Here is a 48,272-nt window from a genome sequence, read left to right as displayed (position 1 = left end):
TGCGGGGCCCCGCGCCCGCGGGGCGGGTCCCGGTCCCCGGTTGGGGGGCCCCGTGGGGGGCTGCTGTGTACCCGGGGCGGGGGGCCCGGGGGGGCCCCCGGGGCGGGCCCCGCCGCAACCCTGTTCAGGGCAGATTCCCGAGCCCCTACGAGATCATGGAGGGTCTCCGAGAGACCCTCGCGCCGTACGGACTACGCGGCGCCGCGCTGGAGCGCCTCACACACCGCCGTCGACTCCCGGACGCCCAGCTCCACGGCCCGCCCGCAGTGGGCGATCCAGGCGGCCATGCCCTCCGGAGTCCCGGAGAGATACCCGTCGAACGCCGCCACGTACGCGGCGCGCCCCTGCTCGGCATGCCCCACCTCGGCCGGGCAGATGGACTTCGGGTCGAGCCCGCTGCCGATCAGCACGATCCGCTCGGCGGCCCGCGCGATCAGCCCGTTGTACGAGGTGAAGGGCCGCAGCGCCAGCAGTTCGCCGTGCACCACGGCGGCCGTCACCAGCGCCGGGGCCGTACCGCCCGCGATGATCAGCTCCGAGAGTCCGTCGAGCCGGCCGGCGACCTCGGCCGGGTCCGGCAGCGGCGCCTCGATCAACGGCTCGTCGACCGCCTCACCGGCCTGCCGGGGCCTGCCGACGGAGTCCCCGAAGTCGGCGGTGTCGCCCACCGCGACCAGATGCAGCCGGGCCAGCACCCGCAGCGGCGACTGACGCCAGATGGAGAGCAGCTGACCGGCTTCGGCGCCCAGCCGCAGGGCCGCGCCCACGGTCCGCGCCTCGGCGTCCCCGCCGAAGTCGGTCCGCCGGCGGACTTCCTCCAGCGCCCAGTCGGCGCCGGAGAGCGCCGCCGACCCCCGCGCACCGCGCAGGGCCGCCTCGGAGGTGATCTCGTTGCTGCGGCGCCGCATCACGCGGTGCCCGTAGACCCGGTCGACGGCCTTGCGTACGGAGTCCACCGAATCGGCGACGCCCGGCAGGGAACCGAGGGCGGCCAGGGGGTCAGAGGCGTGCGTACTCATAAGTAGGGAGGCTACGCGCCCGCGGCCGCCGCCCCACGTTGGAGTGGTCTTCTTCACGCACCTTGACCACACGCCGCGATCATGGCACTACGCTAGGTGAACATGAAGATCGCTTTCGTAGGGAAGGGCGGCAGCGGGAAGACCACGCTGTCCTCGCTCTTCATCCGCCACCTCGCCGCCAATGAAGCCCCCGTCGTAGCGGTGGACGCCGACATCAACCAGCATCTCGGGGCCGCACTGGGTCTCGACGAGACCGAGACGGCGGCGCTGCCCGCGATGGGCGCGCACCTGCCGCTGATCAAGGAATACCTGCGGGGCTCCAACCCGCGGATCGCCTCCGCCGACACGATGATCAAGACGACCCCGCCCGGGGAGGGCTCGCGGCTGCTGCGGGTCCGCGAGGACAACCCGGTGTACGAGGCGTGCGCCCGGACCGTGCGACTCGACGACGGCGACATCCGGCTGATGGCGACGGGGCCGTTCACCGAGTCGGATCTCGGGGTGTCCTGCTACCACTCCAAGGTCGGCGCGGTGGAACTGTGCCTGAACCACCTGGTCGACGGGGAGGACGAGTACGTCGTCGTCGACATGACGGCCGGCTCGGACTCCTTCGCCTCGGGGATGTTCACCCGCTTCGACATGACGTTCCTGGTCGCCGAGCCGACCCGCAAGGGCGTCTCGGTCTACCGCCAGTACAAGGAGTACGCACGGGACTTCGGCGTCGCGCTCAAGGTCGTCGGCAACAAGGTGCAGGGGCGGGACGACGTGGACTTCCTGCGCGCCGAGGTGGGGGACGACCTGCTGGTGACGGTCGGCCACTCGGACTGGGTCCGGGGGATGGAGAAGGGCCGCCCGTCCCGCTTCGAACTCCTGGAGGCGGACAACCGGATGGCGCTCCAGGCCCTCCAGAACGCGGCGGACGACTCGTACGCCCACCGCGACTGGGAGCGCTACACGCGCCAGATGGTCCACTTCCACCTCCGCAACGCGGAGAGCTGGGGCAACGCGAAGACCGGGGCCGACCTGGCGGCGCAGGTCGACCCCGGGTTCGTACTCGACGAACGACACGCCGTACCCCAGCCCAGCTGACCGCGCCCACGACCGACGGCCGGAGGCCGGCGCGGCACTCCGAAGCCTGCGAGGCGCCCCGGCGCCGAGTGTCGCGAGGAGTGCGGACAGAGGAGGAGCCGGGGCCGACCTGGCGGCGCAGGTCGACCCCGGCTTCGTACTCGACGAACGACACGCCGTACCCCAGCCCAGCTGAGGCCGAGACGCTGCCCGTACCCCAGCCCAGCTGAGGCCGAGGCACTGCTCGTACCCCAGCCCAGCTGAGGCGCCATCAGTACCGTCAGGGGCGTTCGGGCTGCTTGAGTGCCGGTGAGGACGACGTCAGGGGGCGGGAGGCCAGGAAGGTCTCCCAGCCGCCCTTCGGGGCCTCGCCGACCTTCAGGGTCCGCATCTTCGCGATCACCGCCGGGTCCTGGGCGTCCAGCCAGTCCGCGAGCTGACGGAAGGACACGCACTTCACGTCCTTCTGGACGCAGACCGTGGCGATGGTCTCCTCGACGGCGCGCATGTACGTGCCGCCGTTCCAGGACTCGAAGTGGTTGCCGATGATCACGGGAGCCCGGTTGCCGTGGTACGAGCGGTTGAAGGCCTGCACGAGGCCGTCACGCATCTGGTCGCCCCAGTACTCGTGCATGGCCGGGTCGCCCTGGGTCTTGGTGCCCGACTGGTTGACCATGAAGTTGTAGTCCATGGAGAGCGTCTGGAACGCGCGGCCGGGCATCGGGACCAGGTGCATCGACAGGTCCCACAGGCCGTGGTCCTTCTCGGGCCAGATCTGGTCGTTGACGCCGCTGGTGTCGTAGCGGAAGCCCAGCTCGGACGCGGCCTTGACGAAGTTCTCGCGGCCCTCCAGGCACGGGGTGCGGGCGCCGACCAGCTCCTTGTCGTAGTCGAAGGGGAGCGGCTGCTCGGCGGTCAGGCCGGCGTTCGTCTTCCAGTTCTTCACGAAGGACTTGGCCTGGCGGATCTCGCTCTTCCAGTCCTCGACCGACCAGTTGCCGACACCGCTCTCCGGCCCGCAGAAGTGGCCGTTGAAGTGCGTGCCGACCTCGTTGCCCTCCTGCCAGGCCCCGCGCAGCTCGCGGACCGTGGCGCGGATGCCCTCGGTGTCGTTGAAGCCGATCTCCGAGCTGCCGGCGTTGTGCTGCGGCGGGTCGTAGAGCTTGCGCTTCTCCTCGGGCAGCAGATAGACGCCGCTGAGGAAGTACGTCATCGTCGCGTCGTACTTCTTGCCCACCTCGCGGAAGTGGGAGAAGAGCTTCTGGCTGTCCTCGCCCGCGCCGTCCCACGAGAAGACCACGAACTGCGGGGGCTGTTCGCCCTGCTTCAGCTTCTTCCAGACCGGCTGGTTCGGCTGGGTGCCGGTGAAGGCGGTGGAGCCGTCGCCGATCATGCGCACCGCGTTCTGCGGGGCCGCGGCGGGGCGCTCCTTGGCGCCCGGCGCGCCCTGACTCGAAGTCGGCTTGCCCGAGTCCGAGCAGCCGGCGAGTCCGGTGATCAGTGCGGCGGCGAGAGCGCCGACGGCGAGCGTCCTGGTGCGGGCAGTGGTCCTTCTCCCGGCGGCTGTCATCCGCCCACCTCTCCTCGGGTTCGATGCGAGCGGCGTCAACGTCGCACCACGACCGCCGGAAAGATGAAACGACAAGCTGAACTCTGATGACTAATCACCGGAACCGGTGAATCATTGCCCCGTTTGCCCCGAAAATAGTGCCGCAGTCTTTACTCTGCATTACGATCCGTTTACTGAGTGTTGATACTCGTGATGAGGATCCGCGCTCGGAATCCCGCCGCTGCACGCCGTGACCCACGGCCGCGACCCCACGTTCGTCCCGCACGAGCCGCGACCGCGCCGCCCCGGAGGAGACGGGAACCAATGACCGTGCTCACACCCATCCGACGTACGCCCACCCATCGGCCGCACAGCCCGCCCCCCGGCGGGCGCCGCTTCCGTATCGCGGGCGCCGACGTGTCCGCATCGATCTCCGTCTTCCTGATCGCGCTGCCGCTCTCCCTCGGCATCGCGCTCGCCACCGGAGCTCCGCTCCAGGCCGGCCTCGTGGCGGCCGCCGTCGGCGGCATCGTCGCCGGCCGGATCGGCGGGGCGCCGCTCCAGGTCAGCGGCCCCGCCGCGGGCCTCACGGTCGTCACCGCCGAGCTGATCCAGCGGTACGGCTGGCGCACCACCTGCGCCATCACCGTCCTCGCGGGACTCGCCCAACTCGGCCTCGCCGCCCTGCGAGTGGCCCGCTCCGCCCTCGCGGTCTCCCCCGCGATCGTGCACGGGATGCTCGCCGGCATCGGTGTGACCATCGCGCTCGCCCAACTCCACATCGTCCTCGGCGGCACCCCGCAGAGCTCCGCCGTGGACAACGTCCTCGGGCTGCCCGCCCAGTTGGCCGAGCTCCATCCGACCGCACTGCTCATCAGCGCCCTGACGGTCGCCGTCCTGCTGCTCTGGCCCCGGCTGCCCGGGCGCGCCGGCCGGTTCGTACGGAGGATCCCGGGGGCCCTCGTCGCCGTGGCCGCGGCGACGGCCCTTGCGGCGCTCGCCGGGCTCGCCGTCCCCCGCGTCGACCTGCCCTCCTGGAGCAGCCACGCCCTGCCCGGGCTGCCGGAGGGACCGGTTCTCGGCATCGCGGCCGGCGTCCTCACCATCACGCTGGTCACCAGCGTGCAGTCGCTGCTGTCCGCAGTCGCCGTCGACAAGCTGGTGGCCGCCCGCGCCGACCACGGGTTCAGCGTGCCCCGCTCCCGTCTCGACCGGGAACTGGCGGGCCAGGGAGCGGCCAACGTCGTCTCCGGCGCGCTCGGCGGGCTTCCGGTGGCGGGCGTCGCGGTGCGCAGCGTCGCCAATGTCTCCGCGGGCGCGGTGAGCCGGAACTCCACGATGCTGCACGGCCTGTGGATCGTGCTGGCCGCGCTGTTCCTCGTCCCCGCACTCGACCTGATTCCGCTGGCCGCGCTCGCCGCGCTCGTGATGGTGGTCGGCTTCCAGATGGTGAGCATCACCCACATCCGCAGTGTCACCCGGCACCGCGAGGTCCTCGTGTACGCGGTGACGCTGAGCGGTGTCGTGCTCATCGGCATCCTGGAGGGCGTCGCGCTCGGGATCGCGGTGGCCGTCGCGGTGGCGATGCACCGCCTCGCCAAGACCCGCATCACCCGTGAGGAGCACGCCGGCCGCCACCTGGTCCGCGTCCGCGGACAGTTGACCTTCCTCGCCGTACCCCGGCTGAGCCGGGCCCTGCACCAACTACCCCCGGGAGGCCGAGTGGTCGTCGAACTGGACGGGTCCTTCATGGACCACGCCGCGTACGAGACGTTGCACGACTGGCAGTCGGGCTATGTGCGGCACGGCGGCGCGGTGGAGATCACCGGCCCCTCCGGCGCCCGGATCACCGAACCGACCTCCGAGTCCCACGCCTGCTGCCGCCCCTGGACGCCCTGGCGCAACCACCACTGCGGCCAGCACCCGCCGGCCGACGAGACGCGCCGCGCGACCGGGCATCAGCTGGCGAGCGGCATCGGAAAGTTCCAGCGCAACACGGCGCCGCTGGTGCGCGACGAGCTGGCGCGCCTCGCGCGCGAGGGCCAGAGCCCTTCCCAGCTCTTCCTCACCTGCGCCGACTCCCGCCTCGTGACCAGCATGATCACCTCCAGCGGCCCCGGTGACCTCTTCACCGTACGGAACGTGGGCAATCTCGTTCCGCTGCCCGGTGAGGAGCACGGGGACGACTCGGTGGCGGCGGCGATCGAGTACGCGGTGGAAGTCCTGCGGGTGCAGTCGATCACCGTCTGCGGGCACTCCGGCTGCGGCGCGATGCAGGCCCTGCTCGGCAGCACGCCGGACGACCCGCCGACCCCGTTGCGGCGCTGGCTGCGGCACGGACTGCCCAGTCTGGAGCGGATGGCGAGTCGCAGACACGCCTGGGCGCGGATCTCCGGGAGGCTGCCGGCGGACGCGGTCGAGCAGCTCTGTCTGACCAATGTGGTCCAGCAGTTGGAGCATCTGCGGGCGTACGACGCGGTGGCGCGGCGGCTCGCCGACGGGACGCTCACGCTGCACGGGATGTACTTCCACGTGGGTGAGGCCCAGGCGTATCTGCTGGACGGGCCGGACGAGCAGCATCGCTACGACGACGTCTTCGACCGGGTCCCGCCGACCATGATCGCGGAGCGGGCGGAAGCCCGCGCGTCCTGAACCTTCCCGTCCGGGCGTCCGTGAGAGTGTGTGGCCCCTTCTTCCCACCGCTCGGGAGGGAGGGGCCACCGCACGCCCGTCACTCATAGGTCTAAACCAATTTCCTGGAGACTCTTGTCACCCGGGCATCTGACTGATGAGCTATGACACGGGATACATAGGCACATGGGACGCCCTGGGAAAGGGAGATGTCGTGAGCAACGAAAGCCTGGCCAACCTGCTCAAGGAAGAGCGGAGGTTCGCGCCGCCGGCCGAGCTGGCCGCGCACGCCAACGTGACGGCGGAGGCGTACGAGCAGGCCGCGGCGGACAGGCTTGGCTTCTGGGCCGAGCAGGCGAAGCGGCTCACCTGGGCCACCGAGCCGACCGAGACCCTCGACTGGTCGAACCCGCCGTTCGCCAAGTGGTTCGCCGACGGCAGCCTCAACGTGGCGTACAACTGCGTCGACCGGCACGTCGAGGCCGGGAACGGCGACCGGGTCGCCATCCACTTCGAGGGGGAGCCGGGCGACAGCCGCGCCATCACCTACGCCGAGCTCAAGGACGAGGTCTCCCGGGCCGCCAACGCCCTGACCGAGCTGGGCGTCACCAAGGGCGACCGGGTGGCGATCTACCTCCCGATGATCCCCGAGGCCGTCGTCTCGATGCTGGCCTGCGCCCGCATCGGCGCCGCGCACTCCGTGGTCTTCGGCGGCTTCTCCGCCGACGCCATCGCCACCCGCATCGAGGACGCCGACGCCAAGCTGGTGATCACCGCCGACGGCGGCTACCGCCGTGGCAAGCCCAGCGCCCTCAAGCCCGCCGTCGACGAGGCCCTCGGCCGCGTCGACCGGGTGAGCAAGGTCCTCGTCGTACGCCGCACGGGCCAGGACGTGGCGTGGACCGAGGGCCGGGACGTGTGGTGGGACGACATCGTCGCCCGCCAGTCCGCCGAGCACACCCCCGAGGCGTTCGAGGCCGAGCACCCGCTCTTCATCCTCTACACCTCCGGTACGACGGGGAAGCCCAAGGGCATCCTGCACACCTCCGGCGGCTACCTCACGCAGGCGGCCTACACCCACCACGCCGTCTTCGACCTCAAGCCGGAGACCGACGTCTACTGGTGCACCGCCGACATCGGCTGGGTGACGGGCCACTCGTACATCACCTACGGACCGCTGGCCAACGGCGCGACGCAGGTCATGTACGAGGGCACCCCGGACACCCCGCACCAGGGCCGGTTCTGGGAGATCGTCCAGAAGTACGGCGTCACCATCCTCTACACGGCGCCGACCGCGATCCGTACGTTCATGAAGTGGGGCGACGACATCCCCGCGAAGTTCGACCTGTCGTCGCTGCGCGTCCTCGGCTCGGTCGGCGAGCCGATCAACCCCGAGGCGTGGATCTGGTACCGCGAGCACATCGGCGCCGGCAAGACCCCGATCGTGGACACCTGGTGGCAGACCGAGACCGGCGCGATGATGATCTCGCCGCTCCCGGGCGTCACCGAGACCAAGCCGGGCTCGGCCCAGCGCCCGCTCCCGGGCATCTCCGCCACCGTCGTCGACGACGAGGCGAACGAGGTGCCGAACGGAGGCGGCGGCTACCTGGTCCTGACCGAGCCGTGGCCGTCGATGCTGCGCACCATCTGGGGGGACGACCAGCGCTTCCTCGACACGTACTGGTCGCGCTTCGAGGGCAAGTACTTCGCCGGCGACGGCGCGAAGAAGGACGAGGACGGCGACATCTGGCTGCTCGGCCGGGTCGACGACGTCATGCTCGTCTCCGGCCACAACATCTCCACCACCGAGGTCGAGTCCGCCCTCGTCTCGCACCCGGCCGTCGCCGAGGCGGCGGTGGTCGGCGCGGCCGACGAGACGACCGGCCAGGCGATCGTCGCCTTCGTGATCCTGCGGGGCACGGCCAGCGAGGACGAGGGGCTCGTCGCGGAGCTGCGCAACCACGTCGGCACGACGCTCGGCCCGATCGCGAAGCCGAAGCGCGTGCTGCCGGTGGCGGAGCTGCCGAAGACGCGGTCCGGGAAGATCATGCGGCGGCTGCTGCGGGACGTGGCGGAGAACCGGGAGCTGGGAGACGTCACGACGCTGACGGACTCGTCCGTCATGGACCTCATCCAGACGAAGCTGCCGGCGGCATCCAGCGAGGACTGACGCCTCACGGCTCGTTCGGGCGCCCACTCCAGGTCATCTGGGGTGGGCGCCTTTGTTCATATCCACCTAAAGTGACGATCACCGGACACATTCCCAGCTTGTTAGGTAAAGTAAAGATCGCGTCAGAGACGCGACAGAAATACCTAGGTGCGCCGGGAAGTCTGGTCGGCATGTGCTTCGCCCTGCCCAAACCGACCGGAGGTTGCCCACCGTGCCCGCGCCCACCCCCACCCGCCGGACCTTCCTCGGACGCCTGTCACTGCCCGAGCGACAGTTCGTCGCCGACGCCCTGCGCGCCGAGACCGTCGGTGGCGTGCTCCTGCTGGTGGCCGCCGTCGTCGCACTCGTCTGGGCGAACACGCCCCTCAGCGACAGCTACGCGACCGTACGGGACTTCCACATAGGCCCCGCCGCCCTCGGGCTCGACCTCTCCATCCAGCACTGGGCGGCCGACGGCCTCCTCGCGATCTTCTTCTTCGTCGCAGGCATCGAGCTCAAGCGCGAGCTCGTCGCCGGCGAGCTGCGCGACCCCAAGGCCGCCGCGCTCCCGGTGATCGCCGCCATCTGCGGCATGGCCGTGCCCGCGCTCGTCTACGCCCTGACCAATGCCATCGGCGGCGGCTCGATGGACGGCTGGGCCGTGCCGACCGCGACGGACATCGCCTTCGCGCTCGCGGTCCTCGCCGTCATCGGCACCTCGCTGCCCTCCGCGCTCCGGGCGTTCCTGCTCACGCTCGCCGTCGTCGACGACCTGTTGGCGATCCTGATCATCGCGGTCTTCTTCACCAGCGACCTGAACTTCGCCGCGCTCGGCGGCGCCGTCGTCGGCCTCGCCGTCTTCTGGCTGCTCCTGCGCAAGGGCGTCCGCGGCTGGTACGTCTACGTCCCGCTCGCCCTGGTGATCTGGGGCCTGATGTACAACAGCGGCGTCCACGCCACCATCGCGGGCGTCGCGATGGGCCTGATGCTGCGCTGCACCAGGCGCGAGGGCGAGGAGCACTCGCCCGGCGAGCACATCGAGCACCTGGTCCGGCCGCTCTCCGCCGGGATCGCCGTTCCCCTCTTCGCGCTGTTCTCGGCCGGTGTCAGCGTCACCGGCGGGGCGATCGGCGCGGTCTTCACCCAGCCGGTCACCCTCGGTGTCGTGCTCGGCCTGGTCGTCGGCAAGACGATCGGCATCTTCGGCGGCACCTGGCTGGCCGCCCGCTTCACCAGGGCGGAGCTCAACAAGGACCTGGCCTGGGGTGACGTCTTCGCCGTCGCCTCGCTCGCCGGCATCGGCTTCACCGTCTCGCTGCTCATCGCCGAGCTGGCCTTCGAGGGCGACGCGGCCCTGACCGGCGAGGTCAAGACGGCCGTCCTGATCGGCTCGGGGATAGCGGCCGTGCTCGCGACGGTCCTGCTCAAGCTGCGGGTACGGACGTATCAGGCCCTGCTGGCGGACGAGGAGCGCGACGAGGACGAGGACGGCATCCCCGACGTGTACGAGCAGGACAACCCGGAGTACCACCTCCGCATGGCCGAGATCTACGAGAAGAAGGCCGCGGAGCATCGCAAGCGCGCCCAACTGGCGGGGGCATCGCGCGATGGCGGCGACAGTCCGGCATGATCTGAGGTCGGACCTTAGAAGAGAAGAGGGAGCAGCGATGAGCGACCCGGTCAACGGAACCGAGCGCAGCCTCGGTCAGCTGGTCGCCTCGGCGACCGCCGAGATGTCCGCGCTGGTGCACGACGAGATCGCCCTGGCCAAGGCGGAGATCCGGCAGGACGTCAAGCGCGGCGCCATCGGTGGCGCGGCCGGCGTGGCCGCGGCGACCGTGCTCCTGTTCTCGCTGCCGATGCTGAGCTTCGCGCTCGCCTACGGCATCAACACCTGGACCGGCGGCCACAACGGCGAGGGCGGCTGGAACCTGGCCTGGTGCTTCCTGCTCTCCTTCGCGGCGAACGTGCTGCTGGCGGGGCTGCTCGGGCTGCTCGCCTACGCCAAGTTCAAGAAGGTCAAGCCGCCGGAGAAGTCCATCGCCTCGGCCAAGCAGACCGCCTCGGTGCTGCAGAACGCCAAGCCGCACCCCCGCCCCGTTCGGGCGGCGCTGCCGGGCGCGGTCCAGGACAAGGCCGCGGCTGTGGGACGCTCGTCTGCATGACCGTCCCTGAGAGCAGCAACGGCAGCGGCAACGGCAGTCCCGTACGGATCGACGGCCCCTGGACCCATCGCGACGTGGCCGCCAATGGCGCGCGCTTCCACATCGCCGAGATGGGCGACGGGCCGCTCGTGCTGCTGCTGCACGGCTTCCCGCAGTTCTGGTGGACCTGGCGCCATCAGCTGCCTGCTCTCGCCGACGCGGGCTTCCGGGCCGTGGCGATGGACCTGCGGGGCGTGGGCGGCAGCGACCGTACGCCCCGGGGTTACGACCCCGCCAACCTGGCCCTCGACATCACCGGCGTCATCCGCTCCCTCGGCGAGCCGGACGCGGCGCTGGTCGGCCACGACCTGGGCGGCTATCTCGCCTGGACCGCGGCCGTCATGCGGCCGAAGCTGGTCCGCCGACTCGCGGTCTCCTCGATGCCGCACCCGCGCCGCTGGCGCTCGGCGATGCTCTCCGACCTCTCGCAGTCGCGGGCCGGTTCGTACGTATGGGGCTTCCAGCGCCCGTGGCTGCCGGAGCGTCAGCTCGTCGCGGACGAGGGGGCCCTGGTGGGGAAGCTGATCGAGGACTGGTCGGGCCCCGGGCTGCCGGACGAGGACGCGATCGCGGTGTACCGGCGGGCGATGTGCATCCCGTCGACCGCGCACTGCTCGATCGAGCCGTACCGGTGGATGGTGCGGTCCCTGGCACGGCCGGACGGAATCCAGTTCAACCGGCGTATGAAGCGCCCGGTGCGGGTACCCACCCTGCACCTTCACGGCTCGATGGACCCGGCGATGCGCACGCGCAGCGCGGCGGGCTCCGGCGAGTACGTGGAGGCGCCCTACCGCTGGCGACTCTTCGACGGCCTGGGGCACTTCCCGCACGAGGAGGACCCGGTGGCGTTCTCCACGGAGCTCATCAACTGGCTCAAGGACCCCGAGCCCGATCGCTGACCGGACTCCCGTTCTACGAACGGCCATGTGCCCGAGACATACTCCAATTGGCGGGCCCCTGGGCGGTTACCGACCTTGGGCCACGGGCAGACGTCGGGGTATGGGCTGGACGCACGACTACGGTGACACAGCACGCAACCGCCGCTCGACCGCTGGGTCGAGCTCCCGCGAAAGGGGTGGCCCGCAGGAGCAGGGACGCTCGCATCCCGTGCAGGGGATGGGGATCCCGCGCATCCTGCGCCGCCGGGCCCGCTGGGTCTCGGCGAGGCTCAGGCATACCCGGGACTGACCGCGATCGCCCGTTCGGCTACAGCGCGCACCCCTGGCTGTCCACCTGCTGGTTGGCCGCACGGCCCTGGACGATGTCGTCCTGGATCTCGTCGACCGTCAGTGCGTAGCCGGTGTTCGCGTCGTCGAGGGAACGGGCGAAGATCACGCCGGACACCTTGCCGTCGGCGGTGAGGAGCGGGCCTCCGGAGTTGCCCTGGCGGACCGTCGCGTACAGGGAGTAGACATCCCTGCGGACCTCGCCGCGGTGGTAGATGTCCGGGCCCTTGGCGCTGATACGGCCCCGGACGCGCGCCGAGCGCACGTCGTACGAGCCGTTCTCGGGGAAGCCCGCGACGATCGCGTTGTCGCCGCTGCGGGCGTCCGAGTCGGTGAACTGCAGGGGCTCGGCGTCGAGATCCGGCACGTCCAGTACGGCGATGTCGCGCGCCCAGTCGTAGAGGACGACCTTCGCGTCGTACAGCTTGCCCTCGCCGCCGATCTGGACCGTGGGCTCGTCGACGCCTCCGACGACATGGGCGTTGGTCATCACGCGGCGGTCGGAGAAGACGAAGCCGGTGCCCTCCAGGACCTTGCCGCAGCTCGGCGCCGTACCGACGACCTTGACGATGGAGCGCTGGGCGCGGGCCGCGACCGGGCTGCCGGCGAGCGCCGGGTCCGGGGGCCGGACCTCCGTGATGGGCTCGTTGGCGAACGGGCTGAAGACCTGCGGGAAGCCGTTCTGGGCGAGGGTGGAGGTGAAGTTCGTGAACCAGCTGGACACCTGATGGGGGATCACCCGCTCGACTCCGAGGAGCACCTTGGAGTCGCGCACCTCCTTGCCCACCGTGGGCATCGAGGTCTGGCCGATGATGGAGCCGAGCAGCCAGGCGACCAGGAGCATCGCGACGACGTTGACCAGCGCGCCGCCGGTGGCGTCCAGGGCGCGCGCCGGTGACCAGGTGATGTGCCGGCGCAGCTTGTTCCCGAGGTGGGTCGTGAAGGCCTGGCCGACCGAGGCGCAGACGATCACCACGATCACGAAGACGACCGTCGCCGTGGTGGAGACCTCGGACTTGTTCGTCAGCCAGTCCCAGACGACCGGGAGCAGCAGAACGGCGACGAGGCCGCCGCCGAGGAAGCCGATGACCGACAGGACGCCGACCACGAAGCCCTGGCGGTAGCCGATGATCGCGAACCACACGGCGGCGAGCAGCAGCAGGATGTCCAGCACGTTCACCGTCAATAGCCTCGCAGATTCGTCTTCGGTCGCCCCGGCCCGGAGGTCAGCCTGTCATGAGCGCCAGTCGAGCGGGACCTTCTTGGCCCGGTCCCACGGCCTCTCCCAGCCCGCGTAGTGGAGCAGCCGGTCGATCACTCCGGCGGTAAAACCCCAGACCAGGGCGGATGCGACAAGGAACCCGGGGCCCTCGTGGCCGCTGGGATGGACGGTCGTCGCGCGGTTCGCGGGGTCCGTGAGATCCGCCACGGGGACGGTGAAGACCCGGGCGGTCTCGGCGGGGTCGACCACCCCGACCGGGGTGGGGGTGCGCCACCAGCCGAGCACGGGGGTGACGACGAAGCCGCTGACCGGGATGTAGAGCTGGGGCAGCACGCCGAAGAGCTGGACGCCGGAGGGGTCGAGTCCGGTCTCCTCCTCGGCCTCGCGCAGCGCTGCCCGCAGGAGGCCGCCGTCGGCCGGGGCGCCGTCCTCGGGGTCGAGGGCGCCACCGGGGAAGGAGGGCTGGCCGGCATGCGAGCGCAGGGAGCCCGAGCGCTCCATGAGCAGAAGCTCGGGGCCGCGCTCGCCCTCGCCGAAGAGGATGAGGACCGCGGACTGGCGGCCGGCGCCGCTGGCGGGCGGCAGGAAGCGGCTGAGCTGCTCCGGCTCGACGCCACGCGCGGCGCGGTCGACGGGGGCGAGCCAGTCCGGCAGGCCGTCCCGGCTGAGCAGACCGCCGGTCCCGACGCCGTGGGTCGTCTCCCCGGTGTGTGCTTCGGTCTCTTCAGTGCGCGTCATAGGCACCCCCGTGGTTCACAACGCGATCGGTGTGTGGGTTCGTTCCCTCATGGATCGGATCCTTCGGAGCCCCGGGCTCCGCTCGGACCCCTCCGCCCGCTGGGCTCACTCGGCTCCCGGGGCGACGCCGGGGGCGGGTGCGGCCGGGCGGCCCGGATAGTCCGGGGGCGGGTTGAGGCGCTGGCCGGGGAAGCCGCCCTTCTCGTACTTCAGGAGCTTCCGCGCCTTCTCCGGGTCGGTCTCGCCCTCTCCGTACGCCGGGCAGAGCGGGGCGATCGGGCAGGCGCCGCAGGCGGGCTTGCGGGCGTGGCAGATCCGGCGGCCGTGGAAGATCACCCGGTGCGAGAGCATGGTCCACTCGCTCTTCGGGAAGATCTCGGCGATCTCGGCCTCGATCTTGACCGGGTCGTCGCTCTCGGTCCACTTCCAGCGGCGGGCGAGACGCATGAAGTGGGTGTCGACGGTGATGCCCGGCACGCCGAAGGCGTTGCCGAGGACGACGAAGGCGGTCTTACGGCCCACTCCGGGCAGTTTCACCAGGTCGTCGAGGCGGCCGGGGACCTCGCCCCCGAAGTCGTCCCGGAGCGCCGCGGCGAGACCCATGATCGACTTGGTCTTGGCGCGGAAGAAGCCGGTGGGCCGGATCAGCTCCTCGACCTCCTCGGGGACGGCGGCGGCCAGGTCCTCGGGGGTCGGGTACGCCGCGAAGAGCGCGGGGGTGGTCTGGTTGACCCGCAGGTCGGTGGTCTGGGCGGAGAGGACCGTGGCGACGAGCAGCTCGAAGGGGTTCCGGAAGTCCAGCTCGGGGTGGGCGTACGGGAAGACCTCGGCCAGCTCCCGGTTGATCTTCCGGGCCCGACGGACCATGCCGAGCCGGGATTCCGCTTTCGCGGCTCTCGCGGCGGCTTTCGTCGTCTTCGCGGCGGCTTTCGTCGTCTTCGCGGCGGCCTTCTCCGCGGGCTTCGCCGTCTTCGAAGCGGCCTTGGAGGGCGCCTTCGTCGGGCGTTTTGTCGCATTCGCCCGTTTCGACGTACCCTGTTCGCCCACAGCGGAATTACCCTTGGCGGACACTCTTCCAGCCCCCTTGGCCTGCGCTCTCACCGGCGAGTTGGACACTCGGCCAGCCTAAGGGCCACCACCGACATCCGCCCTGGGCACGACCGATCACGACCCAATCGGGGCCCTGACGTACGGAGGGGTGGTTCGGTACGTCAAACTTGTTGTGATTGATCGCACTGTTTTGTGCGTCCGGCATCATGGGATCAAGGTCCCCTGAGCAGGTCGACATAGGAGAGAACTCGTGGACGACGTTCTGCGGCGCGCCCCGCTCTTTGCGGCGCTCGATGACGAGCAGGCCGCGGAGCTGCGCGCCTCGATGAGTGAAGCGACGCTCGCCCGTGGCGACGCGCTCTTCCACGAGGGCGACCCCGGCGACCGCCTGTACGTGGTGACCGAGGGCAAGGTGAAGCTCCACCGCACCTCGCCCGACGGCCGGGAGAACATGCTGGCGGTCCTCGGCCCCGGCGAGCTGATCGGCGAGCTGTCCCTCTTCGACCCCGGCCCGCGCACCGCCACGGCGACCGCGCTGACCGAGGTCAAGCTGCTGGGCCTCGGCCACGGCGACCTCCAGCCCTGGCTGAACGCCCGCCCCGAGGTGGCCACCGCCCTGCTGCGCGCGGTCGCCCGCCGACTGCGCAAGACCAACGACCAGATGTCCGACCTGGTCTTCTCCGACGTGCCGGGCCGTGTCGCCCGCGCGCTCCTCGACCTGTCGCGCCGCTTCGGCGTGCAGTCCGAGGAGGGCATCCACGTCGTCCACGACCTCACCCAGGAGGAACTGGCCCAGCTGGTCGGCGCCTCCCGCGAGACGGTCAACAAGGCCCTGGCGGACTTCGCCCAGCGCGGCTGGCTGCGCCTGGAGGCCCGCGCCGTGATCCTGCTGGACGTGGAGCGCCTCGCGAAGCGTTCGCGGTAAGCGGTTCCGTACGTACGAGGAAGGCCGCCCGGTCGTGGACCGGGCGGCCTTCTCGCGTGCCAGGGGTGACTACCGCTTCGTGCCGTCGACGATCAGCGGGTTGCCGCCCGCGGCGCCGCACGGAACCGCGTACACCGGGTTCTTCGCCGCGGCCTCCTTGTACGCGTCGATGCACTGGTTCATCAGGACCTTGTCGGTCAGCGACTCGTTGAGGATCTTGTTGGCGCGGGCGATGCCCTCGGCCTCGATACGGCGCCGGTCGGCCTCGGCCTTCGCCGTGCGGGCGGCCTCCGTGGCGCGCTCGGTCGCCTGCTGCTGCTGGATCTTGCGGTCGATCTGGTCCTGAAGGGCCTTCGAGGGCTTCACGTTGCGCAGGTTGACGGCCGTGACGTCGATCCCGCGCGGGGCCAGCCGCTCCTTGATGAGGGTGCCGATCTCGGCGTTGATCTTCTCGCGGTCCGTGGCGTAGCCCTGCTCGCTCGTGTAGCGGGCGAAGACGTTGCGGACGATCTCCCGGCTGTCCGGGTAGACCAGGCGCTGCTGGATGGACTCCTCGCTGCCGGCGAGCCGGTACAGCTCGACCGACTTGGCCGGCGTGACCGCCCACTTCACGGTCACCTCCACCTCCATCACGCCACCCTGCGAAGAGCGGACCTCGACCACGTCACGGTCGGAGAGGTTGAGGTCGACGGGGCGGGTGGAGAAGGTCGTGACGTCGGTGAACGGCGACTTGACGTGCATGCCCGAGGTCATCGGCTCGCCCACCTTGCCGAACGCGACCGGGACGCCGACCTCGTACGCGCTGACCACGTACGTCATGCTGGCGATCAGCGAGAAGGCACCCGCGATGACGGCGCCGAGCGCGCCGAGCTTCAGCCCCTTCGAGTCGTTGGAGCGGGCGACGAAGAAGAGCACCACTGCCGCGATGAGCAGCAGGATGGCTATGACGAACATGAGTGTTCCCCCCGAGGACTACGGTCGGCTGTAGGCGAAGTAAGCGGAGCGTAAGACACGAACCGCGAACCCTCGAGGGTGGGGGTCAGATCAGGCCGTGCTCCCGCAGGTACTCCAGCTGAGCCCGTACGGACAGCTCCGCTGCCGGCCAGAGCGAGCGGTCCACGTCCGCGTACACATGGGCGACGACCTCCGAGGGGGTCCGGTGGCCGCTCTCGACCGCCGTCTCCACCTGGGCGAGCCGGTTGGCTCGGTGCGCGAGGTAGAACTCCACCGCGCCCTGCGCGTCCTCCAGGACCGGCCCGTGACCCGGCAGCACCGTGTGGACCCCGTCGTCGACCGTGAGCGAGCGCAGCCGGCGCAGCGAGTCGAGATAGTCGCCGAGCCGCCCGTCGGGGTGGGCGACGATCGTCGTGCCCCGCCCGAGGATCGTGTCGCCCGTCAGGACGGCCCGGTCGGCGGGGAGATGGAACGAGAGCGAGTCCGCGGTGTGGCCGGGCGTCGGCACGACCCGCATCTCCAGACCGCCGACGGTGATGACGTCGCCGGCGGTCAGCCCCTCGTCGCCCAGTCGCAGAGCCGGGTCCAGGGCCCGTACATGCGTCCCCGTCAGCTCGGCGAACCTGCCCGCGCCCTCGGCGTGGTCGGGGTGACCGTGCGTCAGCAGGGTGAGCGCGACCCGCTTGCCGAGCTTCGTCGTGGTCTCGATCACATGCGTCAGGTGGCCGTCGTCGAGCGGTCCCGGGTCGACGACGACGGCGAGGTCGGAGTCGGGCTCGGAGACGATCCAGGTGTTGGTGCCGTCGAGCGTCATCGCGGACGGATTCGGCGCGAGGACGTTGACGGCTCGGGCGGTCGCGGGGCCGGAGAGGACCCCGCCCCGGGGCTGCCCGGGCAGCGCGGCGGCATCACTCATCGCGCACCTCCTTCACGCGGAGCGCCGGCGTCCGGTCCGGGCGTACCGCCCGGAGTTGCGTCCGGAGCCGCACCCGCGTCCGCGTCCGGTCCGGGCGTCGCGTCCGCACCCTCGCCCGTGCCCGCGTCCGCTCCGGACGTCGCGTCCGGAGCCGCACCCTCGCCGGTGCCCGCGGCCGGTCCGGGCGCCGCGCCCGGACGCCCGCTCATCGGGACGTGCTTGGTGAACTCGTCGTGGCCCGGCCAGCTCAGGATCAGCTCGTCGCCTTCCAGCCGCGCCTGCGCCAGTACGGGAGTCAGGTCCTGGTCCTGGGCCGCGGCCAGCGCCTCGGCGGCCGTACCGAAGCGTTCGAGGCCCCGCAGGGTCGAGATCGTCGGAGGCATCATCGTCAGCTCGCCCCGGTCGTAGCCGGCCGCGGCATCGGCCGGGCGGATCCAGACCGTGCGGTCCGCCTCGGTCGAGACGTCACGGGTGCGCTGGCCGGCCGGAAGCACGGCCGCGAAGAACCAGGTGTCGTACCGCCGAGACTCGAACTCCGGCGTGATCCACCGCGCCCACGCGCCGAGCAGGTCCGAGCGCAGCACCAGCCCGCGCCGGTCGAGGAAGTCCGCGAACGACAGCTCGCGGGCGACCAGCGCCTCCCGGTCCTTCTCCCAGTCCTCCCCCGTCGTGTCGTCGACGACGGAGTCGGCGGTCCCGCCGGCGAGCAGCACGCCCGCCTCCTCGAAGGTCTCGCGCACGGCCGCGCAGACGATCGCCTGCGCCTCCTGCGTACCCGTGACGCCGAGTCGCTCCGCCCAGCTCTCCAAGGAGGGTCCGGCCCAGCGCACCGGGTGCTCGTCACGCGGATCGACACCGCCGCCGGGATACGCGTACGCACCGCCCGCGAAGGCCATGGAGGTGCGCCGCCGCAGCATGTGGACGTGCGGCCCCTCGGTGGCGTCGCGCAGCAGCAGGACGGTCGCCGCCCGCCTGGGGGCCGCGGGCGTGAGCTCGCCCGCCGCCAGGGCACGGATGCGGTCGGGCCATTCCGGTGGGTACCACTGACCATTCGACATGGCCGGATGGTATGCGCAACTACCCGTACGCACGAGAGCCGATTCCCCCTGGGCGGGAGAACCGGCTCTTGACGAACGTGCGCGCGGTCAGGCCTGGACGAGCTCCACCTGGACCTCGACCTCGACCGGAGCGTCCAGCGGCAGCACCGCGACACCCACCGCGCTGCGCGCGTGCACGCCCTTGTCGCCGAGGACGGCGCCGAGCAGCTCGCTGGCGCCGTTGATCACGCCGGGCTGACCGGTGAAGTCGGAGGCCGAGGCGACGAAGCCGACGACCTTCACGACCCGCTTGATCCGGTCCAGGTCACCGGCGACGGACTTCACGGCAGCGAGCGCGTTCAGCGCGCAGGTGGCCGCGAGCTTCTTGGCCTCCTCGGCGGTGACCTCGCCGCCGACCTTGCCGGCCATCTGGAGCTTGCCCTCCACGATCGGGAGCTGGCCCGAGGTGTAGACGTACACGCCCGACTGCACGGCCGGCTGGTAGGCGGCCAGCGGGGGCACGACCTCCGGCAGCGTCAGGCCCAGCTCGGCGAGCTTCGCCTCGACGGCGCCGCTCATCAGGACTTCTCCCGCTTCAGGTAGGCCACGAGCTGCTCGGGGTTGTTCGGGCCGGGAACGACCTGGACGAGCTCCCACCCGTCCTCGCCCCAGGTGTCCAGAATCTGCTTCGTCGCGTGCACGAGAAGGGGCACGGTCGCGTATTCCCACTTGGTCATGGAGCCGACTGTATCCGCTGCCACAGGTAGCCTCCTGCTTAGGCGGGCCTGCCAGTGGTTAGGCTCGAAGACGTGAGCAGGCTCCAGGTCGTCAGCGGCAAGGGTGGTACCGGTAAGACGACGGTCGCCGCCGCCCTCGCGCTCGCCCTCGCGACGGAGGGCAAGCGGACCCTCCTCGTCGAGGTCGAAGGCAGACAGGGCATCGCACAGCTCTTCGAGACGGAGGCCCTTCCGTACGAGGAGCGCAAGATCGCCGTCGCGCCGGGCGGCGGCGAGGTGTTCGCGCTGGCCATCGACGCCGAGCGCGCGCTCCTCGACTACCTCCAGATGTTCTACAAACTGGGCAGCGCGGGCCGGGCCCTGAAGAAGCTCGGCGCGATCGACTTCGCGACGACGATAGCGCCGGGCGTACGGGACGTACTGCTGACCGGCAAGGCATGCGAGGCGGTCCGCCGGCGCGAGAAGCACGGCGGCTACACCTACGACCACGTCGTCATGGACGCGCCGCCGACCGGCCGGATCACCCGCTTCCTCAACGTGAACGACGAGGTGGCGGGGCTGGCCAGGATCGGCCCGATACACAATCAGGCGCAGGCCGTGATGCGGGTGCTCAAGTCCCCCGAGACGGCGGTGCACTTGGTGACGCTGCTGGAGGAGATGCCGGTCCAGGAGACCGCGGACGGCGTCGCGGAGCTGCGCGAGGCCGACCTTCCGGTGGGCGAGATCATCGTGAACATGGTCCGTCCGCACGTCCTCGACGAGGCGGCGGTGCGGGCCGCCTCCGGCGACCACCGGGACGCGATCGCGAAGACCCTGGCGGCCGCGGGGATCTCCGGCGGTACGAAGCTGGTCGAGCCGCTCCTGGAGCAGGCCGGCGAGCACGCCCAGCGGGTGGAGCTGGAGCGCGAGCAGCGTGCGGCGCTCGCCGGGCTCGGCGTACCGACGTACGAACTCCCGTTCCTCGGGGACGGGGCGGACATCGCGGGCCTGTACCGGCTGGCGAAGGACCTGCGGAAACAAGGGGTGGGCGCGTGACGGAGAAGGCTGCCGCGGTGAACGGTCTCGACTCCGTGCCCGCCGTGAACGGGCTCGACTCCGCCCCCGTCCTGCATCTCGATCCGCTCATCGACGACCTGGGCACGCGGATCATCGTCTGCTGCGGCGCGGGCGGGGTCGGCAAGACGACGACCGCGGCGGCGCTCGGTGTCCGGGCGGCGGAGCGGGGCCGCAAGGTCGTCGTGCTGACGATCGACCCGGCCCGGCGGCTCGCGCAGTCGATGGGGATCGACTCGCTGGACAACATCCCGCGCAAGGTGGAGGGCATCAAGGGGTCCGACGGCGGAGAACTGCACGCCATGATGCTCGACATGAAGCGGACCTTCGACGAGATCGTCGAGGCGCACGCGGACGCCGAGCGGGCCCGGGCGATCCTGGAGAACCCCTTCTACCAGTCGCTGTCGGCCGGTTTCGCCGGCACGCAGGAGTACATGGCGATGGAGAAGCTGGGGCAGCTGCGGGCCCGCGACGAGTGGGACCTGATCGTCGTCGACACCCCCCCGTCCCGGTCGGCGCTGGACTTCCTGGACGCGCCGAAGCGGCTCGGGTCCTTCCTGGACGGGAAGTTCATCAAGCTGCTGATGGCCCCCGCGAAGATGGGCGGCCGGGCGGGGATGAAGTTCCTCAACGTCGGCATGTCGATGATGACGGGGACGCTGGGGAAGCTGCTGGGAGGGCAGTTCCTGAAGGACGTTCAGACCTTCGTGGCCGCGATGGACACGATGTTCGGCGGCTTCCGGACCCGGGCGGACGCGACGTACAAGCTGCTCCAGGCCCCGGGCACGGCCTTTCTCGTGGTGGCCACGCCGGAGCGGGACGCTCTGCGCGAGGCCGCGTACTTCGTGGAGAGGCTTGCCGCGGAGGAGATGCCGCTGGCCGGTCTCGTCCTCAATCGCGTCCACGGCAGCGGCGCCGCCCGGCTGTCGGCCGAGCGGGCACGGGCCGCCGCGGAAAATCTTGACGAGGGGCGCATTGTCGATCAGGGGGGCGGGAAGACTGGTGTTCGTGGCTCCCGTGCCACGCCCCCCGAGCTGTCGGACACCGCCAGCGCCGCCACCGTCACCGCCGCCGCACGCACTTCGCACGACGAGGCTGACCCCACAGCCGACGACGCCACGCACGACATTCAGCAGCTGACCGCAGGACTGCTCCGTCTCCATGCCGAGCGGATGCAGGTGCTCGCGCGCGAACAGCGCATGCGTGACCGCTTCACGGCGCTCCACCCCGAGGTGGCTGTGGCCGAAGTGGCCGCCCTGCCCGGCGACGTACACGATCTCGCAGGGCTGCGGGCCATCGGTGATCGACTCACGGCCGGACGGATGCCGTCGGCCTGAGCTGTGCGAACGTCGGCGGGGGCATCACCCACCGCCGCGCAAGCCTCGTACGCCTTCGTACGCCGCGTATGTCTCGAACGTGCCGTACGCCTTCATACGTCGCGTACGCCTCAAACGTGTCATACGCCTTGATAAGCCGCGTACGTGTCATACACCTTCGTACGTCTCGAACGTCGCGAGCCGGTGGGGCTAGCCCACCGCCGCGTATGCCTCGTACGTCGCGTCGTCCTCGATCGCCACGGGCAGCAGGCCCGCTCCCCGCTCGTACTCCGTGCGCGCGGTCTCGAGCAGTCGCCGCCACGAGGTGACGGTCGGCCGCCGGCGCAGCAGGGCACGGCGCTCGCGCTCCGTCATTCCGCCCCACACGCCGAACTCCACGCGGTTGTCCAGCGCGTCGGCCAGGCACTCGGTCCGCACCGGACATCCGGTGCACACTGCCTTCGCCCTGTTCTGTGCCGCTCCTTGAACGAAAAGTTCATCCGGATCGGTAGTGCGGCAGGCCGCCTGCGCACTCCAGTCAGCTACCCAGCCCATACCGGCGCCGTCCTCTCCCGAATCGAGGCTCCCCCACGGCGGTAGCGGCATATTCACCGCTGCCAGTTGGTGACGTTACGGAAGGTGGGCACAGCGCAACACCCCCTTCGGGCCCAATCTTGAATGGCCCGAACGGACTATGCGTACGCGGCAGATCACCCAGGGGAGTGACCGGTGGACATGCGTGTCGTATCCGGCGAACCGGTACAGTTCGCCCGACCGTGACGGAGTCACTTGGGGCGTCGAGTGACGCATGGGGCGGAATCGGGCATGGCTTCCCAAGCTTCGGGTTCAAGGGATTTCATGCCGATGTCACGCCCGGGTCTTGATGCAGAACCACACTGCTGTGACAGTTGAGAGCAGCTTAGGCCAAGGCATACACGTGTGTCCGGCGAATGAGAACGTAGACACCTCACGTTGCCATGCCGTCAAGTCAGTCGGCTTTGAGAGCCCGGGGCCTCGAACAGTTCTGACCAGGCAGGGGAGAGAATCCCGGTATGGCAATGGCACGGCACCGGTACTCCTCTTCGCCCGTCGTGGACGGGCACCCGCTCCTGGATGAGCCGGGTTTCTGGCCCGCGTACTTGGCGGACCTGGCTGAGGGGTTCGCTCCGGAGGCCTTCGGCACGGACGCGGGCGACGCGGACGCCATGCTGGACGCGCTCCACGACCCGTCGGCGTGGCCCATGTTCACGGTGCCGCTGGCCGGCGGCTTCGCGATCGTCGTGCACTACAACAGTGGCGAGGAGTTCACGACCCTCGACTACTTCCTCACGCACCCCGACTGGAACCAGGATCTCGTCCTCGCCAGCGACGATCAGGACCGCATCGGACCGGGGCTGTGCTGGCCCGAGCTCGCCGCACTGGCGGAAGCGCCGGCGGGCGCTGTCGGCGTCACCGACCCCCATGCCCGGCTCCTTCTCCTCCTGCCGGTTCTGGGCGACGCGGCGGTTTCGGAGGAAGCCGTGACGGCGGTGGTCGAGGCTCTGGTCGCTCAGGGTGCGCCCGAGGAGAGCGAGGCGTTGGCCAGACACCTGCTTCAGGGGCACCCCATGTGGGGCGCCGCGGACTGGTGGTTCGACGATGACGAGCAGAGCTGGCTCTGCGAAGGCGATCACAGCCCCCGCAAGGAGCCCCTGGGCGACCACCTTCCCCCGCAGCAGCGGGCCGCTCTCGAAGCCTGCCTCACTCCCGGCTGACGAGCTCAGGCCGCGCTCGCGGCGGCGGCACCTGGATGTCACGGTCTGGTACTCGAACTCTCCGAGAAGCCCATGCTCCTGCGGAACGCTCGTAACTACGGATTAGGCTGCCCCCATGGCAAAGAAGCGCTCGGGCGGAGGTCTGACCGGGACCCAGCAGGCCGCCAAGTTCCTCGGTGTCAGTGTGCTCTCCGGAGCCGTGCTGGCAGGCATCGCCCTGCCCGCGGCCGGAGCACTCGGACTGGCGGCCAAGGGCACGGTCGAGGGATTCGACGAAATCCCGTCCAACCTGAAGACGCCGCCGCTGAGTCAGCGCACCACGATCCTCGACTCCGAGGGCGGCCACCTCGCCACCGTGTACTCGCGCGACCGGAAGGTCGTGCCGCTGGAGAAGATCTCCCCGTACATGCAGAAGGCGATCGTCGCGATCGAGGACTCCCGCTTCTACGAGCACGGAGCGATCGACCTCAAGGGCGTGCTGCGCGCGATCAACCGCAACGCCCAGTCGGGCGGCGTGGCGCAGGGCGCGTCGACGCTCACTCAGCAGTACGTGAAGAACGTCTTCGTCGAGGAGGCCGGTGACGACCCCGAGAAGGTCGCCCAGGCCACCCAGCAGACCATCGGCCGCAAGGTCCGCGAACTGAAGTACGCGATCCAGGTCGAGGAGGAGCTGGGGAAGAAGAAGATCCTCGAGAACTACCTGAACATCACCTTCTTCGGTCAGCAGGCGTACGGCATCGAGGCGGCGGCTCAGCGCTACTTCTCCAAGCCCGCCGCCGACCTGAAGCTGGAGGAGGCCGCCATGATGGCCGGCCTCGTCCAGTCGCCGAGCCGCTACGACCCGGTCAACGACCTGCAGGAAGCCACCAAGCGCCGCAACACGGTGCTCCAGCGGATGGCCGACGTGAAGGACATCAGCCAGGCGGAGGCGGACCGGGCGAAGGCCACGCCGATCAAGCTGAAGGTGAAGGCCCCGAAGAACGGCTGCATCACCGCCGTCGACGGCGCCGGCTTCTTCTGCGACTACGTCCGCAAGACGATCCTCAACGACCCGGTCTTCGGCAAGACGGTCGAGGAGCGGCAGAAGCTGTGGAACCTGGGCGGCCTGACCGTCCGGACCACGCTCGACCCGCGCGCACAGGAGGCGGCCAACGAGGCGGCCGTCGCGAAGATCAACGTGGACGACGGGGTCGCCGCCTCGGTGGTCCAGGTCCAGCCGGGCAGCGGCAAGATCCTCTCGATGGGCCAGTCCCGCCCGTACGGCCTGGACCAGAAGCAGCACCAGACCACGCTCAACCTCGCCGTCGGCAAGAAGATGGGCGGCACGACGTACGGCTTCCAGGTCGGTTCGACGTTCAAGCCGATCACGGCCGCGGCGGCCCTGGAGAAGGGGCTGAGCCCGGCGCAGTCCTTCTCCACGCCGTGGAAGATCTCGCTGCCGATGGGCTCGTACACCACCTGCGCGGGCGGCCCGTCCGGCGGCGGCAACTGGGACCTGCAGAACGAGATGAAGTCCGAGGCCGGCACCTGGGACATGACGAGCGCGCTCGGCAAGTCCATCAACACCTACTTCGCCCACCTGGAGCAGATGACCGGGCTCTGCGAGACGGTCGAGATGGCGAAGAAGATGGGGTACGAGAAGGAGCTGGGCAAGAAGCTCCAGGAGCTGCCCTCGATCACCCTCGGCGGCCAGGAGTCCACCCCGCTCGACATGGCGGCGGTCTACGCGACCTTCGCCAACCGTGGCACGTACTGCACCCCGGTCGCCATCGAGTCGATCAAGACGGCCAACGGCGAGAAGCTGAAGGTGCCTCAGACGGAGTGCTCGCGGGCGATGAGCGAGCGCACCGCCGACACCGTCAACCAGATGCTGAAGGGCGTCGTCGAGGACGGCACCGGTACGAAGGCGGGTCTGAGCGACCGCGACAACGCCGGCAAGACGGGTACGACGAACGACCGCAAGGACGCCTGGTTCGTCGGGTACACCCCGAACCTGTCCACGGCGGTGTGGGTCGGTGACGACGTCGGCGAGAAGCAGTCGATGTTCAACATCGTCATCGGCGGAGTGACGTACGACAAGGTCTGCGGTGGCTGCCTCCCGGGTCCGATCTGGAAGATCGCGATGACCGGGGCGCTGACCGCCTCCGAGACGCCGTCCTTCGCGCCGATCTCCGTACCTCGCGGCGAGAAGCCGGAGGACAAGGAGAAGGACAAGGGCAAGCCGCGCGACGACGAGAAGCCGGGTGACCGGGACGAGGACGACAACCCGTTCCCCGGGATCACGATCCCGCCGGACCTGATCGGCGGCGGCAACGGCCGCGGCGGCAACAACGGCGGCAACGGCCGGTAGCCCACGGGCACGGACATGAGCGAGGGCGCCTCTCCTGGGAGAGGCGCCCTCGGTCGTTTCCCGGTCGCGGGGACTCGGCGGGCGAGGCGCCTTTCACGACGGCCCCGCGAGCTTCGGCTCAGCGGGCGAGGCGCCTTTCACGACGCCCCCGCGAGCTTCGGCTCAGCGGGCGAACGTGCCCGGGCTCCGGCATGCGAGCTTCAGGTCAGCCGGCGTTCCCGGGCTCCGGCACGCGAGCTTCAGGTCAGCCGGCGAACGTGTCCGGGCTCCGGCCCGGGAACATGCGCGGGACTCAGCCGGCGAGGAGCTTCTTCACGACGGCGGCGACCCGGCCGCCCTCGGCCTGCCCGGCGACCTTCGGGTTCACGATCTTCATCACGGCGCCCATGGCCCGCGGGCCCTCGGCGCCGGCGGCCTTGGCCTCGGCGACGGCCGCCGCGACGATCTGCTCCAGCTCGTCGTCGCCGAGCTGCTTAGGCAGGTACGCGTCGAGGATGACGCCCTCGGCCTTCTCCCGCTCGGCCGACTCGGCGCGACCGCCCTGGGCGAAGGCCTCCGCGGCCTCACGGCGCTTCTTCGCCTCCTTGGCGATCACCTTCTGCACCTCGTCGTCGGAGAGCTCGCGCTTGGTCGTGCCCGAGACCTCCTCCTTGGTGATCGCGGTGAGGGTGAGCCGGAGCGTCGAGGAGCGCAGCTCGTCGCGCTCCTTGATGGCGGCGTTGAGGTCGTCCTGAAGCTTGGCCTTGAGCGTGGTCATGCCCCAAGTGTGTCAGGTGCCCCACCCTGCCCGCCCGCGCATTTCCCTCCATCGGGTCTGCGACGATGGGGGGATGCGCGCACGGTACGGGATCCCCCTGAAGGTCACGGCAGGTCTTACGGCGACGGCGGCGGCCGGACTGGTCTACGCGGCGGGCTTCGAGGCCCGCTCGTTCCGTCTGCGCCGGGTGACGATCCCCGTACTCCCGCGCGGAATGCGGGATCTGCGGGTCCTTCAGGTCTCCGACATCCACATGGTGTGCGGCCAGCACAAGAAGCGGAAGTGGCTGCAGTCGCTCGCGGGGCTGCGCCCGGACTTCGTGGTCAACACGGGCGACAACCTCTCGGACACGGACGCGGTCCCGGAGGTCCTGGACGCGCTCGGCCCGCTGATGGACTTCCCCGGCGTGTACGTCTTCGGCTCCAACGACTACTACGGGCCGCGGCTGCGCAACCCCGCCCTCTACCTGCTGGAGAAGGCCCAGGGGCGGCACGGGCTGAACGGCAACAAGCCGGTGGTGGGCGCGGTGCACAACCCGTGGGAGGGGATGCGGGACGCCTTCGACGACGCGGGCTGGGTGAACCTGACCAACACCCGGGGCCGGCTGAAGCTGCCCGACCTGGAGCTGGCCTTCACCGGCCTGGACGACCCGCACATCAAGCGCGACCGGTACGAGCGGGTGGCGGGCGGCCCCGACCTGACGGCGGACTTCTCGCTGGGCGTGGTCCACGCCCCGTATCTGCGCACGCTCGACGCGTTCACGGCGGACGGCTACGGCCTGATCCTGGCGGGCCACACCCACGGCGGCCAGCTGTGCATCCCCTTCTACGGCGCCCTGGTGACCAACTGCGACCTGGACACGGACCGGGTGAAGGGCCTCTCGACGCACACGGTGGAGGGCCGGACCTCGTTCCTCCACGTCTCGGCGGGCTGCGGCACGAACCGCTTCACCCCGGTGCGCTTCGCCTGCCCCCCGGAGGCGACGCTGCTGACACTGACGGCGCGCGACTGAGACGTCCCCCTCACACGCGCCGGCCCGGGCGAGCACCGGCCGGACCACATCCGACCTGCGGCGCTGCCCGTCGAAAACCGGATTTCGTCTCCGGGCGTGGGTGGGCTAAAGTAATCGATGTCGCCGCGACGTGAAGAACAGAGCAGCGACATCGGGGTGTAGCGCAGCTTGGCAGCGCGCTTCGTTCGGGACGAAGAGGTCGTGGGTTCAAATCCCGCCACCCCGACAGCTGAAACACCAGGTCAGGGGCCTGATCCGCGAGAGCGGGTCGGGCCCCTGAGTGGTTTCTGGGCATCGGGGAGCGACCTGGGGCAGGCCGAGTGGAGATCCCGGTCGGTCCGACGCCGGCACTGGCGGCCCCATGCACTGCCGCTACGTCACCGGCCTGCGTGTGATCGTTGACGAGGCGGTCGGATGGAAGCCATGCGGCCCGCGGGGCCTCCATCAGCTCCTGGGGTGATTCGCCGAGCTGCGCCATACGCTCCGGTGCCCCCTCCACCGTGATCTTCGCGTCCGGGCGGAGCCGGCCCCACCCGGGTGGGGGATGGGTCGGCGCGGCTGGCCGCTGAGACAGCGGCGAGCTAATTCCAGCCACACCCAGGAAACAGGAATGAGGCCAATTAACCGGAACTCCAAATTCATCCAATTCCAAACAAAGAGGCCTGCGGGTACGGTATTAAACATCTTCCGTCCCTTTGCATCGAATTGTCACCTCAGGTAAACCTCAAACTTAAGGCATTTCATCACTCGTCACCTCCTCTGTTGCTAGCTTCACCCAAGTAACCCCGACCCCAAGGGCGTTACTTGACCGCAAGGGGGAAACAGAGATGCAGTTCAAGAAGGCGGCGATCGCCGCCACGGGCGCACTGGCCATTACGCTCCTGTCGGTGGGGCCCGCGGGCGCAGCACCGGTCGATCCGTTCGATCCGCAGCCGCAGGCCGAGTACTGCCAGCCCGGGAAGCGTGCGGCCATCCCGACCAATACTGCGAACACCCTGGACGTGAAGTACCGCACGTCTGTCACCAACGGAACCGGCAGCACCCAGAACTTCAAGTTCACGTCGAAGAAGAGCGGCACCACGACCTACGGGCTCTCCATCACCGTTTCGGCCGAAATGAAGGCATGGATTTTCGCCAAGATCGCGGCCGAGGTGAACGGAAGTGTCGAGAAGTCGAAGACTGCCGAGATTGGGGAGGAGGTCTCCGGCACGGTGAAGCCGCACTCCACGCTCAAGGGTGACTTCGGTAACTGGAGGGAGAACGTCTCTGGGTGGACCGCTCACCAGTACAGCAACTGCTCCTACGGCACCAAGACCTACTTCAACGCCTGGGCTCCGTACCGGACCAACTGGCGCGTCTACTACTGACCGTGCCGGTAGCGTCATGGTGTGCCCCGCTTGGGGTGGGGAGCCTATCGGCGATGGGGAGAACAGTGAGTTCTAGGGCGTTGGTGGCTGCCAGTGCAGTGCTGCTCGCGTTGGTCACGGGATGTACGACCTCATCCGATCCTGGTCAGGGCGAAGGGCCGCCGGCGACGAATGCCGGCACGTCGGGAGGCGGCGGAACCCAGAAGCCGGCCCCGGATTTGAAATTGGAGCAGGCCCGGGGGAAGAAGCTCCTCATCAAGGAGATGGATGGCAAGGTGGGGACCGGTCTTCCTGTCTTCACTCCGCCGCATGCGTCGTACACGGTGCACTTCGTGTGTTCGGGCACCGGGAATATGTCTCTGGAGGTCGCCGGCAAGAAGTGGATCAGCCATCCCTGTGACGGGGTGGAGAACGCTGCCGAGCGAATCACCGAGAAAGAACCTCAGGCCGTAGTCGTCAAGCTGTCCGGTGCTGCTTCCTGGAAGGTGGCGGTCGCAGACGGTCCTCTGTGAGGATTCGCCGCGGATCCTCTGTGAGGATTCCCCGCGGACTGGGGTGTGCGGTGGACTGCCTTCTCGATGGACGGAGAAGGCAGGAAGCGAATACGACTGTGGGAGTGCCGCGAGGTTCTGGCACTCCCTCACCGGTTTCCCGATCCGGAGCATCTCACTCTGCCCCCTCCATGTTCTCGTGGACGAGGAGTCGGGCATGGCTGTCCGACTGCGGTCCGGGCTGAAGAACGGCGCAATTACCCCTGAGCATGCGCATGATTTCGCCCTGCAAGTGATCGCCTGGACAGGGCGATCGGTTCGATGGAGAACCTACGACCGCCGTGCTGCTGCTCTCCCAGTACGTCAAGGAGCGTTACGCAGCCGAGCTGCTCGCCACCAGCACCAGCGGGGTGGGCTGGCTGGTGGCGCCGACGCTGCTCGTGATCATGGACATGAGCGCGCTCCACCTGGCGCTGCCGACACTCAGCACAGACCTGGAGCGATCCGGCAACGACCGGCGCTGTGATCCGTAGAGCCGGGCTGCGCCGGGGTTCGTGGGCGAGATGTCGATCAAGGCGCCTACCCTGGAACGGCATCGGGCGCCGGCAGCGGAGTACGGCGACACATGCTCTGTCAGGTTGGCTTGCCGTCGAAAGGCTGGGTCTCAGGTGCTGGTCGCGGACCGATATCGGCTCCACTCGTGTGTCGGGCGTGGCGGCATGGGCGAGGTGTGGCAGGCCACCGACGAGGTGCTCGGGCGGGCCGTGGCCGTGAAGCTGATGCTGGGTCACGGGACCGACCCCTCGGCGGCCGACAGGTTCCGGCTTGAGGCGCAGACCGCGGCGCGGCTGAGTCATCCCCATGTCGTCGGCGTCTTCGACTTCGGTACGTGGGACGAAAAGCTGTTCCTCGTCATGGAGTTGGTCGAGGGGGAGAGCCTCGCCGGAAACCCGGGGACCCCGCTCGTGCTGCCCGCCGAGCGGGTGGCCCACGTCGCCGCCCACGCCGCCGCCGGGCTGGCCGCCGCGCACCGGGAGGGAGTCGTGCACCGGGACATCAAGCCCGGGAACCTGCTCCTCGACGGCGACGGGACCGTGAAGCTCGCGGACTTCGGCATCGCCCGCTTCGTCGACGACCCCTCCGCCGGGCTCACCACCACGGGGCAGATCGTCGGCACCGGCCTCTACCTCGCTCCCGAGCGTGCTCTCGGCCGGCCCGCGTCGCCGGCGTCCGACGTGTACTCGCTCGGCTGCGTGCTGTACCAACTCCTCACCGGACGGCCTCCGTTCCAGGGCGACACCGCGACCGCCCTGCTGTACCAGCACATCGACACCCCGCCCGCGCCGCCCCGGCAGCTCGGAGTGGGGCTGCCCGCCGCGTTCGAGGCGTACCTCCTCACGCTGCTGGCCAAGGAACCCGAGCAGAGACCCCCGGCCCAGGCGATCGCGGACTGGTTCTCCTCGGGCGCCTGGCGCGGTCACCCCCTGCCCCATGCCCAGCCGAATCAGCCGTATCAGAGCGGGCCTCAGCAGCACCCCCGACAGCACCAGCAGCACCAGCAGCCCCGCCACGCGCCATCGCAGGCGCAGGCGCGGTCCCGGGCGCCTCAGCCCCGGCCCCGGACTCAGGCCCGGCCTCAGTCCGCTGTCGCCGCTCCGCGACGGCAAGCGCGCCGGAGCGAGGGCGGTCTTGCCGCCCTCTCCCGGCGCCGTCCCAGGAAGACCGCCGCCGTGGCCGGCGGCATAGCCTTCGTGGTCTTCCTGCTCATCGGTATGGCCTGGCTGTCCTAGGCGTCAGCGGGTGGCCTCGCGGTTGAAGGCCGAGCGGGACCAGAAGTAGCCGACCAGGGCGAGCCCCGCGCACCAGGCGAGCGCGATCCAGGCGTTGTTGCCGATCTCGGTGCCGAGCAGCAGCCCCCGGAGGGTCTCGTTGATCGGGGTGAAGGGCTGGTACTCGGCGAACCAGCTCAGCCCGGTCGGCATCGAGTCGGTGGTGACGACGGCGCTGCCGAGGAAGGGCAGGAACGTCAGCGGCATCGGCGCGTTGCTCGCGGCCTCGACCGTCTTGGCACCCATGCCCATGGCGGCCGAGATCCAGCTGAGGCCGAACGCGAGGAACAGCACCAGACCGAGCGCGGCGAGCCACTCGACGAGGGTGGCCTCCGGCCGGAAGCCGATCGCGAGGGCCACGCCGACGACGATGACCAGGATGACCGTCACCTGGATCAGGTTGCCGAAGACATGACCGGTCAGCACCGCTCCACGGGAGATCGACATGGTCCGGAAGCGGTTGACGATGCCTTCGGTCATGTCGGTGCACACGGACACGGCGGTCGAGATCGCGCCGGACGTGACGGCCATCAGGATGATGCCCGGCGTGACGTAGTCGGTGTACGCGCCGAGGTCGCCCGCGAGCCCGATGCCCTCGCCGAGCGCGCTGCCGAAGACGAACACGAAGAGCAGCAGCATCAGGACCGGCATCGCGACGATCGCGATCGTCATGGACGGATAGCGCAGCTGGTGCTTGAGGTTGCGGCGCAGCATCGTCATCGAGTCGCGCAGCGCGTACGACTTCGGCTTGGCGCTCACACCCATTCCCGCGCCCGCGTTCGGGTTCGAGTTCGTCCTCGTGTTCGTGATCGTGTTCGTGCTCATCGGGCGTTCTCCTTCGGGGCGTTGACGGAGCCGGTCAGGGCGAGGAAGACGTCGTCGAGGTCCGGGGTGTGGACGGTGAGGTTCTCGGCGGGGACGGAGGCACCGTCCAGGACGTCGAGGACGGCGCGGAGGGTGGGCAGGCTGCCGTCGCTTGCGATGCGGAGCGTGAGCTCCTCGTGGTCCGCGGCGGAACCGGCGAAGAGGGCGGCCGCGGTGGCGAGTCGGGACTCGTCGGCGAAGGCGAGTCGGATGTGTCCGCCCGGGATGCGGCGCTTCAGCTCCTCGGCGGTGCCTTCGGCGACGAGGCGGCCCTGGTCCAGGACGGCGATGCGGTCGGCGAGTTGGTCGGCCTCTTCGAGGTACTGCGTGGTGAGGAAGATGGTCACGCCCTGCTCGGCGACCAGGCGGCGGATGATCTCCCACATGGTGCGGCGGCTGCGGGGGTCGAGGCCGGTGGTGGGCTCGTCGAGGAAGATGATCCGCGGTTCGCCGACCAGCGTCATGGCCAGGTCGAGCTTGCGCCGCATACCTCCGGAGAAGGTGGAGACCGGCTTCCGCGCCGCCTCGGTGAGCTCGAAGCGCTCCAGGAGCTCGGCGGTGTGGCGGCGGGCCTCGCGGCGGTCGAGGTGGTGCAGGTCGGCCATGAGGAGCAGGTTCTCCTCGGCGTTCAGGAGGCCGTCCACCGCCGCGAACTGGCCGGTGACGCCGATCGACCGACGCACGCCGTCGGCCTGCCGGGTCAGGTCGTGGCCGGCGACCTGCGCCTGGCCGCCGTCGGCGCGGACGAGAGTGGACAGGATCTCCACGGTCGTCGTCTTGCCGGCCCCGTTCGGACCGAGCAGCGCGAAGATCGTGCCCTCCTCGATCCGCAGGTCGATCCCGTCGAGGACCAGCTTCTCCCCGTACGACTTGCGCAGCCCGACGGCCTCGATGGCCGTGGCAGGTGCGGCGATGGTCGTGGCCGTCACTGTGGTCACCCCTCACTTTTACGGTGTTCAACTCCGCTGACTTGAACACCGTAAAAGACGACTCGCGCATGACGCAAGCCCTGAGTTGAACACCGTGCAAGAAAGTCGGCTACGCTGGGGCCATGCCGCGTGAGACCTTGACCCGAGACCAGATCGTCCGAGCCGCCGTCGAGCTGCTCGACAGCGAGGGCATCGACGGCCTGAGCATGCGCAAGCTCGGCCAGCGGCTGGGTTCGGCGGCGACGGCCATGTACTGGCACGTCGGCAGCAAGGAGAGCCTCATCGTGCTCGCGGCCGACGCGGTGTGGAGCGAGCTGACGTTCATCGACCCGGCCGAGGCCGGCTGGCGCGCCGCCGCGCGCGCCCTCGTGCACGACACGTACGCGCTGGGCAAGCGCCACCCCTGGCTCGTCCCGGCGATCAGCTCGCACTTCGTCTACGGCCACGGCATGGCCCGCTTCCAGGACCACTCGTGCGCGATCTACGAAGCGGCGGGCTTCGAGGGCTGGGAGCTCGACTGGGCGGTCAACTCCGCCTTCACCTTCGTGGCCGGCACCCTGCTCGTCGACGCGACCGAGGCCACGATCGCCACCGCGCAGGCCCCCCGGGGCAAGGGCGACGAGGGCAAGCCGGCGCAGAGCGTCACCGAGTGGGCGTACGGGATCGCGTCCCAGTACCCCCGGCTGCGCGCCCGCATGGAGGACCAGCAGGGCGTCGACCCGGCCGCGTTGATGAGCGAGAAGTTCGAATTCGGCGTCGAGGCCATCCTCGACGGCCTCGAAGCCCGACTCCGCGCCCACGCACGCGACACCGCCTGATTCTGGCGACCGCCCGCCCGGACCGCGACGTCACCTGGGCCCCTCCCGCCGGCCCCGGACCCGCGACACCGTCTCAGCCCCCGGCCCCCTGAACCCCGGCCACGCCCTGGACCCCCGGACCCGGACCCGCGACACCGCCTGAGCCTTCGGCCCCCTGAGCCCCCGGCCGGCCGCCCCGGACCTCGAACGGGGTCCGTCAGGTGGCCCGGGGGGCCGTGGTCCGGTCCCCTGGGGACATGCACCCGCTCCAGACAGCCGCCGAGGCGGCGGCCACCGTCCCCGCCGACGTCGTCTCCGACTCCGGCCCGTCCGCCCTCGCCCTGGGCCTCGGCGCCGCCGCGCTCGCAGGCGCCATCGGCACCGCCGTCGTCCGCAGCCGGCTCTCGAAGACGATCACCGGATCGCACCGGCAGACGCCCCCGGCCGGATCCGCGTCGGACACCCCCCGCGGCTGACACCGCCTGCGCGAGCCCTGCCCTTTCCGGCCGGCGTCCCGGACAATGACCGGCATGGAGTTCGCCGTGTTCGTGACGCTGCCGGGGCTGGTCATCCTGCTCACCGTGGTCGCCTTCGCCGACCAGATCCTGCGCGCGACCGGGCGCGGCCGCCGCAGCGGCCAGGTCTCCTCGACCGGCTTCGAGCAGCTGCATGCCACCTTCTCGCAGGGCAAGCAGAACGAGCTCAAGGAGCGGCAGAGCGCGCTCGTGCTGCGCGACGACGAGGAGGACGGCGCGCCGCCGCACCGGTCCACGGTGGACCTGGCCGGCGGCCGCGCGGTGATACGCGTCAGCGGGGGCGGGACGCCTTGAGCGAGTACATCAGCGGTATCCGCGGCCGGTCGGCCGGGAAGCGGTAGTACCCGTCCTCCTGCCGCTGCAGCGTCTCGTACCGGGAGTAGAGCGAGACGTCGTGCTCGTGGAGGAACTCGATGCGCAGCCCCGCCTTGGCGACGGCCGTGACGACCTCGCCGACCGGGTGCACCCACTCCACGCTCCGGTTGTGGACGGTGGCGGCCTCCATGTCCGCGTACGTGCCCGAGCTGGAATCCACCCACGGTTCGCGTACGAAGTAGTCGTTGACGATCCGGCTCCCCGTCTCGTCGTCGAGGGAGTCGGTGATCGGATGGAACTCGGCGACGTACAGGAATCCGCCCGGGGCGACGAGCGAGGCGGCGGTCTCGGCCCAGCGCTCGATGTCGGGCAGCCAGTTCAGCGCCCCGGTGCCGGTGTAGACGATGTCGTACGAGGAGTCGGGGACGGCCTCGGCGGCGTCGTACGCGTCGGCGGCGACGAACGCGGCCCGGTCCGCGGACAGGCCGAGGTCGGCGGCGAGCGAGCGGGCCGTCTCGACGGCGGGCTCGGAGAAGTCCAGGCCGACGACGTGCGAGGCACCGTGCCGGGCCCAGGACAGGGTGTCCAGGCCGATGTGGCACTGGAGGTGGAGGAGGGAGCGGCCGGTGACGTCACCGACCTCCGCGAGCTCGAAGTCGCGCAGCGCCTCCTTGCCGGCCCGGAACGCGTCGAGGTCGTAGTACTCGCTGGCGGCGTGGATCGGGACTCGTTCGTCCCAGCGGGCACGGTTGGCCTCGTGCCAGTCGTCGGGCGTCGGTGCGTACATGCCCGGGAGGTTATCCACAGGTTGCGGACGATGCGAACGGATTGTCGGCGGACCGGAGCATCATGGGGGCCATGACTGAGACCAATGAGATCGCAGACCGGCCGGGTGAGAGCGCCGGCGGCTCGGGCCCGTCACCGGAGATCCCGGTGTGGGAGCAGCGGTTCCGGGCGCCGCGGGTGTCCCTGCCCGAGTGGGCCGAGGAGGCACCGGACCGTTCGTTGTTCGTGTCCAACGCGACGGGGACGTACGAGCTGTACGCCTGGGACCGGGCGACGGGCGAGCAGCGGCAGGTGACGGACCGGCCGAACGGGACGACGGACGGCACGCTGTCCCCGGACGGGCAGTGGATCTGGTGGTTCTCGGACACGGACGGGGACGAGTTCGGGGTGTGGATGCGCCAGCCCTTCGGCGGCGGCGCGGACGAGCCCGCGGTGCCCGGGCTCGCGGCCTCGTATCCGGCGGGTCTCGCAATCGGCCGTGACGGCACGGTCGTCGTCGGCCGCTCGACGGACGAGGAGGGTTCGACGGTCCATCTCGTCCGCGGCGGCGCGGCGCCGGTGGAGATCTACCGGCACCGGGAGTCGGCGGGCGTGGGCGACCTCTCGCACGACGGCTCGCTGATCGCGATCGAGCACACGGAGCACGGCGACGCGATGCACTCGGCCCTGCGGGTGCTGCGTGCCGAGGACTCCTCGGTGGTGGCCGAGCTGGACGACTCCAAGGGCGGTACGGAGGAGCTGGGCCTGGCCGTGCTGGGCTTCGCGCCGGTCGACGGCGACACCCGGCTGTTGGTCGGCCACCAGCGGCGGGGGCGCTGGGAGCCGCTGCTGTGGGACGTGGCGACGGGCCAGGAGATCGATCTCCGGCTCGATCTGCCGGGCGATGTGTCGGCGGAGTGGTACGAGGACGGCACGGGTCTGCTGATCGTGCACAGCTTCGAGGCGCGCAGCGAGCTGTGGCGGTACGACATCGCGACGGGCGCGCTGGTGCGGGTGGAGACCCCGGCCGGTTCGGTCTCGGAGGCCACGACCCGGCCGGACGGCACCGTGGAGTATCTGTGGTCCTCGGCGGCGCAGCCGCCGGTGGTGCGCTCGACGGACGGCGGGATCGTCCTCGACCCTCCGGGCGCGAAGGCGCCGGGGTCGGTGCCGGTGGAGGACGTGTGGGTGGAGGGGCCCGGCGGCCGCATCCACGCGCTCGTGCAGCGGCCGGCCGAGGGCGAGGGTCCGTTCCCCACGATCTTCGAGGTGCACGGCGGGCCGGCCTGGCACGACAGCGACGCCTTCGCCTCGGGCCCGGCGGCCTGGCTCGACCACGGCTACGCAGTGGTCAGGGTCAACTACCGGGGCTCGACGGGCTACGGCCGGGAGTGGACGGACGCGCTCAAGCACCGGGTCGGCCTGATCGAGCTGGAGGACGTCGCCGCCGTCCGCGAGTGGGCGGTCGCCTCGGGTCTCGCCGACCCGGCGAAGCTGGTCCTGTCGGGCGGCTCGTGGGGCGGGTATCTGACACTGCTGGGGCTCGGCATGCAGCCGGACGCCTGGTCGGTGGGGCTCGCCGCCGTCCCGGTCGCGGACTACGTGACGGCGTACGAGGACGAGATGGAGGCCCTGAAGGCGCTGGACCGGACGCTGTTCGGCGGCTCGCCGGAGGAGGTGCCGGAGCGGTTCGAGGTCTCGTCCCCGCTGACGTATGTGGACAAGGTCACGGCTCCGGTCTACATCTCGGCGGGTGTGAACGACCCGCGCTGCCCGATCCGGCAGATCGACAACTACGTGGACCGGCTGGCGGCCCGTTCCGCGGTGCACGAGGTGTACCGGTACGACGCGGGGCACGGCTCCCTGGTGGTGGAGGAGCGGATCAAGCAGGTCCGTCTGGAGCTGGCCTTCGCCGCGCGTCACCTGGGGACCCGCCCGGTCGGGGGGTGAGGCGGCTGCGTACCGTGGAGGGGTGTACCGGTTCCTGAAAACGCCCCGCTGGTGGGGGATCAACGTCTTCGTCCTGCTGGCGATCCCGTTCTGCCTGTTCATGGGGACCTGGCAGATGGGCAAGTTCGAGGACCGCGTCGACTCGCACCGGGAGGCGGAGCAGGCCCCGGACCCGGGCACGCTGAGGACCGAGCCGCTGGACGAGCTGCTGCCGGTGGACAAGGAGACGTCCGGTCGGCATGCGGAGGCGAGCGGCCGGTACGGGGAGCAGTTCCTGGTACCGGACCGTGAGCTGGACGGCCGGCGCGGCAGCTATGTGCTGACGATGCTGAAGACGGACGGCGGCAAGTCGCTGCCGGTGGTACGGGGCTGGCTGCCGGCCGGCGCGAAGGCGCCGGCCCCGCCGTCCGGCGAGGTCACCGTGGTGGGCGCCCTCCAGGCGTCCGAGAACGCGGGGACCAAGGGCGTCCACGCGGCGGGCGGGCTCCCCGAGGGCCAGCTCGGCATGATCAGTGCGAGCGCCCTGATCAACCTGGTCACCGACGAGGTCTACGACGCGTGGGTCACGGTCGTGGACTCCCCGGCCGGGCTGACGCCGGTCCCGGCGACCGCCGCGGCGGGCACGTCGCTGGATCTGAAGGCGTTCCAGAACCTCGGCTACACGGCGGAGTGGTTCGTCTTCGCCGGCTTCGTGGTCTTCATGTGGTTCCGCCTGCTGCGCCGCGAGGTGGAGGCCCGGCGGGACGAGGCGCTGGGCCTCTAGCCCCGAAGCCCGGCGGCCGGAGGCCCGGCGGCACGCGAAGCCCGACGGCCGGAGGCCCGGTGGCCGCGAAGCCCGACGGCCGGAGGCCCGGTGGCTTGCGAAGCCTGGTGTCCCGAGGCCGACGCCCCGCGAAGCCCGCGGCCCGGCGCCCGGCGAAACCCGGTGCCCGACGGCCCGTGAAGCCCGGTGCTCCGCCCAGCCCGACGCCCGACGCCCGGCGAAACCCGGTGCCCGACGCCCGGCGGTACGCGAAGCCCGATACTCCGCCCAGCCCGACGCCCCGCGAAGCCCGACGCCCGGCGCCCCGCGAAGCCCGGTGCTCCGCTCAACCCGATGCCCGGCGAAACCCGGTGCCCGACGCCCCGCGAAACCCGACGCCCGGCGCCCCGCGAAGCCCGGTGCTCCGCCCAACCCGATGCATGCGAAGCCCGGTGCCCCGAGGCCCGGGCGCCGACTCCCGGGCCTTGGGGCACCGGTGGCCCCTGGAACGTCCCTAGGACGCGTCGAGGACGCCGGTGCGGTAGATCGTGCCCGCGCAGGCGTTCGGGATCGTCGTCGCCGCCTGCGGGCCGCCCGCCTCCGCGGTGTGGCTGACCGCGACGCTGCCGTCCGCGGGCGTCCCCTCCGTGCCGAGCTGAGTCCCCGCGCCGTCGGCTTCCGCGCCGTTGCCGGTCGACCCCGTGGCCCCCGCCGACGTACCGCCCGCGCCGTCCGTCGTGGTGCTCGGGTCCGGCGAGGGGTTGACCGTCGGGCAGGTCTCCGAGGGGACCCAGGCGAACTTCACCTCGTACGCGTTGTCCGGCTTGAGGACCAGCGCGGGCGACTCCTGCGAGGGGTCGGGAAGGCCGCTCGCCGCGTCGCCGGCCGTGTGCGCCACGACCGAGATCTTGGAACCGTCCGCCGCCCCCAGGGCCTGGAAGCCGACGCTGCCGCCGCCGCTCACCACGCAGTCCTTGCCGGAGATGTTGGCGATGCGGAAGGTGCCGTAGACCTTGCCCTCGGTATCCGGTCCGCCCGCCTGCGCCGAGCTGACGCCCAGCTGTCCCGCCTCGCACACCGGCGAGGACGAGTCCGGCTGGGAGTCCTCCGGCGGCTTCGAACCGGTGCCCGCACCGCCCGACTTCCCGGCCTCGGACTGCTCGGGCTTGCCCGCGCCCTCGGCCGCGCCCTGGCTCGGGCTCGCGGCGCCGGTCGGCGTGCCCGCGGTCTGCTGACCGCCCTCGACGCCCGTCTCGGAGCCGGTGCCGCCCTGGGCCTGCTCGCCGTGGCCGGCGTTCACGGCCTGGTCGGCGGTGAGGCCACCCGAGTTGGCGACGTGTACGAAGGCGGGAACGGCCGTGCCGATCAGCACCGCGGCCGCGGCGAAGCCGACGATGGCCTGGCGCTTGCGGGTGCGCCGTACGGGCACCGCGCGGCGCAGATGGTCCAGTGCGCCCTCGGAGGGGTGCAGGTCCGCCACGGCGCCGTGGAGCAGACGCCGCAGCGCCAGCTCGTCGCCCGCGAAGGGGGCGTTGCTCCCGAAGAGGTCGGCGCCCCCGAGAAGGCCGCCCGCGGCCCGCTCGTCACCGGACGCACCGTCACCGGGCGCGCCACTGTCGGTGGCCCTGTGGTCGGAGGCCCAGTTACCGAAGGCCGCGCTGTCGGACGCCCTGTCGTCGGACATCTCCCTGCCGGACGCCCCATCGCCAGGCACGCCACCAGGGGTCACCCCACCGTCGGACGCCCCGCTTCCGGTCGCCCGACCCTCGTACGCCCCATCGCCAGGCACTCCACCAGGGGTCACCCCACTGCCAGTCGCCCCACCATCGGGCACCCCGCCGTCGGACGCCTCGCCGTCGGACGCCCCACCATCGGGCACCCCGCCCTCGAACGCCCCGCTGTCCGGCCCGTCGTTCACAATGCCGTGTCCCATGTCGTCGCGACGCTCGTCGGGCAGCCCGCTCGTCGCGTCGGGGCCCTTGTCGTCCGGGCCCTTGCCGTCGGAGCTCATGCCGTCGCCTCCATCGCGACGCGCAGCGCCGCGATGCCACGCGAGCCGTACGCCTTCACCGACCCCAGGGATATGCCGAGCGTCTCGGCGACCTGTGCCTCCGTCATGTCCGCGAAGTACCGGAGCACCAGCACCTCACGCTGCCGCCGCTGCAGCCCGCGCATCGCCTTGATGAGCGCGTCCCGCTCCAGCTGGTCGTACGCGCCCTCTTCCGCGCTCGCCATGTCCGGCATCGGCTTGGACAGCAGCTTGAGTCCGAGGATGCGGCGGCGCAGCGCGGAACGGGACAGGTTGACGACCGTCTGGCGCAGATACGCCAGCGTCTTCTCGGGGTCCCGGACCCGGTTGCGGGCGGAGTGGACGCGGATGAACGCCTCCTGGACGACGTCCTCGCAGGAGGCCGTGTCGTCGAGGAGCAGCGCGGCGAGGCCGAGGAGCGAACGGTAGTGCGCTCGGTACGTCTCGGTCAGGTGATCGACGGTGGTGCCCGCGGCCACGATGCCTTCAGCGCTCTCGCGCGGCGAGGGGATGCCGATCACACCGGACGTCCGGGTGCCGGTGGGCACGGGAGCGATCACCGGCATGCCGCCGGCCGGACGCGGGCGTGTGAGCGGGCGCGCCGCGGTGCCGCGTACGGGGACCGCGAGCCCGCCCCGCAAGGGGACGACTGCCGCGCCTCGGAGCGGGACGACCGCTGTGATGTCGAGTACCTCTGCCACGCCTGTTGGACACGCTTCCCCCCGTCAGGGTTGTACGAGTACGCCACCGTTTTTGACGGTGAGCCACTTGTCATCATGCGTACCCGATCTTCCCCAATGCCCCGTTTTGACAGCACCTCATGCGATACACCACCAGAGCGCACGCAGAGACGCGGCCCACCCAACTACCGGTTGCGGCAAGCGGGAAGAGCATCGTCGAACATGCCGTCACCCCAGTTCAAGGGGCATCCGTCGCCGACTTGCTCACAAGGTGTTCACAGATGCTACAAACTCAAACGATCCCGCGTCGCCGATTTCCGGACACTCGGGGGCGCTCAGGGGCGCTCGTGATCATCCAGATGGTCTGGACCATTGGGGCGCTCCGGGCGAATGATCGACTCCGCGATCTGTACGGCGTTCAGCGCGGCGCCCTTGCGGAGGTTGTCGCCGCAGACGAAGAACTCGAGCGCACGCTCGTCGTCCATCGAGCGACGCACCCGCCCCACCCAGACCGGATCCGTGCCCACGACATCGGCGGGCGTGGGGAAATCGCCCGAGGCCGGATCGTCGTAGAGCACCACACCCGGCGACGTCGCCAGGATCTCGTGCGCCCGCGCGACGCTCACCGGCCGCTCGAACCGCGCGTGGACGGAGACGGAGTGCGCGGTCACGACCGGGACGCGCACGCACGTGGCCGCCACCGGAAGCCCGGGCAGGTCGAGGATCTTGCGCGTCTCCGCGCGGATGCGCAGCTCCTCGGAGGACCAGCCGTCCTCCCCCAGGGACCCGGACCAGGGCACGACATTGAGCGCGACGGGACCGGGGAAGGGCCCGGTGTCGTCGCCGACGGCCCGCCGTACGTCGCCGGGGTGGTTGCCCAGCTCGGTCCCGGCCACCAGCGACAGCTGCTCGCGCAGGGCGGCCACACCCGCCTGCCCGCCCCCGCTCGCGGCCTGCTGGGCGGTCACCACCAGCTCACCGACCCCGAACTCGGCGTGCAGGGCGCCCACGGCGACGATCAGCGCCAGCGTGGAGCAGCCCGGGCTCGCCACGATGCCCCGCGGCCGTACCCGTGCGGCGTGGGGGTTGATCTCCGGGACCACCAGCGGCACGTCCGGGTCCGCCCGGAACGCGGCGGAGGTGTCCACGACCACCGCGCCCTTGGCGGCGGCGATCGGCGCCCACCGCGCCGCGATGTCCTCGGGCACGAGGAAGAGCGCGAGGTCGACGCCCTCCAGGACGTCCTCGCTCAGCGCGAGTACCTCGGTCTCCTCCCCGCGCACGGCCAGCTTGCGGCCGGCCGATCGCGGGGAGGCGACGAGTCGGATCTCGCCCCAGACGTCGGCATGCTGCGACAGGAGCTGGAGCATCACCGCACCGACGGCCCCGGTCGCTCCCACGACCGCGAGCGTCGGCTTGGCGGTCATCGGTTCGTCACCGGCCGGTGCCGCCGTAGACGACGGCCTCGTCCGAGTCGCTGTCGAGCCCGAAGGCGGTGTGGACGGCCGTCACGGCCTCGTTCACATCGTCCGCACGGGTGACCACCGAGATCCGGATCTCGGAGGTCGAGATCAGCTCGATGTTCACACCGGCGTCGGACAGCGCCTGGAAGAAGGACGCGGTGACGCCCGGGTTCGTCTTCATACCCGCGCCGACCAGGGAGATCTTGCCGATCTGGTCGTCGTAGCGCAGCGATTCGAAGCCGATCGCGCCCTTCGCCTTGTCCAGGGCGTCCATGGCCCTGCGGCCCTCGGCCTTGGGAAGCGTGAAGGAGATGTCCGTCAGACCGGTGGAGGCTGCGGACACGTTCTGCACGATCATGTCGATGTTGATCTCGGCGTCCGCGACGGCCCGGAAGATGGCCGCGGCCTCGCCCGGCTTGTCCGGCACACCGACGACGGTGATCTTCGCCTCGGAGGTGTCGTGGGCGACGCCCGAGATGATGGCCTGCTCCACCTTGCGGTCCCCTTGCGGCTCGTTGCTGACCCAGGTGCCCTGCAGCCCCGAGAAGGACGAGCGGACGTGGATCGGGATGTTGTATCGGCGTGCGTACTCGACGCACCGGTGCAGCAGCACCTTGGAGCCGGAGGCGGCGAGCTCCAGCATGTCCTCGAAGGAGATCCAGTCGATCTTCTTCGCCTTCTTCACCACGCGCGGGTCGGCCGTGAACACACCGTCGACGTCGGTGTAGATCTCGCAGACCTCGGCGTCGAGCGCGGCGGCCAGCGCGACGGCCGTCGTGTCGGACCCGCCACGCCCCAGCGTGGTGATGTCCTTCTTGTCCTGGGACACGCCCTGGAAGCCGGCCACGATCGCGATGTTGCCCTCGTCGAGGGCGGTACGGATCCGGCCCGGCGTGACATCGATGATGCGCGCTTTGTTGTGGACCGAGTCGGTGATGACACCGGCCTGGCTGCCCGTGAACGACTGGGCCTCGTGGCCCAGGTTTTTGATCGCCATGGCCAGCAGGGCCATGGAGATCCGCTCTCCGGCGGTCAGCAGCATGTCGAACTCACGCCCGGCAGGGATCGGGGATACCTGCTCGGCGAGATCGATCAACTCGTCCGTCGTGTCGCCCATCGCGGAAACCACGACGACCACCTGGTGGCCGTTCTTCTTGGCATCCACGATCCGCTTGGCGACGCGCTTGATGCCTTCGGCATCGGCAACGGAGGAGCCTCCGTACTTCTGCACGACAAGGCCCACGTGCGCTCCTCGCTCAGTCTCTGCCGCAGTCATTACTGCGGTCGGCTCAGTTTAACGAGCGGCCCGGAATCGCCGACCGTATATCAGATCCTGAGATGTCCCGCTCAGGAAGTGATCTCGGCCGAACGCCCGGGCCGCTCATAGGACTCCGTCTGCCCGGCAGGGCCGTGGGTACGCGGGGGTGTGGGCGGCCTCACACGCCGGAGGGCGGTCAGCCTGGTGGCCGGACGTGCCGGAGGTGCGCGGTGAAGGGGTGGTCGTCCCCCAGCGCCCGTACGGTGTCGGCGACCACCGTGTCGAACTCGGCCGCCGCTCGCTCGACCTCCCCCACCGCCTCGTAGAGCCGGACCAGGTTCAGCCGGGAGGCCAGCGTCTCCGGGTGGTCCGGACCGAGCAGCCGCTCGCGCTCACCGAGCGTCTCCTCGTGCAGCGCGATGGCCTGCTCCGGGCGCCCGTCGTCCTGGTAGGCGACGCCCAGGTTGCTCCGCACCCGCAGGGTGTCCGGGTGGTCGGGTCCCAGCAGCCGTTGGAGCCCGGCGAGCGTTTGCGTCAGCAGGGCGACCGCACCGGCATTGTCACCGAGGTGACGCCAGGTGACAGTAGGCGGCGGCCTGGGCGACGGCGAGCGGCAGATGGCCCAGCGTGGCGCAGAGTGTCCGCACCTGGGCGGTGTCCCGGGAGGTGAGTCCCGTGACGGCCCCGGTGAACATCTCGTACGACTCGCCCTCGTCCGGCACGGTCAGGGCCAGGACCTCGGCGAGGCCGTGCCAGCCGGCTGCCTGCCGCGTCGTGATCAGGATCCGTCTGCGCCGCCGCGCGACCCGCGAGAGCAGCGACTCGACGTCGGCGGCCTCGGTGACGTTGTCGAGCACGAGCAGCCACCCGTCGTGCGTGGCCAGCCACTGCAACGCCCGCTCGCGCAGGGCCTCCTGCGGCAGTACGTCGATCAGCGAGGGCGGCGAGCCCGGAGTCGAGGTCGGCACGGCTCTCGGCGGTGATCCACCAGGTGGGGTGGTGCGCCTCGGCCCGCAGGGCCGCCCAGCGGGCCGCGAGCGTCGACTTGCCGACGCCGCCGAGCCCCCGGACGGCCGCGACACGGTGATCGCCGGTCTCGAAGTGCGCGTCCAGCCACCGCAGTTCGCGTTCACGGCCGACGAAGCGCACGGCCTTGCGCGGAATCCTGACCAGCCCGTCCGGACAGGCGGCCGGCGCGAGGGCCTCCGGCGGCAGCAGGACGGCCCGCTCGACCTGGGTGACGTGGTCCCCCGTCGCGACTCGCCCGATGTTCCCGCCGGCCGCGACGGACCGCTCCCCGACGGCCTCGACGCCGCGCTCGACACCGCTCACGCGTCCCCCGTCGACACGCTCCCGATGTCACCACCGGCGGCGACGGACCGGTCCCCGGAGGCGGTGACGGACCCGGGGGGCGGCGACGCGGACGGCGGGGTCGAGGACGGAAGCGTCACCGGCTGGGCGGGCGCCTGCGCTCCGTCCCCCGTAACGACGGAGCCGATGCTCCCGCCGGCGGCGACGGACCGTTCCCCGGACGCGGTGACAGCCCCACCGGCCGACGACCGTGACCGCAGGGAAAGCCCCAGCCCCGCCGCGGCCAGCACGGCTCCCACCACGCTTGCGATCTGATCGGCCCGCCCGAGGTCGACGACGGCCACGACGACCAGCGCCACGACTCCTGCCACCCCGACGCCAATGCCGGTCCACAGCAACGTTCTTGACCGTCCCCCACCTGCCATGCCCCATGATGGCAGGAAGACGGCAGGCGGCAGGCGCTACTTCTTCAGCGTGCCCAGCCCCAGCGGGCCCGCGATCTCCTCCGCCATGACCCGGCCCGCCTCTTCCGCGAGGTCGTCCTCGGTCAGGTCCTCGTCCGTGTCGAGGCCGTCCAGGGCCGCCAGCGGCTGGTCGAGACGGACGTGCGCGACGAGGGACTGCAGCGCCCGCAGCGTCGCCGAGGCCGTCGGGCCCCAGTTGGAGAAGTAGGAGAACTGCCACCACCACAGCGCCTCGCTCACGCGCCCCGCCCGGTAGTGGGCCAGCCCGTGCCGCAGGTCGGTGACGATGTCGGCGAGGTTGTCGGAGATCCGGGCCGGAACCGGCGCCTTGCGCGGCTCGTACGGGTCGAAGACCTCCGAGAAGACGTCCACCGGGTCCAGCATCACCGCGAACCGCTCGCGCAGCTCGTCCACGTCCGGCTCGGGACCCGTGTCGGTCTCGTACCGCTCGTCCGGGACGATGTCCTCGTGCGCGCCCAGCCGGCCGCCGGCGAGCAGCAGCTGGGAGATCTCCAGGAGCAGGAAGGGCACCGCGCTGTCGGGCTCGTCGCCCTTGGCCACTTCCGTGGTGGCCACGATGAAGGACTCGATCGAGTCGGCGATCTGGACCGCGAAGTCGTCCGGATCCTGCGTGATCGCGTGCAGTGTGGCGTCAGACATCGCGAGTGCCTCCTTCGGGCGCTGGCGCGCGAACCCTGTCGTCATACATCTAGCAGTCGCCGCCCCTCGAAGGCACGCCCCAGGGTGACCTCGTCGGCGTACTCCAGGTCGCCGCCGACCGGCAGCCCGCTCGCCAGACGCGTGACCTTGAGGCCCATGGGCTTGATCATCCGTGCCAGGTACGTCGCGGTGGCCTCGCCCTCCAGGTTCGGGTCGGTCGCGAGGATCAGCTCGGTGACGGTCCCGTCCGCCAGCCGCGCGAGCAGCTCACGGATGCGCAGGTCGTCCGGGCCGACGCCCTCGATCGGGCTGATCGCGCCGCCGAGCACGTGGTAGCGCCCGCGGAACTCGCGCGTCCGCTCGATCGCCACGACGTCCTTCGGCTCCTCGACGACACAGATGACCGACAGGTCCCGGCGCGGGTCGCGGCAGATGTTGCACTGCTCCTGCTGCGCCACATTGCCGCAGACCGCGCAGAACCTGACCTTCTCCTTGACCTCCAGCAGCGCGTGCGCGAGACGGCGTACGTCGGTCGGCTCGGCCTGGAGGACGTGGAAGGCGATCCGCTGCGCGCTCTTGGGACCGACGCCGGGCAGCCTGCCCAGCTCGTCGATGAGGTCCTGAACCACGCCTTCGTACAACGGAACGCCCTTCTGAGAAGTGCTTGATTCTTACGGTAGTGGCTGCCGGGGCGCCTTAGAAGCCCAGGCGCGGAAGCGGCTCAGAAGCCGAGGCCCGGCATTCCGCCCAGGCCCTGCGTCAGCGGGCCCAGCTTGGCCTGTTGCAGCTGCTGCGCGTTGTCATTGGCGGCCTTGACGGCGGCGACGATCAGGTCGGCCAGCGTCTCGGTGTCCTCGGGGTCGACGGCCTTGGGGTCGATCACCAGGCCGCGCAGCTCGCCGGAGCCGGTCACCGTCGCCGTCACCAGGCCACCGCCCGCCTGGCCCTCGACCTCGGTCGCGGCGAGCTCCTCCTGGGCGCGCGCGAGATCCTGCTGCATCTTCTGGGCCTGCTGGAGGAGCTGCTGCATATTGGGCTGGCCACCACCGGGAATCACGGTCACTCCTGGCATTTCGACGGTATACGGATGACATCCGGACGACTGATGTGACGACTGACGTTCGGTACGGCCGAGCCTACGTGGTCCATGCCCGGCCTGCCGCCACAACTCTTTCGAGTGAGAAACTGCGGGCTCCTCTACCTGATCAAGACCCCCTTGTGGGCGGAAATCCCGGGATTCCGGGCCCATAGCCCACCATTCGGCGGTAGGAAGGGCAGGCACCACGTGCACCGCACGTCACAGAAGGACACGAGCGCCGAGCTGAACAGAGGAGTGCCCCGGTGAGCCAGCAGCCGGAGATGCAGCCGCCGCCGCAGCAGCCGCCGGGGCAGCCGGGACAGCCCGGGGGGTCCGCCGCGGGCCGCGATCTGACCGGGACGCCGTTCCCGCTCGGCGACTGGGGCGAGCCTGCGGAGCGTCTGGACGAGCTCTACCGCTGGGTCGAGTCCAATGCTCTGCGCACGGCGGAGTGGTACCTGTCCGACCGGGTCTGGAAGCGCCGCTGCGCCCGGATCCTGCGGGTCGGCACGGCGCTGGGCGTCATCGCGGGCGCGGCGCTGCCGCTGCTCGACGTCACCGACGTCGCGGACGGGGCGGCGGGCTGGGGGTATCTGTCGCTGCTGCTCGGCGCGGCCTGTCTGGTCTGCGACCGCTACTTCGGGCTGACGTCCGGCTGGATAAGGGACGTGGCCACGGCCCAGGCGGTGCAGCGCAGGCTGCAGGCGCTGCAGTTCGACTGGGCGTCGGAGAGCGTACGGGAGGTCCTCGGGCCCACGGAGGGGACCGCCAGCGAGGCGGCGGAGCGCTGCCTCGGGGTGCTGCGGCGGTTCTCGGAGGACGTGACGGAGCTCGTACGGGCGGAGACGGCGGACTGGATGATCGAGTTCCGCTCGGGCCCCGCGCCGCTGGCCCTTCAGTCGGTGGGTGCCGCCCCTGCCCGCCCGGAGGGCTCGCACCCCTCGTCCCGCTTCCCGCTGCCTCCGGGCACCCGCCCGAACATGCCGCGGCAGCGGCCGCCGGAGCCGCGCTGAGCGGACACGCGCGGCGTGGCGGGGGGGGGTGGGGGGGGGGGGGCGGGGGGGGCGGGGCGGGGGG

General features: G+C 70.7%; 47 protein-coding genes, 1 tRNA gene and 1 pseudogene. 25 read left to right on the top strand and 24 right to left on the bottom strand.

All coding sequences use genetic code 11. The features are described 5' to 3' along the window. Positions 1–191: 191 nt before the first annotated feature. The gene (locus ACFVZW_RS15915; RefSeq protein ID WP_376431250.1) at positions 192–1,019 is read right to left on the bottom strand and encodes an oxidoreductase; all 828 of its coding nucleotides are present in this window, start codon (positions 1,017–1,019) and stop codon (positions 192–194) included. A gap of 102 nt (positions 1,020–1,121) precedes the next feature. Between ACFVZW_RS15915 and ACFVZW_RS15910 the strand changes: the two genes are divergently transcribed. After that, positions 1,122–2,108, top strand: a complete 987-nt coding sequence (locus ACFVZW_RS15910; RefSeq protein WP_384521395.1) for an ATP-binding protein — start codon at positions 1,122–1,124, stop codon at positions 2,106–2,108. Between the two features lie 259 nt (positions 2,109–2,367). On the opposite strand, the gene ACFVZW_RS15905 is transcribed toward ACFVZW_RS15910, so the two are convergent. Then, positions 2,368–3,657, bottom strand: coding sequence for a hypothetical protein (locus tag ACFVZW_RS15905; RefSeq protein ID WP_384521392.1), 1,290 nt, complete (start codon positions 3,655–3,657; stop codon positions 2,368–2,370). 303 nt (positions 3,658–3,960) lie between these two features. Here ACFVZW_RS15905 and ACFVZW_RS15900 point away from each other — a divergent pair, with 303 nt between their 5' ends. From ACFVZW_RS15900 to ACFVZW_RS15875, 6 genes are all read left to right on the top strand, one after another. Continuing rightward, positions 3,961–6,288 (top strand): SulP family inorganic anion transporter, encoded by a 2,328-nt coding sequence (locus ACFVZW_RS15900; RefSeq protein WP_384521390.1) that lies wholly within the window; start codon positions 3,961–3,963, stop codon positions 6,286–6,288. 136 nt (positions 6,289–6,424) lie between these two features. Then, positions 6,425–8,437: an acetate--CoA ligase gene (gene acs / locus ACFVZW_RS15895; protein WP_384521387.1), complete on the top strand. Its 2,013-nt coding sequence runs from the start codon at positions 6,425–6,427 to the stop codon at positions 8,435–8,437. 211 nt (positions 8,438–8,648) lie between these two features. Continuing rightward, positions 8,649–10,046 (top strand): Na+/H+ antiporter NhaA, encoded by a 1,398-nt coding sequence (gene nhaA, locus ACFVZW_RS15890; protein ID WP_384521386.1) that lies wholly within the window; start codon positions 8,649–8,651, stop codon positions 10,044–10,046. 37 nt (positions 10,047–10,083) lie between these two features. Continuing rightward, positions 10,084–10,581, top strand: coding sequence for a phage holin family protein (locus ACFVZW_RS15885; protein WP_384521383.1), 498 nt, complete (start codon positions 10,084–10,086; stop codon positions 10,579–10,581). Continuing rightward, positions 10,578–11,519 carry an alpha/beta fold hydrolase gene (locus ACFVZW_RS15880; protein WP_384521381.1) on the top strand — a complete coding sequence of 314 codons (942 nt, stop codon included), beginning with the start codon at positions 10,578–10,580 and terminating at the stop codon, positions 11,517–11,519. Before ACFVZW_RS15885 ends, ACFVZW_RS15880 begins: the two co-directional genes overlap by 4 nt. Positions 11,520–11,619: 100 nt before the next feature. Then, positions 11,620–11,808: a hypothetical protein gene (locus ACFVZW_RS15875; protein WP_329118948.1), complete on the top strand. Its 189-nt coding sequence runs from the start codon at positions 11,620–11,622 to the stop codon at positions 11,806–11,808. 18 nt (positions 11,809–11,826) lie between these two features. Here the strand turns inward: ACFVZW_RS15875 and ACFVZW_RS15870 are convergent, their stop codons facing one another. From ACFVZW_RS15870 to nth, 3 genes are all read right to left on the bottom strand, one after another. Next, positions 11,827–13,026 carry a MarP family serine protease gene (locus ACFVZW_RS15870; RefSeq protein ID WP_384521378.1) on the bottom strand — a complete coding sequence of 400 codons (1,200 nt, stop codon included), beginning with the start codon at positions 13,024–13,026 and terminating at the stop codon, positions 11,827–11,829. A gap of 54 nt (positions 13,027–13,080) precedes the next feature. Then, complete coding sequence (locus ACFVZW_RS15865; protein ID WP_384521375.1) at positions 13,081–13,806, bottom strand: NUDIX hydrolase; 726 nt, start codon at positions 13,804–13,806, stop codon at positions 13,081–13,083. 105 nt (positions 13,807–13,911) lie between these two features. Continuing rightward, positions 13,912–14,853 carry an endonuclease III gene (nth, locus tag ACFVZW_RS15860; RefSeq protein ID WP_384521464.1) on the bottom strand — a complete coding sequence of 314 codons (942 nt, stop codon included), beginning with the start codon at positions 14,851–14,853 and terminating at the stop codon, positions 13,912–13,914. Between the two features lie 253 nt (positions 14,854–15,106). Here nth and ACFVZW_RS15855 point away from each other — a divergent pair, with 253 nt between their 5' ends. Then, positions 15,107–15,781, top strand: a complete 675-nt coding sequence (locus ACFVZW_RS15855; RefSeq protein WP_015034542.1) for a Crp/Fnr family transcriptional regulator — start codon at positions 15,107–15,109, stop codon at positions 15,779–15,781. 69 nt (positions 15,782–15,850) lie between these two features. On the opposite strand, the gene ACFVZW_RS15850 is transcribed toward ACFVZW_RS15855, so the two are convergent. The 5 genes from ACFVZW_RS15850 to ACFVZW_RS15830 form a co-directional block, all read right to left on the bottom strand. Further along, complete coding sequence (locus ACFVZW_RS15850; protein ID WP_384521372.1) at positions 15,851–16,735, bottom strand: prohibitin family protein; 885 nt, start codon at positions 16,733–16,735, stop codon at positions 15,851–15,853. 85 nt (positions 16,736–16,820) lie between these two features. After that, on the bottom strand, positions 16,821–17,651 hold the full coding sequence (locus ACFVZW_RS15845; RefSeq protein WP_384521369.1) for an MBL fold metallo-hydrolase: 831 nt from the start codon (positions 17,649–17,651) through the stop codon (positions 16,821–16,823). Next, positions 17,648–18,709 carry an NUDIX hydrolase gene (locus ACFVZW_RS15840; RefSeq protein WP_384521367.1) on the bottom strand — a complete coding sequence of 354 codons (1,062 nt, stop codon included), beginning with the start codon at positions 18,707–18,709 and terminating at the stop codon, positions 17,648–17,650. Before ACFVZW_RS15840 ends, ACFVZW_RS15845 begins: the two co-directional genes overlap by 4 nt. Positions 18,710–18,796: 87 nt before the next feature. Continuing rightward, positions 18,797–19,267 (bottom strand): RidA family protein, encoded by a 471-nt coding sequence (locus ACFVZW_RS15835; RefSeq protein WP_384521364.1) that lies wholly within the window; start codon positions 19,265–19,267, stop codon positions 18,797–18,799. Next, positions 19,267–19,425: a DUF4177 domain-containing protein gene (locus ACFVZW_RS15830; protein WP_017947820.1), complete on the bottom strand. Its 159-nt coding sequence runs from the start codon at positions 19,423–19,425 to the stop codon at positions 19,267–19,269. Before ACFVZW_RS15830 ends, ACFVZW_RS15835 begins: the two co-directional genes overlap by 1 nt. Positions 19,426–19,497: 72 nt before the next feature. On the opposite strand from ACFVZW_RS15830, the gene ACFVZW_RS15825 reads away from it, so the two are divergent. Together ACFVZW_RS15825 and ACFVZW_RS15820 are read left to right on the top strand one after the other, a co-directional pair. Beyond that, the gene (locus ACFVZW_RS15825) at positions 19,498–20,460 is read left to right on the top strand and encodes an ArsA family ATPase (RefSeq protein ID WP_384521361.1); all 963 of its coding nucleotides are present in this window, start codon (positions 19,498–19,500) and stop codon (positions 20,458–20,460) included. 17 nt (positions 20,461–20,477) lie between these two features. Continuing rightward, entirely contained in the window at positions 20,478–21,815 is a 1,338-nt protein-coding gene (locus tag ACFVZW_RS15820; RefSeq protein ID WP_384521461.1) for an ArsA family ATPase, read from the top strand. Between the two features lie 189 nt (positions 21,816–22,004). On the opposite strand, the gene ACFVZW_RS15815 is transcribed toward ACFVZW_RS15820, so the two are convergent. Beyond that, positions 22,005–22,349, bottom strand: coding sequence for a WhiB family transcriptional regulator (locus ACFVZW_RS15815; protein WP_015034550.1), 345 nt, complete (start codon positions 22,347–22,349; stop codon positions 22,005–22,007). Between the two features lie 497 nt (positions 22,350–22,846). Here ACFVZW_RS15815 and ACFVZW_RS15810 point away from each other — a divergent pair, with 497 nt between their 5' ends. After that, the gene (locus ACFVZW_RS15810) at positions 22,847–23,548 is read left to right on the top strand and encodes a hypothetical protein (RefSeq protein ID WP_384521358.1); all 702 of its coding nucleotides are present in this window, start codon (positions 22,847–22,849) and stop codon (positions 23,546–23,548) included. A gap of 115 nt (positions 23,549–23,663) precedes the next feature. Beyond that, on the top strand, positions 23,664–25,898 hold the full coding sequence (locus ACFVZW_RS15805) for a transglycosylase domain-containing protein (RefSeq protein WP_384521356.1): 2,235 nt from the start codon (positions 23,664–23,666) through the stop codon (positions 25,896–25,898). 292 nt (positions 25,899–26,190) lie between these two features. Here ACFVZW_RS15805 and ACFVZW_RS15800 read toward each other — a convergent pair whose 3' ends face one another. Further along, on the bottom strand, positions 26,191–26,655 hold the full coding sequence (locus ACFVZW_RS15800; protein ID WP_329118929.1) for a GatB/YqeY domain-containing protein: 465 nt from the start codon (positions 26,653–26,655) through the stop codon (positions 26,191–26,193). Between the two features lie 73 nt (positions 26,656–26,728). On the opposite strand from ACFVZW_RS15800, the gene ACFVZW_RS15795 reads away from it, so the two are divergent. The 6 genes and pseudogenes from ACFVZW_RS15795 to ACFVZW_RS15770 all read left to right on the top strand — a co-directional run bounded on the left by ACFVZW_RS15795 (position 26,729) and on the right by ACFVZW_RS15770 (position 31,315). Then, positions 26,729–27,667: a metallophosphoesterase gene (locus ACFVZW_RS15795; protein WP_384521353.1), complete on the top strand. Its 939-nt coding sequence runs from the start codon at positions 26,729–26,731 to the stop codon at positions 27,665–27,667. Between the two features lie 152 nt (positions 27,668–27,819). Further along, a tRNA-Pro gene (locus ACFVZW_RS15790) sits at positions 27,820–27,893 on the top strand. Between the two features lie 601 nt (positions 27,894–28,494). After that, the gene (locus ACFVZW_RS15785; RefSeq protein WP_384521350.1) at positions 28,495–29,034 is read left to right on the top strand and encodes a hypothetical protein; all 540 of its coding nucleotides are present in this window, start codon (positions 28,495–28,497) and stop codon (positions 29,032–29,034) included. An 83-nt stretch (positions 29,035–29,117) separates the two neighbouring features. Then, positions 29,118–29,546 carry a hypothetical protein gene (locus ACFVZW_RS15780; protein WP_384521347.1) on the top strand — a complete coding sequence of 143 codons (429 nt, stop codon included), beginning with the start codon at positions 29,118–29,120 and terminating at the stop codon, positions 29,544–29,546. 308 nt (positions 29,547–29,854) lie between these two features. Beyond that, a pseudogene (locus ACFVZW_RS15775) lies at positions 29,855–29,950 on the top strand (DNA-binding response regulator); the annotation flags it as partial. A gap of 243 nt (positions 29,951–30,193) precedes the next feature. Beyond that, positions 30,194–31,315 carry a serine/threonine-protein kinase gene (locus ACFVZW_RS15770; protein ID WP_384521345.1) on the top strand — a complete coding sequence of 374 codons (1,122 nt, stop codon included), beginning with the start codon at positions 30,194–30,196 and terminating at the stop codon, positions 31,313–31,315. Positions 31,316–31,318: 3 nt separating this feature from the next. Here the strand turns inward: ACFVZW_RS15770 and ACFVZW_RS15765 are convergent, their stop codons facing one another. Continuing rightward, entirely contained in the window at positions 31,319–32,119 is an 801-nt protein-coding gene (locus tag ACFVZW_RS15765) for an ABC transporter permease (RefSeq protein WP_384521458.1), read from the bottom strand. 56 nt (positions 32,120–32,175) lie between these two features. Beyond that, positions 32,176–33,147: an ATP-binding cassette domain-containing protein gene (locus ACFVZW_RS15760; protein ID WP_384521456.1), complete on the bottom strand. Its 972-nt coding sequence runs from the start codon at positions 33,145–33,147 to the stop codon at positions 32,176–32,178. Between the two features lie 122 nt (positions 33,148–33,269). Between ACFVZW_RS15760 and ACFVZW_RS15755 the strand changes: the two genes are divergently transcribed. From ACFVZW_RS15755 to ACFVZW_RS15745, 3 genes are all read left to right on the top strand, one after another. After that, positions 33,270–33,965: a TetR/AcrR family transcriptional regulator gene (locus ACFVZW_RS15755; protein ID WP_384521342.1), complete on the top strand. Its 696-nt coding sequence runs from the start codon at positions 33,270–33,272 to the stop codon at positions 33,963–33,965. Between the two features lie 236 nt (positions 33,966–34,201). Then, the gene (locus tag ACFVZW_RS15750) at positions 34,202–34,420 is read left to right on the top strand and encodes a hypothetical protein (RefSeq protein ID WP_384521339.1); all 219 of its coding nucleotides are present in this window, start codon (positions 34,202–34,204) and stop codon (positions 34,418–34,420) included. A 54-nt stretch (positions 34,421–34,474) separates the two neighbouring features. Beyond that, positions 34,475–34,774, top strand: a complete 300-nt coding sequence (locus ACFVZW_RS15745; RefSeq protein ID WP_329118920.1) for a DUF6191 domain-containing protein — start codon at positions 34,475–34,477, stop codon at positions 34,772–34,774. Here the strand turns inward: ACFVZW_RS15745 and ACFVZW_RS15740 are convergent. Next, positions 34,752–35,582: a class I SAM-dependent methyltransferase gene (locus ACFVZW_RS15740; protein WP_384521336.1), complete on the bottom strand. Its 831-nt coding sequence runs from the start codon at positions 35,580–35,582 to the stop codon at positions 34,752–34,754. The two genes, ACFVZW_RS15745 and ACFVZW_RS15740, sit on opposite strands and share 23 nt — an antisense overlap. A gap of 71 nt (positions 35,583–35,653) precedes the next feature. Between ACFVZW_RS15740 and ACFVZW_RS15735 the strand changes: the two genes are divergently transcribed. Both ACFVZW_RS15735 and ACFVZW_RS15730 read left to right on the top strand, forming a co-directional pair. Next, positions 35,654–37,510 (top strand): S9 family peptidase, encoded by a 1,857-nt coding sequence (locus tag ACFVZW_RS15735; protein WP_384521333.1) that lies wholly within the window; start codon positions 35,654–35,656, stop codon positions 37,508–37,510. A 22-nt stretch (positions 37,511–37,532) separates the two neighbouring features. Beyond that, positions 37,533–38,273, top strand: coding sequence for an SURF1 family protein (locus tag ACFVZW_RS15730; RefSeq protein ID WP_384521331.1), 741 nt, complete (start codon positions 37,533–37,535; stop codon positions 38,271–38,273). A gap of 493 nt (positions 38,274–38,766) precedes the next feature. On the opposite strand, the gene ACFVZW_RS15725 is transcribed toward ACFVZW_RS15730, so the two are convergent. The 6 genes from ACFVZW_RS15725 to ACFVZW_RS15700 form a co-directional block, all read right to left on the bottom strand. Then, complete coding sequence (locus ACFVZW_RS15725) at positions 38,767–39,936, bottom strand: hypothetical protein (RefSeq protein WP_384521328.1); 1,170 nt, start codon at positions 39,934–39,936, stop codon at positions 38,767–38,769. Positions 39,937–40,259: 323 nt separating this feature from the next. Further along, positions 40,260–40,847, bottom strand: a complete 588-nt coding sequence (locus ACFVZW_RS15720; RefSeq protein ID WP_376434958.1) for a SigE family RNA polymerase sigma factor — start codon at positions 40,845–40,847, stop codon at positions 40,260–40,262. Between the two features lie 449 nt (positions 40,848–41,296). Beyond that, positions 41,297–42,388 (bottom strand): aspartate-semialdehyde dehydrogenase, encoded by a 1,092-nt coding sequence (locus ACFVZW_RS15715; RefSeq protein ID WP_384521326.1) that lies wholly within the window; start codon positions 42,386–42,388, stop codon positions 41,297–41,299. A gap of 7 nt (positions 42,389–42,395) precedes the next feature. Further along, entirely contained in the window at positions 42,396–43,667 is a 1,272-nt protein-coding gene (locus ACFVZW_RS15710) for an aspartate kinase (protein WP_384521323.1), read from the bottom strand. 211 nt (positions 43,668–43,878) lie between these two features. Then, entirely contained in the window at positions 43,879–44,220 is a 342-nt protein-coding gene (locus ACFVZW_RS15705) for a tetratricopeptide repeat protein (protein ID WP_384521452.1), read from the bottom strand. A gap of 22 nt (positions 44,221–44,242) precedes the next feature. After that, positions 44,243–44,650, bottom strand: coding sequence for a hypothetical protein (locus ACFVZW_RS15700; RefSeq protein ID WP_384521320.1), 408 nt, complete (start codon positions 44,648–44,650; stop codon positions 44,243–44,245). 31 nt (positions 44,651–44,681) lie between these two features. Here ACFVZW_RS15700 and ACFVZW_RS15695 point away from each other — a divergent pair, with 31 nt between their 5' ends. Next, entirely contained in the window at positions 44,682–45,308 is a 627-nt protein-coding gene (locus tag ACFVZW_RS15695) for a hypothetical protein (RefSeq protein ID WP_384521318.1), read from the top strand. 146 nt (positions 45,309–45,454) lie between these two features. Here ACFVZW_RS15695 and ACFVZW_RS15690 read toward each other — a convergent pair whose 3' ends face one another. The 3 genes from ACFVZW_RS15690 to ACFVZW_RS15680 all read right to left on the bottom strand — a co-directional run bounded on the left by ACFVZW_RS15690 (position 45,455) and on the right by ACFVZW_RS15680 (position 47,174). Next, on the bottom strand, positions 45,455–46,117 hold the full coding sequence (locus ACFVZW_RS15690; RefSeq protein ID WP_383554001.1) for a DUF5063 domain-containing protein: 663 nt from the start codon (positions 46,115–46,117) through the stop codon (positions 45,455–45,457). Positions 46,118–46,158: 41 nt separating this feature from the next. Then, positions 46,159–46,758 carry a recombination mediator RecR gene (gene recR / locus ACFVZW_RS15685; RefSeq protein ID WP_352190380.1) on the bottom strand — a complete coding sequence of 200 codons (600 nt, stop codon included), beginning with the start codon at positions 46,756–46,758 and terminating at the stop codon, positions 46,159–46,161. A gap of 80 nt (positions 46,759–46,838) precedes the next feature. Further along, positions 46,839–47,174, bottom strand: coding sequence for a YbaB/EbfC family nucleoid-associated protein (locus ACFVZW_RS15680; protein WP_384521449.1), 336 nt, complete (start codon positions 47,172–47,174; stop codon positions 46,839–46,841). 302 nt (positions 47,175–47,476) lie between these two features. On the opposite strand from ACFVZW_RS15680, the gene ACFVZW_RS15675 reads away from it, so the two are divergent. After that, positions 47,477–48,208, top strand: a complete 732-nt coding sequence (locus ACFVZW_RS15675) for an SLATT domain-containing protein (RefSeq protein WP_384521446.1) — start codon at positions 47,477–47,479, stop codon at positions 48,206–48,208. The last annotated feature ends 64 nt before the right edge of the window (positions 48,209–48,272 follow it).

Origin of the sequence: Streptomyces sp. NPDC059567 (assembly GCF_042735655.1) — a bacterium.
In the GTDB taxonomy this organism is placed as follows: domain Bacteria; phylum Actinomycetota; class Actinomycetes; order Streptomycetales; family Streptomycetaceae; genus Streptomyces.
The sequence above is the reverse complement of the archived record's forward strand: the minus strand, read 5'-3'. Positions and strand labels throughout refer to the sequence as shown.

Coding starts and splice junctions, on each gene's coding strand:
- ACFVZW_RS15915 (WP_376431250.1), bottom strand. CDS start 1,019: ATGAGTACGCACGCCTCTGACCCCCTGGCCGCCCTCGGTTCCCTGCCG.
- ACFVZW_RS15910 (WP_384521395.1), top strand. CDS start 1,122: ATGAAGATCGCTTTCGTAGGGAAGGGCGGCAGCGGGAAGACCACGCTG.
- ACFVZW_RS15905 (WP_384521392.1), bottom strand. CDS start 3,657: ATGACAGCCGCCGGGAGAAGGACCACTGCCCGCACCAGGACGCTCGCC.
- ACFVZW_RS15900 (WP_384521390.1), top strand. CDS start 3,961: ATGACCGTGCTCACACCCATCCGACGTACGCCCACCCATCGGCCGCAC.
- acs (WP_384521387.1), top strand. CDS start 6,425: ATGAGCTATGACACGGGATACATAGGCACATGGGACGCCCTGGGAAAG.
- ACFVZW_RS15885 (WP_384521383.1), top strand. CDS start 10,084: ATGAGCGACCCGGTCAACGGAACCGAGCGCAGCCTCGGTCAGCTGGTC.
- ACFVZW_RS15880 (WP_384521381.1), top strand. CDS start 10,578: ATGACCGTCCCTGAGAGCAGCAACGGCAGCGGCAACGGCAGTCCCGTA.
- ACFVZW_RS15875 (WP_329118948.1), top strand. CDS start 11,620: ATGGGCTGGACGCACGACTACGGTGACACAGCACGCAACCGCCGCTCG.
- ACFVZW_RS15865 (WP_384521375.1), bottom strand. CDS start 13,806: ATGACGCGCACTGAAGAGACCGAAGCACACACCGGGGAGACGACCCAC.
- ACFVZW_RS15850 (WP_384521372.1), bottom strand. CDS start 16,735: ATGTTCGTCATAGCCATCCTGCTGCTCATCGCGGCAGTGGTGCTCTTC.
- ACFVZW_RS15845 (WP_384521369.1), bottom strand. CDS start 17,651: ATGAGTGATGCCGCCGCGCTGCCCGGGCAGCCCCGGGGCGGGGTCCTC.
- ACFVZW_RS15840 (WP_384521367.1), bottom strand. CDS start 18,709: ATGTCGAATGGTCAGTGGTACCCACCGGAATGGCCCGACCGCATCCGT.
- ACFVZW_RS15835 (WP_384521364.1), bottom strand. CDS start 19,267: ATGAGCGGCGCCGTCGAGGCGAAGCTCGCCGAGCTGGGCCTGACGCTG.
- ACFVZW_RS15830 (WP_017947820.1), bottom strand. CDS start 19,425: ATGACCAAGTGGGAATACGCGACCGTGCCCCTTCTCGTGCACGCGACG.
- ACFVZW_RS15815 (WP_015034550.1), bottom strand. CDS start 22,349: ATGGGCTGGGTAGCTGACTGGAGTGCGCAGGCGGCCTGCCGCACTACC.
- ACFVZW_RS15810 (WP_384521358.1), top strand. CDS start 22,847: ATGGCAATGGCACGGCACCGGTACTCCTCTTCGCCCGTCGTGGACGGG.
- ACFVZW_RS15805 (WP_384521356.1), top strand. CDS start 23,664: ATGGCAAAGAAGCGCTCGGGCGGAGGTCTGACCGGGACCCAGCAGGCC.
- ACFVZW_RS15800 (WP_329118929.1), bottom strand. CDS start 26,655: ATGACCACGCTCAAGGCCAAGCTTCAGGACGACCTCAACGCCGCCATC.
- ACFVZW_RS15795 (WP_384521353.1), top strand. CDS start 26,729: ATGCGCGCACGGTACGGGATCCCCCTGAAGGTCACGGCAGGTCTTACG.
- ACFVZW_RS15785 (WP_384521350.1), top strand. CDS start 28,495: ATGCAGTTCAAGAAGGCGGCGATCGCCGCCACGGGCGCACTGGCCATT.
- ACFVZW_RS15765 (WP_384521458.1), bottom strand. CDS start 32,119: ATGGGTGTGAGCGCCAAGCCGAAGTCGTACGCGCTGCGCGACTCGATG.
- ACFVZW_RS15755 (WP_384521342.1), top strand. CDS start 33,270: ATGCCGCGTGAGACCTTGACCCGAGACCAGATCGTCCGAGCCGCCGTC.
- ACFVZW_RS15750 (WP_384521339.1), top strand. CDS start 34,202: ATGCACCCGCTCCAGACAGCCGCCGAGGCGGCGGCCACCGTCCCCGCC.
- ACFVZW_RS15745 (WP_329118920.1), top strand. CDS start 34,475: ATGGAGTTCGCCGTGTTCGTGACGCTGCCGGGGCTGGTCATCCTGCTC.
- ACFVZW_RS15740 (WP_384521336.1), bottom strand. CDS start 35,582: ATGTACGCACCGACGCCCGACGACTGGCACGAGGCCAACCGTGCCCGC.
- ACFVZW_RS15735 (WP_384521333.1), top strand. CDS start 35,654: ATGACTGAGACCAATGAGATCGCAGACCGGCCGGGTGAGAGCGCCGGC.
- ACFVZW_RS15725 (WP_384521328.1), bottom strand. CDS start 39,936: ATGTCCGACGACAGGGCGTCCGACAGCGCGGCCTTCGGTAACTGGGCC.
- ACFVZW_RS15720 (WP_376434958.1), bottom strand. CDS start 40,847: ATGCCGGTGATCGCTCCCGTGCCCACCGGCACCCGGACGTCCGGTGTG.
- ACFVZW_RS15715 (WP_384521326.1), bottom strand. CDS start 42,388: ATGACCGCCAAGCCGACGCTCGCGGTCGTGGGAGCGACCGGGGCCGTC.
- ACFVZW_RS15690 (WP_383554001.1), bottom strand. CDS start 46,117: ATGTCTGACGCCACACTGCACGCGATCACGCAGGATCCGGACGACTTC.
- ACFVZW_RS15675 (WP_384521446.1), top strand. CDS start 47,477: ATGCAGCCGCCGCCGCAGCAGCCGCCGGGGCAGCCGGGACAGCCCGGG.